Annotated in this window: 54 protein-coding genes and 1 pseudogene (1 of these 55 only partly in view); 27 read left to right on the forward strand and 28 right to left on the reverse strand. The window is 71.3% G+C overall.

The window, feature by feature from the left end; translation table 11 throughout:
• The first annotated feature begins 47 nt into the window (after nt 1–47).
• Complete coding sequence (locus tag ACZ39I_RS06665) at nt 48–1424, forward strand: glycoside hydrolase family 43 protein (RefSeq protein ID WP_467243373.1); 1377 nt, start codon at nt 48–50, stop codon at nt 1422–1424.
• Nucleotides 1425–1508: 84 nt separating this feature from the next.
• Entirely contained in the window at nt 1509–2003 is a 495-nt protein-coding gene (locus ACZ39I_RS06670; protein ID WP_352385078.1) for a lamin tail domain-containing protein, read from the forward strand.
• Here the strand turns inward: ACZ39I_RS06670 and ACZ39I_RS06675 are convergent.
• Together ACZ39I_RS06675 and ACZ39I_RS06680 are read right to left on the reverse strand one after the other, a co-directional pair.
• Nucleotides 1987–2997: a hypothetical protein gene (locus ACZ39I_RS06675; RefSeq protein WP_467243374.1), complete on the reverse strand. Its 1011-nt coding sequence runs from the start codon at nt 2995–2997 to the stop codon at nt 1987–1989. The genes ACZ39I_RS06670 and ACZ39I_RS06675 overlap by 17 nt on opposite strands.
• Nucleotides 2994–3374 (reverse strand): PadR family transcriptional regulator, encoded by a 381-nt coding sequence (locus tag ACZ39I_RS06680; RefSeq protein ID WP_393598902.1) that lies wholly within the window; start codon nt 3372–3374, stop codon nt 2994–2996. Before ACZ39I_RS06680 ends, ACZ39I_RS06675 begins: the two co-directional genes overlap by 4 nt.
• 352 nt (nt 3375–3726) lie before the next feature.
• On the opposite strand from ACZ39I_RS06680, the gene ACZ39I_RS06685 reads away from it, so the two are divergent.
• Nucleotides 3727–4833 carry a hypothetical protein gene (locus ACZ39I_RS06685; protein WP_467243375.1) on the forward strand — a complete coding sequence of 369 codons (1107 nt, stop codon included), beginning with the start codon at nt 3727–3729 and terminating at the stop codon, nt 4831–4833.
• Here the strand turns inward: ACZ39I_RS06685 and ACZ39I_RS06690 are convergent.
• Nucleotides 4826–5485: a maleylpyruvate isomerase N-terminal domain-containing protein gene (locus ACZ39I_RS06690; RefSeq protein WP_467243376.1), complete on the reverse strand. Its 660-nt coding sequence runs from the start codon at nt 5483–5485 to the stop codon at nt 4826–4828. The genes ACZ39I_RS06685 and ACZ39I_RS06690 overlap by 8 nt on opposite strands.
• Nucleotides 5486–5596: 111 nt before the next feature.
• Here ACZ39I_RS06690 and ACZ39I_RS06695 point away from each other — a divergent pair, with 111 nt between their 5' ends.
• From ACZ39I_RS06695 to ACZ39I_RS06705, 3 genes are read left to right on the forward strand one after another with little or no spacing between them, the layout of a single operon-like run.
• Nucleotides 5597–6133, forward strand: coding sequence for a (2Fe-2S)-binding protein (locus ACZ39I_RS06695; RefSeq protein WP_467243377.1), 537 nt, complete (start codon nt 5597–5599; stop codon nt 6131–6133).
• Complete coding sequence (locus tag ACZ39I_RS06700) at nt 6130–7122, forward strand: FAD binding domain-containing protein (protein ID WP_467243378.1); 993 nt, start codon at nt 6130–6132, stop codon at nt 7120–7122. Before ACZ39I_RS06695 ends, ACZ39I_RS06700 begins: the two co-directional genes overlap by 4 nt.
• A gap of 10 nt (nt 7123–7132) precedes the next feature.
• Nucleotides 7133–9250 carry a xanthine dehydrogenase family protein molybdopterin-binding subunit gene (locus ACZ39I_RS06705; RefSeq protein WP_467243379.1) on the forward strand — a complete coding sequence of 706 codons (2118 nt, stop codon included), beginning with the start codon at nt 7133–7135 and terminating at the stop codon, nt 9248–9250.
• A gap of 5 nt (nt 9251–9255) precedes the next feature.
• Here the strand turns inward: ACZ39I_RS06705 and ACZ39I_RS06710 are convergent, their stop codons facing one another.
• Nucleotides 9256–10284, reverse strand: a complete 1029-nt coding sequence (locus ACZ39I_RS06710; RefSeq protein WP_467243380.1) for a hypothetical protein — start codon at nt 10282–10284, stop codon at nt 9256–9258.
• Between the two features lie 211 nt (nt 10285–10495).
• Between ACZ39I_RS06710 and ACZ39I_RS06715 the strand changes: the two genes are divergently transcribed.
• From ACZ39I_RS06715 to tgmB, 3 genes are all read left to right on the forward strand, one after another.
• Entirely contained in the window at nt 10496–10813 is a 318-nt protein-coding gene (locus ACZ39I_RS06715) for a YkvA family protein (RefSeq protein WP_467243381.1), read from the forward strand.
• A 131-nt stretch (nt 10814–10944) separates the two neighbouring features.
• A complete protein-coding gene (gene tgmA, locus ACZ39I_RS06720) occupies nt 10945–11136 on the forward strand; it encodes a putative ATP-grasp-modified RiPP (RefSeq protein ID WP_352385061.1) in 192 nt (63 codons plus the stop codon).
• Nucleotides 11137–11152: 16 nt separating this feature from the next.
• Nucleotides 11153–12127, forward strand: a complete 975-nt coding sequence (tgmB, locus tag ACZ39I_RS06725; protein ID WP_467243382.1) for an ATP-grasp ribosomal peptide maturase — start codon at nt 11153–11155, stop codon at nt 12125–12127.
• A gap of 8 nt (nt 12128–12135) precedes the next feature.
• Here the strand turns inward: tgmB and ACZ39I_RS06730 are convergent, their stop codons facing one another.
• The gene (locus ACZ39I_RS06730) at nt 12136–12351 is read right to left on the reverse strand and encodes a hypothetical protein (protein WP_467243383.1); all 216 of its coding nucleotides are present in this window, start codon (nt 12349–12351) and stop codon (nt 12136–12138) included.
• A 117-nt stretch (nt 12352–12468) separates the two neighbouring features.
• A complete protein-coding gene (locus ACZ39I_RS06735) occupies nt 12469–12924 on the reverse strand; it encodes a hypothetical protein (protein ID WP_467243384.1) in 456 nt (151 codons plus the stop codon).
• Nucleotides 12925–13101: 177 nt separating this feature from the next.
• On the opposite strand from ACZ39I_RS06735, the gene ACZ39I_RS06740 reads away from it, so the two are divergent.
• The gene (locus tag ACZ39I_RS06740) at nt 13102–14076 is read left to right on the forward strand and encodes a GlxA family transcriptional regulator (RefSeq protein WP_467243385.1); all 975 of its coding nucleotides are present in this window, start codon (nt 13102–13104) and stop codon (nt 14074–14076) included.
• A gap of 24 nt (nt 14077–14100) precedes the next feature.
• Here the strand turns inward: ACZ39I_RS06740 and ACZ39I_RS06745 are convergent, their stop codons facing one another.
• Nucleotides 14101–14343 (reverse strand): DUF5133 domain-containing protein, encoded by a 243-nt coding sequence (locus ACZ39I_RS06745; RefSeq protein WP_352385051.1) that lies wholly within the window; start codon nt 14341–14343, stop codon nt 14101–14103.
• A 173-nt stretch (nt 14344–14516) separates the two neighbouring features.
• Here ACZ39I_RS06745 and ACZ39I_RS06750 point away from each other — a divergent pair, with 173 nt between their 5' ends.
• Nucleotides 14517–14864 carry a hypothetical protein gene (locus tag ACZ39I_RS06750; protein WP_467243386.1) on the forward strand — a complete coding sequence of 116 codons (348 nt, stop codon included), beginning with the start codon at nt 14517–14519 and terminating at the stop codon, nt 14862–14864.
• Between the two features lie 31 nt (nt 14865–14895).
• Here the strand turns inward: ACZ39I_RS06750 and ACZ39I_RS06755 are convergent.
• The 3 genes and pseudogenes from ACZ39I_RS06755 to ACZ39I_RS06765 form a co-directional block, all read right to left on the reverse strand.
• A pseudogene (locus ACZ39I_RS06755) lies at nt 14896–15347 on the reverse strand (ABC transporter transmembrane domain-containing protein); the annotation flags it as partial.
• A complete protein-coding gene (locus ACZ39I_RS06760; RefSeq protein ID WP_467243387.1) occupies nt 15343–15885 on the reverse strand; it encodes a hypothetical protein in 543 nt (180 codons plus the stop codon). The pseudogene ACZ39I_RS06755 and the gene ACZ39I_RS06760, both read right to left, overlap by 5 nt.
• A gap of 25 nt (nt 15886–15910) precedes the next feature.
• Nucleotides 15911–16462, reverse strand: coding sequence for an ATP-binding protein (locus tag ACZ39I_RS06765; protein WP_467243388.1), 552 nt, complete (start codon nt 16460–16462; stop codon nt 15911–15913).
• A gap of 217 nt (nt 16463–16679) precedes the next feature.
• Here ACZ39I_RS06765 and ACZ39I_RS06770 point away from each other — a divergent pair, with 217 nt between their 5' ends.
• Together ACZ39I_RS06770 and ACZ39I_RS06775 are read left to right on the forward strand one after the other, a co-directional pair.
• Complete coding sequence (locus tag ACZ39I_RS06770) at nt 16680–16901, forward strand: DUF397 domain-containing protein (protein ID WP_393598904.1); 222 nt, start codon at nt 16680–16682, stop codon at nt 16899–16901.
• A 132-nt stretch (nt 16902–17033) separates the two neighbouring features.
• A complete protein-coding gene (locus ACZ39I_RS06775) occupies nt 17034–17951 on the forward strand; it encodes a helix-turn-helix domain-containing protein (RefSeq protein ID WP_467243389.1) in 918 nt (305 codons plus the stop codon).
• A gap of 402 nt (nt 17952–18353) precedes the next feature.
• On the opposite strand, the gene ACZ39I_RS06780 is transcribed toward ACZ39I_RS06775, so the two are convergent.
• Together ACZ39I_RS06780 and ACZ39I_RS06785 are read right to left on the reverse strand one after the other, a co-directional pair.
• Nucleotides 18354–19172 (reverse strand): SAM-dependent methyltransferase, encoded by an 819-nt coding sequence (locus ACZ39I_RS06780; RefSeq protein WP_467243390.1) that lies wholly within the window; start codon nt 19170–19172, stop codon nt 18354–18356.
• Between the two features lie 102 nt (nt 19173–19274).
• Nucleotides 19275–20132 (reverse strand): aldo/keto reductase, encoded by an 858-nt coding sequence (locus ACZ39I_RS06785; RefSeq protein ID WP_467243391.1) that lies wholly within the window; start codon nt 20130–20132, stop codon nt 19275–19277.
• 257 nt (nt 20133–20389) lie between these two features.
• Between ACZ39I_RS06785 and ACZ39I_RS06790 the strand changes: the two genes are divergently transcribed.
• The gene (locus ACZ39I_RS06790) at nt 20390–21289 is read left to right on the forward strand and encodes a Gfo/Idh/MocA family protein (protein ID WP_467243392.1); all 900 of its coding nucleotides are present in this window, start codon (nt 20390–20392) and stop codon (nt 21287–21289) included.
• Nucleotides 21290–21470: 181 nt separating this feature from the next.
• Here the strand turns inward: ACZ39I_RS06790 and ACZ39I_RS06795 are convergent, their stop codons facing one another.
• A complete protein-coding gene (locus tag ACZ39I_RS06795) occupies nt 21471–22367 on the reverse strand; it encodes a GNAT family N-acetyltransferase (protein WP_467243393.1) in 897 nt (298 codons plus the stop codon).
• 332 nt (nt 22368–22699) lie between these two features.
• On the opposite strand from ACZ39I_RS06795, the gene ACZ39I_RS06800 reads away from it, so the two are divergent.
• Together ACZ39I_RS06800 and ACZ39I_RS06805 are read left to right on the forward strand one after the other, a co-directional pair.
• Complete coding sequence (locus ACZ39I_RS06800) at nt 22700–23890, forward strand: glycoside hydrolase family 64 protein (RefSeq protein ID WP_467243394.1); 1191 nt, start codon at nt 22700–22702, stop codon at nt 23888–23890.
• Nucleotides 23891–23946: 56 nt separating this feature from the next.
• A complete protein-coding gene (locus ACZ39I_RS06805; RefSeq protein ID WP_467244349.1) occupies nt 23947–25026 on the forward strand; it encodes a PP2C family protein-serine/threonine phosphatase in 1080 nt (359 codons plus the stop codon).
• Here the strand turns inward: ACZ39I_RS06805 and ACZ39I_RS06810 are convergent.
• Nucleotides 24983–27232: an MMPL family transporter gene (locus ACZ39I_RS06810; protein WP_467243395.1), complete on the reverse strand. Its 2250-nt coding sequence runs from the start codon at nt 27230–27232 to the stop codon at nt 24983–24985. The two genes, ACZ39I_RS06805 and ACZ39I_RS06810, sit on opposite strands and share 44 nt — an antisense overlap.
• Before the next feature lie 220 nt (nt 27233–27452).
• On the opposite strand from ACZ39I_RS06810, the gene ACZ39I_RS06815 reads away from it, so the two are divergent.
• Nucleotides 27453–27659: a hypothetical protein gene (locus ACZ39I_RS06815; RefSeq protein WP_352385026.1), complete on the forward strand. Its 207-nt coding sequence runs from the start codon at nt 27453–27455 to the stop codon at nt 27657–27659.
• A gap of 64 nt (nt 27660–27723) precedes the next feature.
• A complete protein-coding gene (gene sthA, locus ACZ39I_RS06820) occupies nt 27724–29127 on the forward strand; it encodes a Si-specific NAD(P)(+) transhydrogenase (RefSeq protein WP_467243396.1) in 1404 nt (467 codons plus the stop codon).
• Nucleotides 29128–29133: 6 nt separating this feature from the next.
• On the opposite strand, the gene ACZ39I_RS06825 is transcribed toward sthA, so the two are convergent.
• Nucleotides 29134–29616: a DUF5709 domain-containing protein gene (locus ACZ39I_RS06825; protein WP_467243397.1), complete on the reverse strand. Its 483-nt coding sequence runs from the start codon at nt 29614–29616 to the stop codon at nt 29134–29136.
• Between the two features lie 357 nt (nt 29617–29973).
• Here ACZ39I_RS06825 and ACZ39I_RS06830 point away from each other — a divergent pair, with 357 nt between their 5' ends.
• Both ACZ39I_RS06830 and ACZ39I_RS06835 read left to right on the forward strand, forming a co-directional pair.
• Nucleotides 29974–31446: an APC family permease gene (locus tag ACZ39I_RS06830; RefSeq protein WP_467243398.1), complete on the forward strand. Its 1473-nt coding sequence runs from the start codon at nt 29974–29976 to the stop codon at nt 31444–31446.
• An 11-nt stretch (nt 31447–31457) separates the two neighbouring features.
• Nucleotides 31458–32417 carry a hypothetical protein gene (locus ACZ39I_RS06835; protein WP_467243399.1) on the forward strand — a complete coding sequence of 320 codons (960 nt, stop codon included), beginning with the start codon at nt 31458–31460 and terminating at the stop codon, nt 32415–32417.
• Nucleotides 32418–32432: 15 nt separating this feature from the next.
• Here ACZ39I_RS06835 and ACZ39I_RS06840 read toward each other — a convergent pair whose 3' ends face one another.
• The 5 genes from ACZ39I_RS06840 to ACZ39I_RS06860 all read right to left on the reverse strand — a co-directional run bounded on the left by ACZ39I_RS06840 (nt 32433) and on the right by ACZ39I_RS06860 (nt 38238).
• Complete coding sequence (locus tag ACZ39I_RS06840; protein ID WP_467243400.1) at nt 32433–32882, reverse strand: HoxN/HupN/NixA family nickel/cobalt transporter; 450 nt, start codon at nt 32880–32882, stop codon at nt 32433–32435.
• A 188-nt stretch (nt 32883–33070) separates the two neighbouring features.
• On the reverse strand, nt 33071–34567 hold the full coding sequence (locus ACZ39I_RS06845; RefSeq protein WP_467243401.1) for a hypothetical protein: 1497 nt from the start codon (nt 34565–34567) through the stop codon (nt 33071–33073).
• 134 nt (nt 34568–34701) lie between these two features.
• Nucleotides 34702–37056, reverse strand: coding sequence for a glycoside hydrolase family 65 protein (locus ACZ39I_RS06850; RefSeq protein ID WP_467243402.1), 2355 nt, complete (start codon nt 37054–37056; stop codon nt 34702–34704).
• Entirely contained in the window at nt 37053–37790 is a 738-nt protein-coding gene (locus tag ACZ39I_RS06855) for a beta-phosphoglucomutase family hydrolase (RefSeq protein WP_467243403.1), read from the reverse strand. The genes ACZ39I_RS06850 and ACZ39I_RS06855 overlap by 4 nt, the downstream gene beginning before the upstream one ends.
• Nucleotides 37791–37833: 43 nt before the next feature.
• Nucleotides 37834–38238 (reverse strand): YybH family protein, encoded by a 405-nt coding sequence (locus tag ACZ39I_RS06860; RefSeq protein WP_352385009.1) that lies wholly within the window; start codon nt 38236–38238, stop codon nt 37834–37836.
• 77 nt (nt 38239–38315) lie between these two features.
• On the opposite strand from ACZ39I_RS06860, the gene ACZ39I_RS06865 reads away from it, so the two are divergent.
• Nucleotides 38316–38963, forward strand: coding sequence for a nucleoside/nucleotide kinase family protein (locus ACZ39I_RS06865; RefSeq protein ID WP_467243404.1), 648 nt, complete (start codon nt 38316–38318; stop codon nt 38961–38963).
• Between the two features lie 39 nt (nt 38964–39002).
• On the opposite strand, the gene ACZ39I_RS06870 is transcribed toward ACZ39I_RS06865, so the two are convergent.
• The 6 genes from ACZ39I_RS06870 to ACZ39I_RS06895 all read right to left on the reverse strand — a co-directional run bounded on the left by ACZ39I_RS06870 (nt 39003) and on the right by ACZ39I_RS06895 (nt 47238).
• Complete coding sequence (locus ACZ39I_RS06870; protein ID WP_467243405.1) at nt 39003–40838, reverse strand: hypothetical protein; 1836 nt, start codon at nt 40836–40838, stop codon at nt 39003–39005.
• 12 nt (nt 40839–40850) lie between these two features.
• Complete coding sequence (locus tag ACZ39I_RS06875) at nt 40851–42560, reverse strand: hypothetical protein (RefSeq protein ID WP_467243406.1); 1710 nt, start codon at nt 42558–42560, stop codon at nt 40851–40853.
• Between the two features lie 2 nt (nt 42561–42562).
• Complete coding sequence (locus tag ACZ39I_RS06880) at nt 42563–43465, reverse strand: carbohydrate ABC transporter permease (protein ID WP_467243407.1); 903 nt, start codon at nt 43463–43465, stop codon at nt 42563–42565.
• A complete protein-coding gene (locus ACZ39I_RS06885) occupies nt 43462–44382 on the reverse strand; it encodes a carbohydrate ABC transporter permease (protein ID WP_467243408.1) in 921 nt (306 codons plus the stop codon). The genes ACZ39I_RS06880 and ACZ39I_RS06885 overlap by 4 nt, the downstream gene beginning before the upstream one ends.
• 133 nt (nt 44383–44515) lie before the next feature.
• Entirely contained in the window at nt 44516–45838 is a 1323-nt protein-coding gene (locus ACZ39I_RS06890) for an extracellular solute-binding protein (protein WP_467243409.1), read from the reverse strand.
• A 278-nt stretch (nt 45839–46116) separates the two neighbouring features.
• Nucleotides 46117–47238, reverse strand: coding sequence for an ROK family protein (locus ACZ39I_RS06895; protein WP_467243410.1), 1122 nt, complete (start codon nt 47236–47238; stop codon nt 46117–46119).
• 308 nt (nt 47239–47546) lie between these two features.
• Here ACZ39I_RS06895 and ACZ39I_RS06900 point away from each other — a divergent pair, with 308 nt between their 5' ends.
• The 3 genes from ACZ39I_RS06900 (at nt 47547) to ACZ39I_RS06910 (ending at nt 52332) form a co-directional block, all read left to right on the forward strand.
• The gene (locus tag ACZ39I_RS06900; RefSeq protein WP_467243411.1) at nt 47547–48446 is read left to right on the forward strand and encodes an N-acetylglucosamine kinase; all 900 of its coding nucleotides are present in this window, start codon (nt 47547–47549) and stop codon (nt 48444–48446) included.
• A gap of 181 nt (nt 48447–48627) precedes the next feature.
• Complete coding sequence (locus ACZ39I_RS06905; RefSeq protein ID WP_467243412.1) at nt 48628–50559, forward strand: phosphatase PAP2 family protein; 1932 nt, start codon at nt 48628–48630, stop codon at nt 50557–50559.
• A gap of 93 nt (nt 50560–50652) precedes the next feature.
• Nucleotides 50653–52332, forward strand: a complete 1680-nt coding sequence (locus tag ACZ39I_RS06910) for a phospholipid carrier-dependent glycosyltransferase (protein WP_467244350.1) — start codon at nt 50653–50655, stop codon at nt 52330–52332.
• 29 nt (nt 52333–52361) lie between these two features.
• Here the strand turns inward: ACZ39I_RS06910 and ACZ39I_RS06915 are convergent, their stop codons facing one another.
• Both ACZ39I_RS06915 and ACZ39I_RS06920 read right to left on the reverse strand, forming a co-directional pair.
• Entirely contained in the window at nt 52362–52763 is a 402-nt protein-coding gene (locus tag ACZ39I_RS06915) for a DUF3662 domain-containing protein (protein WP_467243413.1), read from the reverse strand.
• A gap of 40 nt (nt 52764–52803) precedes the next feature.
• Nucleotides 52804–52968: a hypothetical protein gene (locus ACZ39I_RS06920; protein ID WP_467243414.1), complete on the reverse strand. Its 165-nt coding sequence runs from the start codon at nt 52966–52968 to the stop codon at nt 52804–52806.
• 169 nt (nt 52969–53137) lie between these two features.
• Between ACZ39I_RS06920 and ACZ39I_RS06925 the strand changes: the two genes are divergently transcribed.
• From ACZ39I_RS06925 to ACZ39I_RS06935, 3 genes are all read left to right on the forward strand, one after another.
• Complete coding sequence (locus ACZ39I_RS06925) at nt 53138–54061, forward strand: MurR/RpiR family transcriptional regulator (protein ID WP_467243415.1); 924 nt, start codon at nt 53138–53140, stop codon at nt 54059–54061.
• Nucleotides 54062–54415: 354 nt separating this feature from the next.
• Nucleotides 54416–54802 (forward strand): hypothetical protein, encoded by a 387-nt coding sequence (locus ACZ39I_RS06930; RefSeq protein ID WP_352384985.1) that lies wholly within the window; start codon nt 54416–54418, stop codon nt 54800–54802.
• A 50-nt stretch (nt 54803–54852) separates the two neighbouring features.
• A protein-coding gene (locus tag ACZ39I_RS06935; RefSeq protein WP_467243416.1) for an antibiotic biosynthesis monooxygenase crosses the window boundary here: on the forward strand, nt 54853–55396 show its 5' portion. The gene runs 23 nt beyond the window's last position; only the first 544 of its 567 coding nucleotides appear in the window; it begins with the start codon at nt 54853–54855; the stop codon falls past the right edge of the window.

Raw genomic sequence — 55396 nt, forward strand, 5'->3', positions numbered from 1 at the left:
AATACCGGTCACTTGAGGTGCCCCCGCACGCCTGCTTGGAGAACAAGATGAGCGCAAACCCCCACCTGTCCCGCCGCGGCCTCCTGGGCATGACGGCCGCCGTGCCGCTCGCCCTGACGCTCGGCGCGGGCACCGCGCAGGCCGCCGACTCGGCGTACGCGATGGTGTACTTCACCGAGTCGACCAACCTCGGCGACGGCACCGACTACGGGCTCCACCTGGCCGTCAGCCCCGACGGGCTCAACTGGACGCCGCTCAACCAGAACAACCCCCTGGTCACCCCCACCGCCGGCGCCCTGGGCCTGCGCGACCCGTTCCTCATGCGCAAGCAGGACGGCACCTTCGTCGTGCTCGCCACCGACCTCAAGGGCACCGACTGGAGCTACAACAGCCAGTACATCCACGTCTGGGACTCCGCCGACCTGCGCACCTTCACCGGCTACCGGCGCCTGAAGCTGCACGACATGACGACCCACAGCTGGGCGCCCGAGGCGTTCTGGGACGCGGGCCGGGGCCAGTACGCGGTGATCTACTCCGCGGTCAACTCCAGCGGCCACAACGTGATCATGGTCAACTACACCAGTGACTTCGTCACCGCCTCGGCCCCGCAGGTCTTCTTCGACCCCGGCTACGACGTCATCGACGGCGACATGGCCCTCGGGGTGAGCGGCTACAACTACCTCTTCTTCAAGAAGAACCAGACGCTGGTGAGCGCCCGATCCACCACCCTGAACCCGGGCAGCTTCACCGAGTACAGCGCGGGCGTGGCTCACGGCGGGACCGAAGCCCCCACCGTGGTCAAGTCCCTCACCTCCGGAAACTGGTGGCTGTGGGGAGACACCTACACCCCCAACGGCGTCTTCTACGCCTGGCAGTCAAGCAGCCCCGCCACCGGCACCTGGACCCCCCTGGACCAGAAGACCTACACCCAGCCGGTCAACTCCAAGCACTGCGGCATCGCAACGATCACCACGGCCGAGTACAACAACCTGCTCACCAAGTGGGGCGCACCGGCCTGGAACAGGCTCAAGTCCTATAACTTCCCGTCCCGTTACGTCCGCCACTCCGATTACACGGGCCGCATCGACGAGTACCCGATCGAGCCGTACAAGGACTCCCTGTGGACCCTCGTCCCGGGTCTCGCCGACAGTTCCGGCGTGTCCTTCCGGTCGGTCAACTACCCCGACCGCTACCTGCGGCACTACAACTACGCCCTCCGGCTCGACGTCAACGACGGCACGTCGACCTTCGCCGGTGACGCGACCTTCTATCGCACCGCGGGCCTCGCGGACGCGAGCTGGGCCTCCTTCCGCTCGTACAACAACCCGACCCGCTACATCCGCCACTCCAACTACGTCCTGCGTATCGACCCCATCTCCACCACCACCGAGAAGCAGGACGCCACATTCCGAGTAGGTTACTGATTCAACCGAAAAGCCCCCCTTGGCGCTCCGCGTTGTATACGCTCCAGGTCTTCTTCACGAGACCTTCACAGGGGGGCTTTTCCCATGCGCAGAGGACACATAGCCGTCGTCGCGGCCGCAGGTGCGCTGACCGTGCTGACCGCGGTCCCGGCCCACGCCGCCGAGTACTCGTCGGCGCTGAAGATCAAGGGCGTCCAGTACGACGCCCCGGGCCGGGACTCCAACAGCTGTGCCACCGGCAACACCGACGAGGAGTATCTGACGATCAAAAACTACTCGCGGACCGCGACGGTGAACCTCAAGGGGTACGTCGTCAGGGACTCCACCAGCACCAACAAGTTCACGTTCACGAAGAACCACACGCTCCAGCCCGGCGACTACGTGAAGCTGCGCGGCGGACACGGCACCGATTCCGACGGGAACAACGTCGTCTACCGCAACAACTGCAACTTCATCTGGAACAACGACAAGGACACGATCTACCTCTACAAGCCCTCGGGTGCGCACGCCGACACCCACGCGTACACCAAGAGGGCCGACGACCGGGACGGCAACGGGTACATCACGTACCACGGCTGACCAGGTCACGTCCGCTCAGGACGGCGAGCGCGGCGGTCAGGGCGATCAGGACCGCCGCCTGGGTCAGGACACCCACGCGCAGCGCTCCGGGCAGGACATCGAGCCACGGGTAGACCGCGGTGATCCGGACCGCCAGGAGGAGCAGCCCCAGTGCCGCGAGGGCGGCGGCCTCCTCGGCGGGGACGCGGCGCTCGCCCCGCACGCGGTACAGCAGCCGGGCGAGGGCCGTCACGAGGTAGCAGGTGACGAGCGCCCAGACGGTGTCGACCCCGCCGGGCAGCGCCACGACGGAGCCGCCCATCAGCACGCAGGAGGCGGCGAAGACCAGGCCGGGCGTACCCGCGGGCAGGGCCGCCACGGGCGCGTCGCGGTGGTGGGCAGCGCACAGCGCCAGCGCCGACGCCCAGGCCAGCACGGCGGCCGCGACGACGTAGGCGGAGTCCGACGGGGCGAAGCCACGGGCCCAGATGTCGACCAGGGGCCACAGCGTCGGCAGGGCCGCCACGAGCGCGGAGACCTGGGCGAGGCGGCGGTGGTCGCGCAGGAGGGCGACGTAGGCGACCGTCCACTGCAGCGGCAGGAACCACTGGGCGAGCGCGCCGGCGCCGGCGCCGGCCCATACTCCGTGGCCCGCAAGGCCGTCCGTGAACATGTCCCACTGGCTCCCGCCACGGGTCGACGCCCAGGTCACCCCCAGGACCCGGTCGGCCACGGCGGACGCCGCCTGGAGCAGGACGGCGAAGAGCGCGAAGAGGCGGACGGCCGAGCCGAGCACGGCGTAGCGGCGGGGCGCACCCCCCGCGCCGAGCCTGCTGCGCACGGCCAGGGCGACGATGCTCGCCACCTCCCCGAGGGTGGGCCGGCTCTGCTCCTGGGTCTCCTGGTCGACGTCCCAGAGGTAGGTCTCGACCATCTCCTCCTCCCGCTCGCGCCGGTAATAGGCGGGCAGCAGGCGCAGAACCGCGCGATAGCGGGCTTCGAGCAGCGTCGTCATGCCAGACCTCCGGCGAGTCCGGGCCCCGTGGCGGGCACGTCGGTGGTTCCAGGAGCACCTTGGGACGTACGGCGTCCCTCGGCGATCCTCTTCTTGGCGGCGCTCGCTCCGGCGGCCAGCCGCTCCGCCTCGGCGGCCAGGGCCGCGGTGCCCTCGTCGGTGAGGCGGTAGTAACGGCGGAGCCTGCCCGACTGCACCTCCTCGCGGTCCAGCACGATCAGTCCGTCGGCGGTGAGCCGGTCCAGTACGCCGTACAGGGTGCCGACGCGCATCTGCACGGCCCCCTCGGAGAGGTCCTCGACCTCGCGCAGGATGCCGTAGCCGTGCCGCGGCTGATCGGCGAGGGCGGTCAGGACGAAGAAGGCCGCCTGTGTCATGTTCCTCGGTGCCATGAACACGAATATATCGGCTGCCGATATATACAGCCAGCCGAATCACACGAGCGGGTGGAGACGACGAACAGGGCTCGCCCCAATGCGGATGGTGGGCGGGCCCTGTTCGAGAGGTCATTTTGGCGTGCCGGCCCACGAACCGGGCACGAGTGAACCGCGGTTGCTCTGTGCAAAGCGTGTGCGCCCCGTGTGCGCGGGGCAGTTCACGGGGAGCGTTCCGTACCGGCGGGCGCCGCACGCCGGGCGTGTCCGCCTGCCGGACCCCGCCTGGTCCGCAAGGGCCGGCGGCGACGATACTTGGCGCTGGCACGCACCACTCCTTCTCACAGATGGACCCATGTCAAGCACTCCCACGGCAGACCCCACGGCACCTTCCACCGTCTGGCTGGCCCACGGCCGCCATCTCGGATCCGATGCGGCCGACGTCCTGCGCCGAAACCTGGAGCGACTGAAGGAGAACGCGACCCTCGACGACTTCCAGGAGCCGTCCGAGACCGGGGACGCCCCGGAGCGGATCTTCGAGGCCCGCTGGCGGGTCCCCGACGAGGTGACCGTCCGGGCCCGCCTGTCGCTCGCTCCCGTGTCGAGCGGCGGACAGGAGTGGGTGCTGGCGGCCGAGGCCGAGCAGCCGTGGGACCTGCGATGGCCCTCGCCCGCGACCATGTTCTGGCCCGACGGCGAAGACGCCTTCTGGGACCGCGACGCGGCCACGGGGCTGCGCCTGAGGGACCTGAGCATGCTGCCCGAGGAGGACAAGGACGTACGGCGAGCGCTCCGGCAGGCCGTGCGCGGCAGCTGGGCGGTGCATGTCGTCGTCCACGAGGCCATGACCCCCGGCGCGAGCGGCCGCCGCCCGCTGGCGGACATGCTGCCGCCGAGCCTGCGCCACCGGGTGGTCGAGCACCGGGCGCAGCCGCACCAACTGCGGGTCCTGAACTGGGCGGTGAAGGAGTTCGGCGTGGAGGTGCCGCGCGGCGGTGCCGTGGTGCTGCCCGGGACGCCGGTGCCGCCCGGCTTCGACGGCCAGGACTTCTCCGTACGCAATGTGTTCCTCGACGGCTCGGAGCCCACCGAGCTGATCGCGACCGTGACGCGCTACGCCGCGATGCCCAAGCCCCTCCCGGAGGGCGCCGAGGCAGCCGTGACCGCGCTGCGGGAGCAGTGGCAGCTGCTGACGCTGGAGGAGGAACTCGCACGCGAACGGGCGCTCGTGGCGATGTACGCCGAGGCGCTGGAGGCCATGACGAAGTCCCGGGACCTGTACCGGGAGGCCGCCGAGCGGGCCAACGAGGCCCTGGCGATCTACCGCGAGAACGCCCCGGAGCCTCGGGCCGACCCGGAGGCCGCCTCGCCTTTGCAGCAGCTGTCCAAGACGTTCGGGCGCTGGAAGGGCACCCTGCGGCCGCCGGCCCGTGACGAGGACCCGGACCGGCAGATCAGCTGAAGAGCGGGAACCGGTCCGCGTCCGCGCCGAGGGCACGGCGTTCGGGTTCCGTGAGCGGTGTGCGTCCGGTGGCGGCGCGGGCGTAGTGCTCGTCGCTCCAGTCGAGCGGAAGGGGCCGCCCGAGGAGGCCGTCGAGGGTGGCACGCACCGCGGCCAGTCCGGCAGGTGCGGGGCCGGTCGCGTCCGGCAGGTCGATGACGAGGTCGAGGTGGTGGACGGTGGCCTCGACGACGAGGGTGAGCACGAGGTCCCCGGCCGTCAGCACATGGCCCTGGGTGGCGACCCGCAGATCCGGCCGGGCGTCGGCAGCGGCGTTCACGGTGGCCGCGGTGGTCTCCAGGTACAGGTCGCGCAGCTGGCGGAAGTCGGGGAACATGCTGGCGCTCACCCGCTCGAAGCGCCGCCCGTTCGCCGCGCCGACCGGGTCCGGCGCCCAGTCCCGCCAGTAGGTCACCGCGTCCCGGTCGGGCGGTCCGGCCGCGGGCGTGTGCAGGGCGACCAGGGCCCGCTGGGCGTCCCCGGCACAGTGGAAGACCAGGTCGCGCACCGCCCAGCCCGCGCAGCCGGTGGGCCGCCAGGACTCCTCGTCGTCGAGCGGTCGTACGACGGCCGCGAAGGCCTCGTAGGCGGCGCGCAGCATGTCGGTGTCCATGACGCCAGCCTAGGCGGGGCCCTTTGGCGGGGTGACGGGAGGTGTCGAAGGGCCCGCTGTGGATACGCGAGGGGGACAGCCCCTCGGTCCGTCCGGAAGGTCACCGTCATCATGAGCGGCGAGAACAACGACAGTGCCACCTGCTCGGAGACGAAGCTCACGGTCAACGGCACACCCCACACCCTCCTCGTCGACCACCGGCGGGTCCTGCTCGACGTCCTGCGCGAGGACCTGGACCTGTGGGGCGCCAGGAAGGGCTGCGACCACGGTCAGTGCGGCGCCTGCACGGTCCTGGTGGACGGGCGCCGGGTCAACAGCTGTCTGCTGCTCGCGGTCGCCCTGGACGGCAGCGAGGTCCGCACCGTCGAGGGCCTCGGCGACGGGGAGGAACTGCATCCCCTGCAACAGGCCTTCCTGGACCGCGACGCCTTCCAGTGCGGCTACTGCACCCCGGGCCAGCTCTGCTCGGCGCTCGGCATGCTCGACGAGGCCGCGGCGGGCCACCCCTCGCACGTCACCGGCGACGCGCCCGCCGGCCGTCCCGCACCGCTGGACCGGGACGAGATCCGCGAGCGGCTCAGCGGCAACCTGTGCCGCTGCGGCGCCTATCCCCGCATCGTCGACGCGGTCGAGGACGTGATCCGGTGAAGACCTTCGACTACGTACGGGCCTCCAGCCCCGAAGAGGCGGCCGAGCTCTTCGCCGCCCGACCCGGCGCCCGCTACCTCGGCGGCGGCACCAACCTGGTCGACCTGATGAAGCTCGGCGTCGAACAGCCGGCAGTGCTCGTCGACGTCAGCCGGCTGCCCCTGGACGAGGTCCAGGAGCTCCCGGACGGCTCGCTGCGCGTCGGCGCCACGGTCCGCAACAGCGACCTGGCGGCCCATCCGGCCGTCCGCGACCGCTACCCGGCCCTCTCCCAGGCCCTGCTCGCGGGCGCCTCCGGGCAACTGCGCAACGCGGCCACCACGGGCGGCAACCTGCTCCAGCGCACCCGCTGCCCCTACTTCCAGGACCTCTCCAAACCCTGCAACAAGCGGACGCCGGGCAGCGGTTGCGGCGCACGCGAGGGCGTGCACCGGGACCACGCGGTGCTCGGGCACTCCCCGCACTGCATCGCCACGCACCCCTCGGACATGGCCGTCGCGCTCGCCGCGCTGGACGCCCGCGTGGAGCTGTACGGCACCGAGGGCGCCCGGAGCGTGCCCGTGGCCGACTTCCACCGGCTGCCGGGGGAACATCCCGAGCGGGACACCGAGATCCTCCCCGGCGAACTCATCACCGGAGTGCTGCTGCCCGCGGCCCCGGCCGGACTGCCGTCCGCCTATCGCAAGGCCAGGGACCGGGCGTCGTACGCCTTCGCCCTCGCCTCGGTGGCCGCCGTGGTGCGGGTGACGGACGGGGTGGTCGACCATGCCGGGATCGCCTTCGGCGCGCTGGCGCACCGGCCCTGGCGGGCCCGGCGGGCGGAGCAGGCGCTGCTGGGTGCCGCGCCCACGGCGGCCGCGCTCGAGCACGCCGTCGACCTGGAGCTCTCCGCCGCCGAGCCGCTGCGGGACAACGGCTACAAGGTGCCCCTGGCGCGCTCGCTCGCCCTGGACGTCCTGACCCGCCTCACCGCGACCGCCAGGATCTGAGGAGGACGCAATGGACGCCCCTGCGCAAGCCGCCGCCACCGCCCTTGGTGCCCCCGTCGAGCGCCGCGAGGGCCGGGAGAAGGTCACCGGCACCGCCCGCTACGCCGCCGAACAGCCCGCTCCCGGCCGCGCGCACGCCTGGCCCGTGCCCGCGTCGATCGCCCGGGGCCGGGTCACCGGCATCGACACCGCGGCCGCTCTGGACGTGCCCGGGGTCTTGACGGTGCTCACCCCCGAGAACGCGCCGAAACTGTCCGAGCCGGAGGACCCCACGCTCGCCGTCCTGCGCGACTCCCGTGTCCCGCACCGGGGTTGGTTCGTCGCCCTGGTGGTGGGCGAGACCCTGGAGGCCGCCCGCGCCGGTGCCGCCGCCGTCCGCGTCGACTACGCCGTGGAGGACCACGACGTCACCCTGACCACCACGCATCCCGACGCGTACGCCCCCGAGGAGGCCAACGGCGGATACCCGGGAACTCGTGAACACGGCGACCCCGAGGGCGCGTTCGCGTCCGCCCAGGTCCGGATCGACGCCGACTACCGGGTGCCCCCGCTGCACAACCACCCGATGGAACCGCACGCGACGACAGCCGAGTGGCACGACGGCCGGCTCACGGTGCACACCTCCACACAGGGCTCCACGGCCGTACGCGCCGTCCTGGCCCAGCTGTTCGGCCTCCCGGAGGACCAGGTCACCGTTCTCGCCGAGCACGTGGGCGGCGGTTTCGGCTCCAAGGGCACGCCCCGTCCGGACGTGGTGCTCGCCGCGATGGCGGCCCGGCACACCGGACGGCCCGTCACCCTGGCGCTCCCCCGCCGTTTTCTGCCCTCCGTCGTCGGTCACCGCGCCCCGACCCTGCACCGGCTGCGCCTCGGGGCCCACCTCGACGGACGGCTCACCTCCCTGATCCACGAGGTCACCACCCACACCTCGCGCGTCAAGGAGTTCGTGGAGCAGGCCGCGGTGCCCGCACGCGTGATGTACGCCGCCCCCGACTCTTGTACGGCGCACCGCGTGGCGCCGCTCGACGTGCCCACCCCGTCCTGGATGCGGGCCCCCGGCGAGGCTCCGGGCATGTACGCCCTGGAGTCCGCCATGGACGAGCTGGCCACGGAACTCGGCATGGACCCGGTGGAGTTGAGGATCGTCAACGAGCCGGGCACCGAGCCCGACAGCGGCAAGCCCTTCAGCAGCAGGCACCTGGTCGAGTGTCTGCGCGAGGGCGCCCGGCGCTTTCGCTGGGCCGAACGCGACCCGCATCCGCGCACCCGCGCCGAGGGACCGCTGCTGGTGGGATCCGGGGTGGCGGCCGCCGTCTATCCCGTCATGGCGCAGCCGTCCACGGCAGCGGCGCGGGCGCTGCCCGACGGGACCTTCCTCGTCCGTATCAACGCCACCGACATCGGCACCGGCGCCCGGACCGTGCTCGCGCAGATCGCCGCGGACGCGCTCGCCGTGCCCGTCGCCCGCGTGCGGACCGAGGTGGGCAGCAGCGAACTGCCCGCAGCGTCACTGGCCGGCGGCTCGTCGGGCACCGCGTCCTGGGGCTGGGCGGTGCACGAGGCGTGCGCCCGGCTCGCGGAGCGCCTGGCCGAAGGGCCGCTGCCCGCAGAGGGCATCGAGGTCCGGGCCGACACGGCCGGCCGGGCCGACGCCGACAGCCCCTTCGCCCGGCACGCCTTCGGCGCCCACTTCGCCGAGGTCACCGTCGACACGGTCACCGGCGAGACCCGGGTGCGCCGACTGCTCGGGGTGTATGCCGCCGGGCACATCCTGAACGCCCGTACCGCGCGCTCCCAGTTCGTCGGCGGCATGACCATGGGACTCGGCATGGCCCTGACCGAGGGCAGCACGATGGACGCCGCGTTCGGCGACTTCACCGAGTCGGATCTGGCCGCGTACCACGTGCCCACGCACTCCGACGTGCCCGACATCGAGGCGCACTGGATCGACGAGGACGACAGCCGCCTCAACCCCATGGGCAGCAAGGGCATCGGCGAGATCGGCATCGTGGGGACGGCCGCCGCGATCGGCAACGCCGTCTTCCACGCCACCGGCGTACGCCTGCGCGAGCTGCCCCTGACACCGGACCGCGTGCTGAGCGGCCTGCGGGCGAGGAGCAGCTCCTAGCGGCTTCAGGGACGCTGGGCGGACAGCGGAGCGTCGGCCGTCTCGCGGAGCGCCTCCACGATCCGCCGCTCCGTCGGGCCGCTCCTCGCAGGTGCCGGGGACGCGAGGTGGACCACCAGAGCGGTCAGCGCGGCCAGCGACGCGCACGCGGCCGCCGTTCCCGCGAGCCAGGCCGGCGCGAGCGGAAGTTCCACGGCTCGGGCAAGCCCGGCCGAGCGGAACCGTCCGTCGAGCAGCTGGCCCGCGGCGATCCCGGCCGGCACGACGACCGCGAGGGCCAGCACCGCGAGGACGGGCCGGAGCATCAGCAGGGCGAGCAGGACGCACAGGGCCGACACCCCGAGTGCGAACCCGTACACCTGCGGCGACGCCCCGTCCGGGTGCGCCGGGAAGCACAGGACACCGCAGACCAGCAGTGCCAGGGCGGCGACCCTGGCCGGCCAGACCGATGTCCTTCGGGTCGGCACCGACGCGGGCGGATGCGGTGGCGGGGCCGGGAAGGCGCCCGGCCCCGGCACCTCCGGTTCGGGCCGCCACTCCTCGCCGTACGGGTCGTGCGCCTCGTACGACGGCTGCGGGGAGGGCTCCGTCGCCAATCGCCCGATGAGTTCGACGAGTTCCTCGACGGGCCGGCCGGTCGCCGCCGCACGCACCGCCTCCTGCCCGCAGTGCGGCTGGAGTTCGGACCGGTTCAGCAGGGCCACCAGACGGGTCACGTCCTCGACGGGACGGGACTCGGCGGCGGCCCGGATCGCCTCGTCGGCGCTGTCCGCGTCCCGTGGCGGCCGGGTCAGCAGGGCGACCAGCCGGGTGACGTCCTCCACGGACCGGTCCACGCCGACGGTACGCAGGGCCGCGACGGTGGCCTGCGCGTACTGGGGCGACTGTTCCATCAGGGTGATGAGGTGGACGACGTCCTCCAGAGGACGGTCGGCCACGGCGGCACGCACCAGGTCGCCGACGGGATCGCCGTACGACCGGTCCATCGGTATGCCGGGTTCGTTCGGGTGAGCTGCTGTCGGGCCGGTGGTCATGCTCTGCTCCAGACAAAGAGTGCGGTCGCTCCTACGCGCCCCCGGCGTGCGACCGCGACATTGAGATGACCCATTCGTAAGCGGGTACCCGGCGGCGTGCCACTCGGATGAGCCACGGGTGTGAGAGGGCCCTCGGTGAGCCATAGGGGGACCGGATACGGGAATCCGTCAGACAGCGGGCCGTTCGGCGCCCGGAGGAGGAGGTCGGCCCGTGGATTCGACCACAGCACTGATCGTCGTCGTCGCGGTGCTCGCGGCGCTGGCGCTCGCGGTGGCCGTGGGGCTGCTGGTGCGGCTCGTGAGGACCCGTCGCGGTCTGCGGCGGGCGGGACTTCCCACCGGGCCCCGCTGGGTCTTCTGGGGCGCCCTGTTGTACTTCGTGCTGCCCACCGATCTGGTGCCGGACCCGGTGTACCTCGACGACATCGGTGTCCTGCTGCTCGCCCTGCGCACGCTGCGCGGTTCCGCCACCGACCGGGCGGCTCTGCGGCTCGACGGGCGGGAGCGGGAGACGTCCCGCCGACCGTGATTACGCAGTGTAAGGAAACCAATCACTCGTTCGATTCGTATAAGTCTCTGGAAGCCGAAGGAAGTCGGCTGACCTGACGGCGTCGTGGGGAGAGGCCGTCGGTGAGAGGCAGTACCGGCGAGGGAGAGACGATGCAACCGTTCGCGCTCAACTACGCACGTCCGGCAGCGACGTTGGAGGCGACCACTCCGTACGTCTACGACTCCGGGCTGCAGTTGAACGTGCTCAGGGACGGCCGGGTCGCGGCCCGCGACCACGCGCTGATGAGGGAACTGGGGACCACCACGAGCACGGCGGGCTCCAAGACTCACTTCGACGACTGAACACGGCCCGCGTCCGATGACCGTGTTGATTCTTACCTGCGAAGAGGACGTGACGGCCGACATGGTCGTCGTGCACCTCAACGCCACGGGGGTACCGGTGGTCCGGCTCGACCCTGCCGACCTGACCGACGGTGTCGCACTGTCCGGGGAGTACGTCCACGGCAGCTTCCGCGGCCACCTGTCGGTCGGCGGCCGCCTGGTGGGCATCTCCGGGCTGCGCTCGATCTGGGTCCGCCGTCCAGGCACCCCCGCGGCGCGGGCGGCCGCGCCCTCCGACTGGCTGACCGAGGAGTCCGCCCAGGCGCTGTACGGCATGCTCCGGGGCAGCGAGGCCCGCTGGATGAACCACCCGGACGCGGCCCGCCGGGCCCGACACAAGCCCTGGCAGCTGCGGCTCGCCCAGCGCTGCGGGCTGCCCGTCCCGGCCACGATCGTGACGACGTTCCCGCAGGCCGCCCGCGAGTTCGCCGAGCGCTATCCCGATCTGGTGGTCAAGCCGGTCTCCGGCGCGCACCCGCAGGATCCGCCGCGGGCGGTGCCGACCAGCCGGGTCGCACCCGACGCCGACTTCGCGGCCGTCGCATACGGCCCGACCCTGCTGCAGCGGCGGGTGGCCAAACGGGCCGACATCCGCCTGACCGTCGTGGGCGAGACGATGCTGGCCGCCCGGAAGGTCACCGGGGCGGACGACGAGGTGGATGTCCGTTTCGCCCCGTCCACGTCCTCCTGGCAGCCCACGGAAGTCCCGCCGCGCGTGGCCGGGGCCGTCCGGGACTATCTCCGGGCGGCCGAACTCGCCTACGGGGCCTTCGATTTCGCCGAGGACGGGGACGGAACCTGGTGGTTCCTGGAGTGCAACCAGTCCGGGCAGTTCGGCTTCATCGAGGTGGAGACGGGCCAGCCGATCGCACGCGGCATCGCCGAGTGGCTGGCCCGGCCCGGTCCGGACCCGCGCTCCCGCGCCAACGGCGCGAACTCCGCGGTGTCCTGAGCCCGGGTTCAGTAGGGCCGCGGGGCGGCGGGCGGCAGGGCCGGCACCCATCCCTGACCGGGCGAGGCCGGGCGGTCGGGGACGGGTGGAGACATGAAGGACTGCAGCGGCCGCATGACGTACTCCAGTTCCCTGCGTACGCGCTCGGCCTCCCTGCGGGTCAGAGCGGGGACGTCGCCGCGCTCGGCGACGAGTCGGTCGTAGATGGGGGAATCCTGGAACACCCGTCAACGCGCCTTTCGTTTTCGCGGGCCCACGCGCGTGGGCACGACTGCCGAGTCTAGGCGCCCGAACACACCGACGTACGAATTCCGGTGTCGGGCTTGACGGCCCACGGGCGGTCATGCGCCGGTGGTGGACCCCGGGCGCACGATCATCAGGACGGTCACGGTCGCCCACAGAAGGTTGAAGATGCCCGTGAACACGGCCAGTTGGACGGTGGCGCTGCGTTCGACGCCGCCCTGTCCGGTCAGCTCCTCGAGCAGTTCGCCCTGCCGGGGCAGGACGAAGGCGGCGAGGACCCCGGCGGCCGCGGCCGTCAGAGTCATGGACGTGGTCAGCCACACGTCGCCCAGCACGCCCATCGCGGCTCCGGTGGCGATACCGAGGACGGGGACCGCGACGCCGATGCCCGCGTAGACCCGGCAGATGCGGTGCAGCAGCCGTACCGTGCCGACGCCGGCCTCTTCCGCGTGGGCCCGGCGGACCGCGGGCGGGAACATGCTGGCCGCCACGGTCACCGGCCCCACGGCGACGATGGCGACGAGGACGTGCAGGGCCAGCAGGAACTTGGTCATGGGATGGCGTGTCCTTCTCCGGTGCGGTCGGTGCCCGCCCACCCTAGGAACCCACCGGATGATCACATAGGGGCTGAAACGACAGCTTCCAACGGATTCCCGCCAACGCGCCCGACAAGCACTTCTGCCTGCACCCGTGGTCGTGACGGTGGCGGGAACCCGCCTATCGTGGCCGTCATGCACTCCGTGGCGATCCTGGTTCTCGACGATGTGGTGCCCTTCGACATGGCGGCACCCATGCAGGTGTTCGACTGGACGCGGTTGCCCGACGGCCGTCCCGCCTACCGGGTCCGGCTGTGCGCCGAGTCACCGGAGGTCCGCGCGGACGGCGGTTTCACCCTGCGGGTCGAACACGGACTGGAAGCCCTCGCCGAGGCGGACACGATCATCGTGCCGGGCTGCTCCCCCACCGCCGCACCGCCCTCACCGCGGGTCCTTTCGGCGCTGCGGGAGGCCGCGGCCGCCGGCACCCGGATCGCGTCCGTGTGTGTCGGCGCGTTCGTGCTGGCGGAGGCCGGACTCCTCGACGGGCTGCGCGCCACCACGCACTGGGTGGCCGCGGACGACCTGGCACGCCGCTTCCCCGCCGTCGAGGTCCGGCCGGACGTGCTGTACGTCGACAACGGTCAGCTCCTGACCTCCGCGGGTGCGGCCGCGGCCCTCGACATGTGTCTGCACATGATCCGCCGGGACCTCGGCTCGGCGGTCGCCGCGCACGCCGCCCGGATGTCGGTGATGCCGCTCGAACGGGAGGGCGGCCAGGCCCAGTTCATCGTGTACGACCATCCGCCCGTGCCCCGGGGTTCGACGCTGGAGCCGCTGCTGGAGTGGATCGAGGACAACCTGGCCCACGAGATCACCCTCGGGGCGATGGCGGCCCGTTCGGGAATGAGCGAGCGCACCTTCAGCCGCCGTTTCCGTGAGCAGACGGGCAGCACCCCTCTGCAGTGGCTGCTGCGGGCCCGGGTGCGGCGCGCCCAGTACCTGCTGGAGAACACCGGCCACCCGGTCGAACGGATCGCGCGGCAGGCGGGGTTCGGCTCCCCCACGGCGTTCCGGGAACGCTTCCGCCGGGTCGTCGGCACCACCCCGCAGGCGTACCGCGCGGCCTTCCACGCGAAGGACGCCGTCCCGGCGGCGGCTCGCCTCTGACCGCCCGCCGGGCCCGGCGTGGTCTCATCCCGCCAGCGGCAGGCTGCCTTCACCTTCCGGGTCCGCGCACCCTGCGGCCGGCAGCAGCGCATCCGCCCTGGCGACCGCTTCCCGCACGTCGGTGGTGCCCATCATCACGCACAGGGTGTAACTGACGTCCGCCAGCTCACGAACCGTCGCCGGAGTCTCCCTCTCCGCCTGAGCGATCCTCAGTGACGCATAGCGGGTCAGCAGGGTTCTGACGGTCTTCGGGTCCGGTACGAGCACGAAGCGCCCCTCTCTCGAATTTTTCGCTGCGTATGCCCCCTCCGCGCCGGCCCAATCCCGTCCGCCGCTCCCCGGCATGCGATTGGCGCAATACCGTGCGGGCGGACCCGCTTCCCGAAGGGCCGCAAACCGTTGAACAAGGGGCATCCCTCGCACATGAACGGTATACGCCCATGAACCGCTCCGCAGGTCTCCTCAGCGCCCTCTATCTCGCGACGAGCACCGGACTCGCCTGGACCGCGTTTCTCACGCTGCGCCAGGGCCCGCCGTGGGCCGCGTGTCTGTTCGCCGCCGCGAGCCTGGTCCCGGTCATCGCGGTCGTGCGCGAGAGCGTGCTCCAGGACCAGCGACACACTCTGGCCGAAATGCACGCAAGGGTTGACGGGCCCGGTGCGGGAGCCGCCGACGACATCGTCCGTGCCGAACTCGACACCGCGTGCTGTGAACGCTGGTGGACGAGCTGCGGCACCGACCACGACTCGACGTGCCCACGCCGCGTGCCGCGAAGCAGCGTGGCCTGAGGTCCGGCGCGCCTCAGGCGACCTGTGCGGTGAGGACCAGCACGCCGACCACGTTGAGCACGACCCAGGCCAGTGAGCCGAAGCGACCGTTGACGAGGACGAGGCGCATCCCGGAGGTCAACAGGCGGCTGAGGGTGCCGTCGATGCGGCGCAGCGCCTTGCCCTCCAGGCCATGGGCCCGGGTGACCGGGATGAGGCGGGCCATCGCGGTGCCCCGGGACGAGAGGGTCTCCACCTCGTGCCGGAAGTGCTCATTGTGGGTGCGCAGCCGGGCCTTGAGACGGCCCCGGACGAGAGCCGCGGCGGGAGGACGACGAGGAAGACGGGCACGAACTCCGGTGTCCGTACGGCGATGATGACCAGTCCGCCGATCAGCACCGTGGTGGCACCGAGGCCGGTCTCCGCGGTCTGCTGCACCATCTGCTCGACCGTCTCGACGTCCCGCACGACCTTGACCTGGAGCACACCGGCGCCACTCCTACTCGTCCAGGGTGCGGGCGAGTTCCGTGGTGGCGTGGGCGATCTCGCTGTCGTCGTCGGCCATCAGCCGCTCGATGACGCCGCTCTTGGCGCGGACGGCCTGGCGGGCCCGGCGCTCCCACACCACGGGGTTCTCCCGGTGGTTGAGCAGCTTGGGATAGACGGCCGCCGTGCTCTCCCACTGGCGGGCGCCGGCGATGCTCCTGAGCAGCTGGATGATCTCCGCCCGGCAGGTCACCTGGGGCAGCTGGGCCAGCTCCCAGAGGAAGGGGACGGTGGCGGCGGTGGCCTGCTCCACGACGAAGCCGTACTGACAGATGCGCCTGCGCAGGTCGCCGAGTGCGGTGCCGGCGGTCTCGGGGTCCCCCCAGGCCACGCTGTTGAGGAGCAGGGGGATGGCCGCGGCGCAGCCGGTGGAGTCCTGGATCTCGCCCCAGGGCACCCGGCTCAGCGCCGCGAGGGGCGTGGTCCGCGCCACCCCGGTCGTGGGCACGGGGCAGCTGGTGCGCTCGTTGCTCGGTTGGTCCGGAGCGGTGCGCATGGCGTGAAACCTTTCCGCGGTCATGTCAGGGAGGAGGGGTGGTCGACAGCTTGGCCCAGACGGTCTTTCCGGCGGGGGGCCGTGAGGTCCAGCCCCACTCCTGAGCCAGGGTGTCGACGATGTACAGGCCCCGGCCGTGCTCCCGCAGGGCGGTGGCGTCGTCGGGCGTGTACGCGGGCGGCTCGTCACCGGGGTCGGAGACGGTCACCAGTAGATGGGCGGGATCGAAGGACAGCCCCAGCCACACCTCGGGGACACCGTCCGCCGCGGGCCTGAGGACCGCGTGGGCCACGGCGTTGGCCGCGAGTTCGGTGATCACGAGGGTGGCGTCGTCGCTGCGGTGGTCCAGGGACCAGCCGCCCAGCGTCTCGCGGGTGAAGGCCCGGGCCCGGGCGAACCCCTCCGCACTGCACCGGACGAGCAGCGCGGCGGAGACGAAGGGGCCGAGCACCGGTGGCCGCCGCTGCGGGTGGGTGGGGCCGGGACGCCCCGAGGTCGCACCGGCCGGGCCGGCATCACCCACCTCCGGCACAGCCTGGCTCGGCGGCCGGAGCACGTGATTCGCAGGTGACGACACGGCATCTCCTTGATGCGACGTCAAGACGGGGCGCAACCGCGGGGGTTGACGCCGCAGCTATTATCCACGCTGAAGGCGTCCGCGTGCAATTGCACGAGAAATTGCGCGAAGATTGGGTGGGGCCACGAGGGTTGCGGTTGCGCGCCCCTGTCCCGCCCCGCACGGCCGGGCACGGCGCCCGGCACAGATCGTGAACAGCAAGGAGACTGCAGTGCCAGTGCAGAACGGAGTGCGGGCGAGTTCGCTCGACGCCCGCTGGGTCAAGAGCCGTCACAGCAACGCCGAGGGCAACTGCGTCGAAGTGGCCTCACTGGTCGACGGCGGCGTCGCGCTGCGCAACTCCCGTGATCCCGACGGCCCCGCGCTGGTCTACACACCGGCCGAGGTCGCGGCGTTCCTCGCCGGCGCGAAGGACGGGGAGTTCGACCACCTCCTGTGAGGTGCCGGAGCCCCCAGGGGCGACGGCGGCCCGAACTCCCGGGCCGCCACCGGCATCTACGGAATGGTGCGCTGCGCCCACGCTGCGTGCGATAGTGTGAGTCGTCTCTATGCCGGTTTACTGGGAGTCAGGATGTCTGCCGCGTCCCACCGCATCTCCCGCCTGGAACCGTATCTGGACCGGACCGAGCCGGCTCCCACGCTGCTGAAGATGCTGGTCGGCGTGCAGTTGGCGGGTTTCCGCGAGGATGCCGGGCTCGCTCAGGACCAGGCGGCGCGGGCCCTCGGGTTCAGTCCCGCCAAGCTGTCCCGTATCGAGTCGGGCAAGGGCCGTAGGCCCCCGTCGGAGAGCGACGTCCGCGCCCTGCTCGAGCTGTACGGCACCGGGGACCACGAGTCCTCGGTGCTCCTCAAGCTGCTCCAGCGCGCCGGTGACCCGGGCTGGTGGCAGCGGTACGACAAGCGGCTGATGCCCGAGTGGTTCGACCGGCTGGTCGGGCTCCAGGAAGCCGCCGCGGCCATCCGTACCTTCGAGATCCAGTACGTTCCCGGCCTGCTGCAGACCCCGGACTACACCCGTGCGGTGGTGGAGCGCGGTCTGCCCGCCGCTGCGTCGAACGAGGTGGCACGCCGCGTCGAACTGCGTATGCGGCGCGCTCAGTTGCTGCTGCGCGAGGACGCCCCGCAGTTGTGGGCGGTGATCGACGAGTCGGTGCTGCTGCGGGTACTGGGCAGCCGGGAGATCATGCGGGAACAGCTGACCCACCTCATCGCGATGGCCCAGCGCCCCAATGTGACGGTGCAGGTCATTCCCCTGGACGTGACGAACGCCTCCGCTCCCGCCATCCCGATCACCTATCTGCGCTTCGGCGGGTTCGATCTGCCGGACGTCGTCTACCTGGAGCACATCAAGAGCGCCAACTTCCTGGAGGACCGGGACGAGACGGAGGAGTACCGGCTCGCCCTGGACCGGCTGGCGGACGACGCGCTCGAACCCCGGGACTCGCTGGCGATGTTGACCAAGACGAGGGACGAGCGCTACGGCGCCTGAGTTGACCTAGGCCGGGGGCTCGGGCGGCTCTTCGCGCCTGCGACGCTTCTCGAACGGCACTTGGCGGAGTCGTAGGTCAGGTCGTAGATGCCGCGGAGTTCGGCGCCCGACAGCGTGAAGGCGTCACCGCGCAGGAAGCGCCCGTCGGCTGCCGCCGTGCGTACGCTCCTCGGCCAAGGCGACGGGGACGGTAGGGATCGAGGGCGCGACCGACGGCGACCAGGCCACGGTCGAGGTACGACAACAAGTTCTCGCCCGCTTCGCCACGAAGAACGGACCGGCTTGGCGCGGTCCGCGTAGAAGCCGTCCCACCAGCGACCAGCGTCCGGAGTCCAGAGGGCGGCTCGGGGACGCCCCCGGCGTGGGACCCTCGCGGTCGTGCCAGGGGCGTTCGTGGCCGGGTCAGCTCAGTCGGCCCACGCCTCCGAACTCGATCCACTCGTGGGTGAGCTGGCGGGGGGCCACGTCGGTGTCGGGGCGCCAGGTGGAGACCTCCACGAGACCCGGTTCGAGGATCTCCAGGCCCTCGAACCACTCGGCGACGTCCTTCTCCTGGCGGACCCGGCCCCAATGGCCCTGGGTCGCCTTGTCCATGAAGTCGGTGACGAAGTCGCGGACCTCGGGGTCCTCGCTGACGAGCTGGCACATCACCATGAAGCTGCCGGGCGCGAGCCGCTCGCTCACCCGTCGGGCCACGGCGGCCGGCCCGTCCGTCTCGCTGTCCGGGATGCAGTGCATGACCGAGTTGAACAGCACGGCCACCGGCTGCGAGAAGTCGATCAGCCGCTGGGTGTCCTCGTGGGCGAAGATCGCGTCGGTCTCCCGCATGTCGGCGTGGATGACGGTGGTCCGATCGTCCTGCTGCAGCAGCGCCCGGCCGTGGACGAGGACCATCGGGTCGTTGTCGACGTAGACCACGTGTGTGGTGGGGTCGATGCGCTGGGCGACCTGATGGACGTTGTCCTGGGTGGGCAGGCCGGAGCCGTGGTCCAGGTACTGGCGGATGCCGTACTCGGCCGAGAGGGTGCGCACCACCCGCTGGAGGAAGCGCCGGTTGTTCACCGCGAGCCTGCGGGTGCTCGGGACGACCTTGTCGAGCTCCTCGCAGGCGGCCCGGTCGGCCGCGTAGTTGTCCTTGCCGCCGAGGTAGTGGTCGTACATACGCGCGGCCGTGGGTACCGAGGCGTCGATCGATGTGGACAGGTTCTTACCGGTGCTCATGATTCCCCCAGCTTGTGCCGCCAACTGGCCCGGCAGGACAGGGAGTCCATCCTAGGGACACCGCGATCGCCGGTGCCAGTCCACAGGGGGGTGAACGAGGGGTCAGGCGGCGTCCAGCTCCGTGAGTTCGTCCGCGTCGAGCACGAGACCGGCCGCGGCGAAGGAGTCGCGGATCGTCTCGGGGCGGCTCGCGCCCGGGATCGGCACGACCACCGGCGACTTGGCGAGCATCCAGGCCAGGCAGACCTGCTGCGGGCTCACGCCGTACTTCTCTGCGATCCGCGCGAACGGGGCGTGCGCCGAGCCCAGTCCACCGGCACGGGAGATGCCGCCCAGGGGGCTCCAGGGCAGGAAGGCGATGCCGAGCTCGTCGCACAGACGCAGTTCCGGTTCGCTGGAGCGGAAGGCCGGGGAGAACTGGTTCTGCACCGAGACCAGTCGGCCGCCGAGGATCTCGTTGGCCAGCCGGATCTGGTCGGGGTTCGCGTTGGAGATGCCCGCCCGGAGGATCTTGCCCTCGTCGAGGAGGTCGCGCACCGCGCCGGCGGACTCCTCGTAGGGGACGCGGGGGTCGGGGCGGTGGAACTGGTACAGCCCGATCGCCTCCACACCGAGCCGGCTCAGCGAGGCCTCGCAGGCCTCCTTGAGGTGCCGGGGGCTGCCGTCGAGCGTCCAACTGCCGTCCCCGGGACGCAGATGCCCGCCCTTCGTGGCCACGAGGACGTCACCGCCCCGGTCGTGGGAGGCGAGGGCCTTGGCGATCAGGGTCTCGTTGTGACCGACCTCGTCGGCGTCCCGGTGGTAGGCGTCGGCGGTGTCGATCAGGGTCACGCCCGCGTCGAGTGCGGCGTGGATGGTGGCGATGGAGCGTGCCTCGTCCGGCCGTCCCTCGATGGACATGGGCATGGCGCCGAGTCCGATCGAGCTCACTTCGACATCACCGATGCGGCGGGTGTGCATGGCCTTGGACCTCTTTCGCCTGTCACGCGGAACTAAGCCCTCACCAGCCTGGTCGCGCACACGCCGTAGGTCCAATAGAAGAATGAGAACGCATCCAGCGACGGCAGTACTGAATCCCGAACCTGCCGCTTCCGGTCGCCCGGGGGGCGAGACGGGGTTGCGTGTCCGCGGTGTCCGTGTGAAACCCTCGCCTGGACCGGCAGCTGGTCCAGTCCGGTCGTCGTGAGGTTCGGCAGTACGGCGAGAAAGGCGGCGGTATGCGCATCGGACTGCTCGGTACCGGTCCCTGGGCCAGGATGGCTCACGCTCCCGCGCTGAGCGCGCATCCGGAGCTGGACTTCGCCGGGGTGTGGGGCCGTCGCACGGAGGCCGCCAAGGAACTGGCCGACGAGCACGGCACGCGCGCCTACGACGATGTCGACGCGCTGCTCGCCGACGTGGACGCCGTCGCCGTCGCCCTGCCGCCGGCCGTGCAGGCATCCCTCGCGGCGCGGGCCGCGCGGGCGGGGCGCCATCTGCTGCTGGACAAGCCCCTCGCGACGACGGTCGAGCAGGGGCGGGAGGTGGTCGACGCCGTCCGGGAGTCCCAGGTCGCCTCGGTGGTGTTCTTCACCTCGCGTTTCCTCGCCGAGACCGAGGCGTGGATCGGTGAACAGGCGGGCGTGGAGGGCTGGTTCACGGCGCGCGCGGAATGGCTGGGGTCGGTGTTCACGGACGACAGCCCCTTCGCCGACTCACCGTGGCGGCAGGAGAAGGGCGCCCTGTGGGACGTGGGTCCGCACGCTCTGTCGGTGCTGCTGCCGGTGCTGGGCGAGGTGCGTGAGGTGGCGGCGGCCGCGCACGGTCCCGGCGACACCGTCCATCTGGTCCTCCGGCACACCAGCGGCGCGTCGAGCACCCTGACGCTGAGTCTCACGGCTCCGTCGGCGGCCGCGGGAGCCGGCGTCGAACTGCGGGGCGCGGGCGGAGTCGTCCAGCTCCCGGAGTCGTCCGAGGGTGTGGTGCCCGCCGTGGTCCGGGCCGCCGACGGACTGCTCGCCGCCGCCCGCACCGGCCGGCCCCACCCGTGCGACGCCGCGTTCGGTCTGCGGGTCACCGAGATCCTCGTCGAGGCGGAGACCCTGCTGGACGGCGGAACGGGCGTGCCGGCTGAGTAGGCCGGCAGCTCAGTCTCCGGTACCAGGCCCGGTCGCCCTCGATGTGCGGGGGGGGGACTCAAGCACGGGACCGATCGGCCCGACAGCCACGGGAAGTCGGCTCCGTAGATCAGGGTGTCCCCGACCGGTTCGTCGCCGCCGGCATCGACAGCCGGGCCGGCTGTCGATGCCGGACGAGCGCTCAGGCGGTCTGCGTGGGCCGGTAGTTGAGGCGTTCCCGTACGACGGGATAGCCCGCCTTGGCGAAGTTCGCGGCCATGGGGAAGTTCCCCCGGTCCGTCGCGCCGGAGACGAACTCGGCGCCGCGCTCGACGAGATAGTGGGTGCACTCGGCGAGCAGGTCGTAGGCGTAGCCGTGTCCGCGGTGTTCCGGCACCACGCCGATGAACGCGACGCAGGGTCCCGACGGGTTGTGGGCCGGAATGTGGATTCCGGCGACGTCTCCCTGCGGGGTGTGGGCGATCTGCCACCACTCGCGGGGCGAGGGACACCAGTGGAAGAAGTCGAGTTCCTCCTGGGCGGCCCGGTCGAGTCCGTCCTCCTCGATGGCGGTGAGGGCGTGCGCATCGAGGGTGGCGGAGTGGATGCGGCGCAGCAGGTCGAAGAAGACCGCGTCGTCCGGTTCTGGCCGGAACTCCAGGCGTCCGGGACGCTCGGGCAGAGCGTGCTCCGGTGTCCACCGGTACAGGAACCGCTCGACCAGAAGCTCGTACCCGGCCTTGTGCGCGGCGGTGAAGCGAGTCTCGGCGGCGGCCCGCAGCCCGGGGTCCTCGCGCCACCCCGCGGGCATATTCAACTCGAGCTCCACCTGCCAGGGGGCGGTGCGCAGGAGTTCGGCGCCGGCCTCCTCCTCCCCTTCGGCCACGTCGAACCAGTTGACATTGACGGGGACGGTGTCGTCGGGGCCGCCCCACCAGGCGCCGCGTGCCACGACCTTGCCGTCGCGCAGGGCGACGCGCTTCCAGTCGGGGCGGTGCCGGGTGACGCGGTGGGACTCGCCGGCGCCGAGAGGGTCGGGAAGGGTGTCGAAGACAGGGGCTGTGCGCTCGTCGAGCGCGCGGATGACCAGCTCGGTCATGGGTGGATTCCTCCGGGAGATGTGCTGCGGGGAGCGCTCCCGGTCAGGCGAGGCACGCCGGGGCGACGGAGAGGGAGCGCTGAGGGGTGGGGAACTGCACGGCACTCGCCTCCTTCCGCTGGTTCGGGGCGTGGCCGCTCACGCTACGGGATCTTCGTGAACGGCGTCCATCGTTTTTCGCGGCGCGCGTCCGGTCCCGGGCCGCCGCTTAAACGGTCCTTAAGGCCGGGTTAAACGCCGTCCGCCCTGTATACCGCCGAGCCCTTGGTTCGTACCATCGACACTCGTCCACATCGTGAGAGCGCTCTCAATTCTCCGAGGAGACCCCCCACATGACACCTCGTCACCAGCGCCACCTCGGGCGCCGCAAGGTCCTCTTCGCCCTCGGCGGGGCGATGGCCGCCGCGCCCGCCCTCGCCGCACTGGCCCCCCACGCCCTCGCCGACAGCAACGGCACCTCGTTGGCCGGAGCCCTGCCGCTGACCGTCGTCAACGACACCGGCGCCTTCGACAACGCGAACGTCCACGTCTACATCGTGGGCAACCAGGACGGCAGGCAGGTCCGTGTCACCCCGGACGGCACGCTCGCTCCGGTCGCCCTCTCCGACAACGGCGCCGACGGTTACACCGACTACGCGATAACCCTGGCCGGCAGTGGCGAGACCAGGCTGTCGCTCCCCTACCTGTCCGGCCGGATCTACGTGTCCCTGGGCGCGAAGCTGAAGTTCAAGGTCGTCACCGACGGCAACGGCAACCCCGCCCTCCAGTACCCGGCCGGCTGGGTGACCTCGGACCCCAACTACCGGGTCCTGCACGACTGTGCCGAATTCACGTACAACTCGGCCGGCATGTTCTGCAACACCACCATGGTGGACATGTTCAGCGTGCCGCTGAGCATCCGGCTGACCGGGGCACGGGACCAGACGACGGGCACCCTGCGCGCCTCCGGGCGGGCCGGTGCCTTCGCCGCCGTGCGCCAGGTCCAGGAGTTCGCGCCGCTCGTCGTGGACGACACGCGGATCATCGCGCCCGGTCACGGTCTGGACGCCGGCCTGTTCCCAGCGGGCTACCTCGCGCCGTACATCGACGAGGTGTGGAGCACCTACACCGGCAGGGACCTGGCCGTCACCACGAACGCGGGCACCTTCACCGGGCGGGTGCGCGGCGACCGGCTCGTGTTCACCGGGCCCGCGCAGGTCTCCTTCGCCCGGCCCTCGACACGGGACGTGCTCTTCTGCGACGGCGCGCTCGCCGCTCCCAATGACGGCACAACCGGGCCGGTGGCGGCGGTGCTCGGTGCCGGGTTCAACCGGTCGACGCTGGTGAGTTCCGCCGCGCAGCCGACCACCGACCCCACCAGTTTCTACAGGACCGCGCTCACCAACCACTACGCCAAGGCCGTGCACGCGGCCACAGCGGACGGCAAGGCGTACGGCTTCGCCTTCGACGACGTGGCCGACTTCGCCTCCTACGTCCAGGACACGGCGCCGACCGGGATCCGGCTGACACTCACCCCGTTCTAGAGACGGTTCGGGGTGCGGGGACCGGCGGGTCGTAGCAGCGTGGTGGTGTGAGCGGACTGCGCGACCGGGACCGGCGGAGCTGGCTGCGGGGCGCGCCGCCGCCGGGCTGGGTGCGGGCACTGCCCGCCGCGCTGCTGGCGGGGGTGTGCGTGGCGACCCTCGTGAGCCCCCACCCGCTCGACATCGGGTTCCTGCTGGGCGCCATCCCTCCGATGGCCGTGCTGTCCTACCCGCCGCTGGCCACCGCGCTGCTCGGGGCGCTGGTCCTGGTCGTGCTGAACGTGCCGGCGTTCCAGCTCAACGATCCGGGCAGCACGGATGTGCTGACCGTGGGCTTCGTCGCGGCGCTCAGTGTGGTCGTGTCGTACGTCCGCAGCCGGCGTGACGCCCAGCTGGTGACCGAGCGCGCGGTCGCGGAGGCAGCGCAGCGGGCCGTCGTGCCGCCGCTGCCCGAGCGGGTAGGAGGCGTGCGGTGTGCGGGGCTGTACCGGGCCGCGCAGCGCGGGACGCTGGTCGGGGGTGACTTCTTCGACGTACGGGAAGGGCCCTGCGGGGTGCGGGTGGTCATGGGCGATGTGCAGGGGCACGGGCTGTCCGCCGTCTCGACCGTCGCCTCGCTGCTGGGGGCCTTCCGGGAGGCGGTGCTGGACCGGCCTGATCCCGAGTCGGTTGCCGCGCGGCTGGACCGCAGGCTGGTGGTGGACTCCGCGGCCGTACGGCACTCGGAGCTGTTCGCGACGGCCGTGGTGCTGGAGTTCGGCGCCGGCGCGACGACCGTACGGATCGTGGCGTGCGGGCAGCCCGGCCCGGTCCTGCTGCGCGACGGGCGGGCCGTGGAACTGGATGTGCCGGTGGGCACCCCGCTCGGTCTGGGCGTGTCCGAGGCCTCGCCGCCGACCGGGGTCACGGTCCCGCTGCACCCCGGCGACCGGCTCTTCCTGGCCTCGGACGGGGTGTGGGAGGCACGGAACGCCGCCGGGGTGTTCTACCCGCTGCTCGACCGGATCACCGGGTTCACGGACGAGCCCCAGGATCTCGTCGAGCGGGTCTGGGCCGACCTCGTCCGCTACGCCCCGGCACTCCAGGACGACGTCACGATGCTCGTTCTGGCGCCCGTCGCCCCGGAGGCCCGCTGACCGCCCCGTCCGCCTCCTGCTCCCCCTCGGCGTCGATGTGCGGGAGCATCCGGTCGAGCCAGTGAGGTGCCCACCAGGCGTGGCGGCCCAGCAGGGTCATGACGGCCGGGACCATGAGCAGCCGTACGACGGTCGCGTCGATCAGCACGCTCACCGCGAGGCCCAGTCCGAGCATCTTGACGACGATGTTGTCGCTGATGATGAAGGCCGCGAAGACGCTCACCATGATCAGGGCCGCGCAGGTGATGACCCGGGCGGTGATCTCCAGGGCGTGGGCCACGGAGGCCTTGGCGTCCCCGGTGCGCAGCCAGGCCTCGTGCACCCGGGAGAGCAGGAAGATCTCGTAGTCCATGCTCAGCCCGAAGATGATCGCGAACATCATCATCGGCACATAGCTCTCGATGGGCACCTTGCCGGAGACGCCGAGCGCGGGGCCGCCCCAGCCCCACTGGAAGACGGCGACGACGACGCCGTAGGAGGCGGCGATCGACAGGACGTTGAGGACGGCGGCCTTCAGGGCGACGAGCAGCCCGCGGAAGACCGCGAGGATGATGAGGAAGGCGAGGGCGACGACCACGCCGATGATCAGCGGCAGCCGACTGGAGACGATGTCGCGGAAGTCGACCTGGGCGGCGGTCGTGCCGGTGACGTACCCCTTGGCGTCGGTGCCGGAGACCGCGGCGGGCAGAGTGGTGTCGACCAGGCGGTTGGTGAGGTCGGTGGTGGAGGCGCTCTGCGGGGACTGCTTGGAGTAGACGGTGGCGAGCAGGACGTCCCCGTCCTTGGTGGGGGTCAGCTGGGTGACCGTGGCCGCGCCGGACACGCCGCCGAGCGTCTTCTGCGCCTGGGAGGAGAGGGACGAGCGCTGGGACGACGGTACGGAGGTCTGGTCGATGACGACGGTGAGGGGGCCGTTGGAGCCGGGGCCGAAGGCGTCGGTCATCCGGTCGTAGGCGCGCCGGTCGGTGAAGGAGGTGGGGTCGGCGCCGTCACCGATGTGGCCCAGCTGGAGGGAGAAGACGGGGATGGCGAGGACGACGACCGCAGTCACGCCTGCGGCCAGGTATCGCCATGGCCGCCGCTCGACCCGCTGGGCGTAGCGGTGCCACGTCCCCTGTGCCGTCTCGCCCTCGGCGGCGTTCGTCTCGGCGACCGGACGGCGCACCCGGTAGCGGTCGATCCGGGTGCCGATCAGTCCCAGCAGGGCCGGGACCAGGGTCAGGGCGCCCAGGACGGCGGAGACGACCGTGACGGCGGCGGCGAGCCCGAGTTTCGCGATGAACGAGACGCCGGACACGGACAGCCCCGCCAGGGCGATGATCACCGTGCAGCCGGAGACCAGGACGGCCCGTCCGCTGGTGGCGGTGGCCCCACCGGCCGCGTGCACCGGATCCTTCCCGTCCATCAGGCTCTGCCGGTGTCGGGTGAGCTGGAAGAGCGCGTAGTCGATACCGACGCCCAGACCGATCATCGTGGCCAGGGTGGGCGAAACGGTCGCGAAGGTGAACGCCGCGGCCAGCAGGCCGAGACAGGCGAGTCCCCCGATCACACTGATCAAGGCGGTCACCAGGGGGATTCCGGCGGCGATCACACTGCCGAAGCCGACGAGCAGGACGACGATCGCAACGGCGAATCCGATCAGCTCGCTCACCCGGTCGTCCGCGTCGGGGCGCGCGAGTTCGCCGAGCTGGCCGCCGTACTCGACGTCGACGCCGGCCGCCCTCAGAGGCTGTACGGCGTTGTCGACACCGTGGAGGTAGCCGTCGTCCAGGGTCGAGGGCTGCACGTCGAAGCGGACGGTGATGTAGGCCGTCTTCGCGTCCGACGACAGCGGTCCGACCTTCGAGGCGGGCACGGACAGCGGGTTCTGCACCGACAGGACGTGCGGCAGCTTCTGGAGATCGGTGACGGTCGTGGAGACCTGCGAGCCGAGCGAGGTGAGCGCCTTGTCACCGTCGTGGAGAACGATCTGACTGCCGTACCCCCCGGCCGCCGGGTCGTGCTTCTTCAGGACGTCCTGGCCCTCCTGGGACTGGACGCCGGGCAGGGAGAAGTTGTCGGAGTAGTCCCCGCCGAAGGACCGGTTCAGTGTCTGCAGGGCGACCAGGGCCACGAGCCAGGCCACCAGGACGATCACGAAGTGCCGGGCGCACCACTCGCCCAGTCTGCGCAGGGCGCCCTTGGGGCTGTTTCGCGTACGGGACATGGCATCGTCTTCCCTGCCGAACCCGGGGGAGCAATACTCCCATTACACGCCTTTCCGATCATCCGGGCATCCCGGGCGCACCCGGCGCCGAGGCCACCGGACCGGGGTCCGCTCCGGGCGCTTCGGGATGCAGGGTCGGCCCGGGCGTTGAATGGTGATACCGGACCCGTTGCACAGCACCGGGACCGCACAGCGACTCCGGATCCGAGGAGCACAGATCATGCCGACGTCACAGCCCGACGTATCCGGGCCGTCCGAGGACCGCACCACCCCGGACGACCTGCTCCACGCCCGTACCGGCACCGAAGTCTCGCCGGAGGACCTCATCCTTGCCTCGGGCAAGGACATCACCCCGCACAGCCTCGAGTGGGCCCGGCGCAAGCTGGAGGCGGAGGGCCCGGCGGCGCTCGACAAACTGCTGCCCTGATCGAGGACTTACCCGTCGTCCTCGCCCTATCGAAACAGGCCCCGCGGCTGTCAGACTCCCGAGGGTGCCCGACTTCGACATGCTTGTCATCGGATCCGGTCCGGGTGGCCAGAAGGCCGCCATCGCCGCGGCCAAGCTGGGCCGCCGGGTCGCCGTCGTCGACCGCCCCGACATGGTCGGCGGGGTCTCCATCCACACCGGCACCATCCCGTCCAAAACCTTGCGCGAGGCGGTGCTGTACCTGACCGGCCTCACCCAACGCGACCTCTACGGCCAGAGCTACCGGCTCAAGGAGGACATCACCGTCTCCGACCTGACCGCGCGCACCCAGCATGTGGTGGGCCGCGAGGTCGACGTGATCCGCAGTCAGCTCTCCCGCAACCACATCGCCCTCCACGCCGGCGCCGGCCGTTTCGTGGACCCGCACACCATCGCCCTGCGCGAGGTCACCGGTCACGAACGGCTGCTCAGCGCGGAGCACATCGTCATCGCCACCGGCACCCGCCCGGCGCGGCCGGACAGTGTCGAGTTCGACGGCCGCACGATCATGGACTCCGACAACGTCCTCGCCCTCGAACGCGTCCCGCGCTCCATGGTCATCGTCGGCGCCGGGGTCATCGGCATGGAGTACGCCTCCATGTTCGCCGCGCTCGGCAGCAAGGTGACGGTCGTCGAGAAGCGGCCCGGGATGCTCGACATCTGCGACGTCGAGGTCATCGAGGCGCTGAAGTACCACCTGCGCGACCTCGCCGTGACGTTCCGGTTCGGGGAGACCGTCGCCGCGGTCGAACGCCACCCGCGCGGCACGCTGACCATCTTGGAGAGCGGTAAAAAGATCCCGGCCGACGCCGTGATGTACTCGGCCGGCCGACAGGGCCTGACCGATGAACTCGACCTGGACAAGGCCGGGTTGAGTGCCGACCGGCGCGGCCGGATCACGGTCGACGAGCACTACCGCACCGAGGTGGCGCACATCTACGCCGTCGGAGACGTGATCGGCTTCCCGGCGCTGGCGGCGACCGCCATGGAACAGGGCAGGGCGGCCGCCTACCACGCCTTCGGCGAGCCGGTCGGGCAGATGCACCGTCTCCAGCCCATCGGCATCTACACCATCCCGGAGATCAGCTTCGTCGGGCGTACCGAGGACCAACTCACCGAGGACAGCGTGCCCTTCGAGGTCGGCATCTCCCGTTACCGCGAGCTCGCCCGCGGCCAGATCATCGGGGACTCCCACGGCATGCTGAAGTTGCTGGTGTCCCCGGAGGACCGCACCCTGCTGGGCGTGCACTGCTTCGGCACCGGGGCCACCGAACTGATCCACATCGGGCAGACCGTGATGGGCTGCGGCGGCACGGTCGACTACCTGGTCGACGCGGTGTTCAACTACCCGACCCTCGCCGAGTCCTACAAGGTCGCGGCCCTGGACGCCACGAACAAGCTCCGTCAGATCGACCGGATCGGGGACTGACCCGCCTCAGAGTCGGTCGGGGTCCTCGACCACGTGCACCGCGGCCTCCTCCGCGCCGGCCGCGCCCGCGTCGATGCCCACGTCGGTGGCGACCTCGTCCTTCGTGGTGGTGGGGTGGGCGCCCTCGTCGGGGGCGACGAGGCGTCCGGCGCGGTCGGTGCCGGCCTGCGGGTCGACCGGTTCGCCCTCGCCGCCGGGCAGGTCGCCGATCTCGTCACCGAGGGGCTCGGTACCCTCGGGAACCTCCTGGGCGAGGCGATCGTCGAGGGTCTCGCCCTCGTGCTGTTCGGCCGCGGTGGTGCCGTAGCGGGTGACGCCGAGGGGCTTCTCCGGCGGTGAGTAACCCTCGTCGAGGACGTCGTCGTAGGTCCGTTCGTCGACGGCGTCCTGGAGGTCGAGCGGGGACGCGTCCTCCTGCTCCTCGTTGGTTCCGGTGGGCTGGTAGGCGTCGTCGGCCATCGACTCGGCAGGTGTCGGTTCGGTGCCCATGGGCTGCCTCCCTCGCGCGTCGCGTGCGGTTCCGTGTGTGTCCTGATCCGCGTTTCCCCGTATGCGCTCCCCAACCTCAAAAGACTGCCGGAGTAAGGCGTTCCACAGCCGGAAGGTTACCCCCCAGTTAATCTTGAAGGGTCAAGGAATAGGGCTATCATCACTCGCACACACGGAGTGACCGGTCGTCCACGCAGCGACCGTACGGTCCCCCACGCACCCCCTTGGTACCTCTCTTCACCGACCCCTGCCCGAGGCCATCCCTCTCGCGGTCCGGGGCGGAGCCACCCCCCACCCCCTTCTGCGCCGTGCGGTCCCCTCCCCCGTGCGTCGTGCCCTACGGAAAGCAGCGCAACCATGAGCATCAGCAGGGGCAGAGGGCTGCAGGCCAATGCCCTCGGTACCTTCGACACCGTGGTGATGGCCGTCGCGGGCAGCGCGCCGGCGTACTCGATCGCCGCGACCACCGCGGTACTGGTCGGCTCGGTGGGCCTGGCCAGTCCGGCGGCGCTGCTGTACTGCGCGATACCGATGCTGGGCATCGCGCTCGCGTTCAGCTATCTCAGCCGGATCGACGTGAACGCGGGGGCCAGTTACTCCTGGGTGGGCCGTACGCTCCATCCCTTTCTGGGGTTCGTCTCCGGCTGGGCGCTGGTGATCTCGGCGACCATCTTCATGGTGGCCGGCTCGCTGCCCGCCGGTTCCATGACGCTGGCCCTGTTCGACCAGGACCTCGCCGACAACACCGCGCTGTCGACGATCGTGGGAGCGGCCTGGTTCGTGCTGATGCTGCTCGTGGTGCTCGGCGGTGCCCGGCTCACCGTGCGCGCCCAGCTCGTGATGTCCGGTGTGGAACTCGCGATACTGGCCCTGTTCGCGGTGCTCGCCCTCTTCCACACGGGCAACGCGCGCACCTTCGAGTGGTCCTGGTTGGGCTTCGGCCACTTCGACGGCATGTCCGGCTTCGCGTCGGGCGCACTGATCGCCGCGTTCTACTACTGGGGCTGGGACGTCACCAGCAACCTGAGCGAGGAGACCCGCAACAGCCGCCGTACGACGGGACTCGCGGGCCTCATCGGCGTCGGCATCGTCTTCCTCCTCTTCGAGGTGTTCACCATCGCGGTGAACGTCATCCTCACCTCGCAGCAGATCGAGGACAACAACGCCAACGTCCTTGCGGTGCTGGGCGAGGAGATCTGGCCGGGCTGGGGCGGCAAGCTGCTGATCGTCGCGGTGATGCTGTCGACCATCGCCACCCTGGAGACCACGCTGATCCAGGTCACGCGCTCGTTGTTCGCGATGGGCCGGGACCGTACGATGCCGTCCGCGCTGGGCCGGGTGCACCGCCGCTGGAACACCCCGTGGGTGGCGATCGTGGTGGTCGGCGGCGTGGCGCTGCTGATGTTCATCGCCTCCAACGCGCTGGGCTCGGTGGGCGACATCCTCCTGGACGCGATCTCGGCGATCGGTCTGCAGATCGCCGTCTACTACGGCCTCAGCGGCCTCGCGGTCGTCGTCGCGTACCGCAAGATGCTGCTGAAGTCCCCGACCGACTTCCTGCTCGGCGGGCTGTGGCCGCTGCTGGGCGCCCTGTTCATGTTCTGGATCTTCGTCGAGTCGCTGAGCGAGCTGAACACCGCCGCGATCACGATCGGCGTCGGCGGGCTGGCCGTGGGGCTGGTCCCGATGCTCTGGTACTGGCGACGGGGCAGCGACTACTACCGGCCCGCGCGGCTTGACGCGAGCCGTACTGTCGAGGCGGACTACGTGCCCGACGGCGGAGAGTCCGGGCCCTCACTCGTCCACGAGGGTCTCCCCACCGACTTCTGAGGGGTTGTGCGATGGCGAGAGACCGTTTCGCCCCCGAGTTCGATCCCGACTGCGGTGACCTCCCGCTCACCAGCGCCCGTCAGGACATCGTCATCGGCCGCTGGCAGGGCCTTCGTGAACTGCTCGGTGCCACCGGGCCGGACTGGCTCTCGCGGGGCCACCGGGTGCGGATGCTCGCCCAGGCCTGCGCGGGCAGTTCGACGGTGGAGTCGTGGCTCGCGGCGGAGCCGTACAGCGGGGACGCGCTGGTGCTGCGGGCGGCCACCGAGACGGCCAGGGCGTTCAACCTGGCCATCGCCGCGGGCCGGGGCGTGCCGATCGACCAGCGACGCGTGGACGCCACGGTGATGGCCTGTCTCCAGGCGGCGGAGGCGTTCGTGGACGACCCGACGCCGTGGATCTCCCTGATCTCGGTGGCCAGGCTGTACCCGGCCGGGGTGCGGCGCCAGGAACTGGGGCGCTGGTGGGACGAGTTGCACGGGCGCGACCCGTACAGCGTCGAGGGCCACCTCCAGGTGCTGCACTACTACTCGGCCCGCTGGCACGGGTCGAACGGCCTGATGTACGACTTCGCCCGCGACGCGGCCGGCGTGGCGCCGCCGGGTTCCGCGCTGCCGGTGCTGGTGCAGTACGCGCGGGTCGAGGAGTACCGGACCGCGACGGACGCCGCCGAGGACAGGCGCACGTCCGTCGGCCTGGGGCAGCACTGGAAGAACGACGGGGCCATCAGTGACGTACGGCGCACCTTCCAGCGCTGGATCGTGGGCCGCGCCGACAGCACGGTGGCGCCCGGCGAGCTGCGCGACCTCAACTACCTGGCCCACGCGGCCTGCCACGCGGGCCTCCCGGAGGTCGCCGTCCCGCTCCTGCGCATGCTGGACCGCCGGGGCACCCGCGCTCCGTGGTCGTACACCGGCGATCCGGAACAGCAGTTCACCAAGTGGCGCAAGGAGTTCAAGGTGCGGGCCTGAGCATGGCCGGCAGGGTCAGCGGCCGGCCCGCTCCCCCGCCGGTCCCGCCGTCCACTTCTCCTCTGTCCGGCCGACCTTCCAGGGGCCGTGCAGGTCGAGTCCGTCGGCCGGCAGGCCCAGCAGTGAAGGAGCCGTCGATCGTGTCCAGGAGGGACATGCCCGTGTCGAAGCCGAGGCCGAAGAGCAGGCCGAGGGGGTACATCTGCCGCGGCCCGAGCGCATCCGCCGGAACACCTTCCAGATGCCCGCCAGGACGACCAGGTTGACCGCGGCGATGAGATAGAGGAACGCGCCCGAGACGGTCGGAGCGAGAGCAGCAGCGCCAGGACGAAGACGACGCTGGTGGCCGAGCGAGAACCAGAAGCCCACCGACAGGGGCCGCTGCCCCTGACCCATCAGCTTGCGGGTGGTGTTGTCGATCGCCTTCTCGCCGATGACGTGCAGCGCCACCACCACCGCGGCCATGCCGCCCGCCCTGACCCACTCCTGGGGAGGAGGGGCGGAGCGGAGTCAGGGGCGGCCGTCATCGGGCGGAGGATCCTCTTCGGTGGGCACGGTCGCGCTCAGCAGCCTTGTGCCATCCTCCGATACCTGCAAGTCGTGTGCAGTAAAGCCCGTGGCAGGTCTTTTCCACGACTGGGGAAAGTCCCCTGTCAGGGCGTCGCGCCCGGCCCGTGCGCACTCACGCTCGGCGCCACGTGGATGTCCATCCCGGCGGCGGGCAGGGTGCGCCAGTCGCGGGCGAAGGCGGGCGGCGCGCCACCGTGCCGGGTGAGGACGGCGACGGGCATACGGCGGGACGCCCCGACGATCCGGGCCTCGGTGCTGTTGGTGTTGGGGCCGAGCGCCGCCGCCGAGGTGCACCCGGCGTAGAACGCGACGGGGACCGACAGGTGCCCGGTGAGCAGACAGGGCGGGCGCACCCCGAGGCGGTTCAGCTCTGCCGCGGTGTCGGCCCAGTCGCGGTGGTGGCCCGTGGTGCGGTCCACCGTGCGCTCCAACACGACGTACTGCACCGCCAGGTGGCCCGCGAGACCGATCGCGAGGAGGACCGCCGCCACCGGACGCCACCGGCCGGCCGGAGTGGTCGCGAGGTGGAACAGCGCGTCGGCGACCGGGATCGCCACCAGGGCGTAGGCGGGCAGCAGGAAGCGCGGGGCCGCGTACCCGATCAGGAAGAGGTAGGGCACGGCGGCCGTCGTGGCGCAGGCCAGCGTGACGAGGGTGACGCGCGTGCGCCGGGCCCGGACCGCGACCACCAGTCCGAGGACGGCCAGCAGCGGCAGGACGGCCCACCAGGCCATGACGGCGGGGTCGGGCAGCGGCCCGGTGCAGGGGCGGCACAGCGCCCGGCCGCCCAGGCTGCGCAGTTGGTCGTCGACGGCGAACTGCGGGCCGAGCCCGCCCTGGATACGGGAGCCCTCGTGCAGGCGCTCGGCCAGACCGCCGTAGCTGACGTACGCCTCGATCACCCACTGCGCACCGCCCGCCACAAGTCCGGCCACGAGGGCGAGGGCGGCCCGCGGGCGGCGGCCGACGGCGGCGGTGACGAGCAGCGGGAGGGTGACCCACACCGCGTCGGTGGGCCGCATCCACGCCATGAGACAGGCACCCGCCGCGACTCCCCACAGGGCCCTCGGGTGCTCGCGGGCCCGCAGGAAGCAGCCGACCGCGCCCAGTCCGCCGACGGCGACCCAGTAGTTGGGCATGGCCTGGGGGCCGTAGAACAGGGTGATCCACAGGGAGGCGAACAGGGCGCCGCCGACCGCGAGGACGCGGGCCGGGAAGAGGCCGCGCCAGGCGCGCAGGGCCAGGTAGAGACCGAGGCCGGACAGGACGGCGAGATAGACGCGCAGGAGTTCCGTCGAGGTCGACCAGCTCGCGATCGGCGCCACCAGGAGGGAGACGCCGCGGGCGCGCGGGGCGCTGAAGAAGGCGGCCGGGGCCTGTGCGCCGACCTGGCTGACGTACACGGTCTCGTCCCAGCCGAGGCCCATCCCGGGCCGCACCAGGGCGAGTTGGGCCAGGGTGAAGGCGGCGGCCACCGCCGCGATCAGCCGGTTGCCGCGCGCCCGCAGGGACACCTCGGAGGCGACCGGCGGTGTGCGCCGGTCGCCTCCGACGAGCAGGGCGCTTTCACCGTGGGCCATCGTCCTCGTCCACCCCTCACCCCGTATGCCGCGGGGACTTGGTCCAATCCACAAAGGCAGGGACAACCTAACCCGGGGCACAGGGGGGTGCAGGACGGGGTTCGGCCAAGCGGTGCCCGCCCGGTCCGTCCGGGTCAGCGGGCGTGCGGGGCGCGGTGCGGGGGCTGGTTCGGGGCCGGTCGGTCCTGCGGTTCCGGGATGGGACGGACGACCGGACCGTCGCCGTTCAGGGTGAGCGGGGTGCCGTGGTGACGGATCGTCAGGGGAGCTCCCGACAGCAGGGTGTACGTCGCCTTGTCCGGGCCGATCTCCACCCGCAGGCAGCGGCCGAGGAGCTGGAGGTTGAAGGCGAGGCGGCTGAGCCGCTCCGGCAGCCGGGGTGCGAAGCGGAGGGAAGAGCCGTCGCGGCGCAGACCGCCGAACCCTGCGACCAGAGCCGTCCAGGTGCCGGCGAGGGAGGCGATGTGGAGTCCGTCGCGGGTGTTGTTCTCCAGGTCGGCGAGGTCCATCAGCGCCGCCTCGCCCGTGTAGGCGTAGGCGAGCGACAGGTGTCCGGCGCGGGCGGCGACGACCGCCTGGACGCAGGCCGACAGGGAGGAGTCCCGTACGGTCAGGGGTTCGTAGTAGGCGAAGTTGCGGGCGATCTGCTCCTCGTCGTGGAACTCCTCGAACCAGCCGCTGCACAGGTACATCGCCAGCACCAGGTCGGCCTGTTTGACGACTTGTTTGCGGTAGATGTCGAAGTAGGGGAAGTGCAGCATCAGCGGGTACTGGTCGGCGCGGGTGCTGCCGAAGTCCCAGCGCTGGTGGCGGGTGAAGCCCGCGTCCTGTTCGTGCACGCCGAGTTCGTGGTTGTAGGGGATGTGCACGGCCTCGGCGGCGTCCCGCCAGGCGGCGCTCTCCTCCTCGTCGACGCCGAGCGCGGCGGCCTGCTGCGGGTGCCGGCCGCAGGCTTCGGCGGCCGCGAGGAGGTTCGTGCGGGCCATGAGGTTGGTGTACGTGTTGTCGTCGACGACCGCGCTGTACTCGTCGGGCCCGGTGACACCGTCGATGTGGAAGACGCCGTGGTGGTCGTGGTGGCCCAGCGAGCGCCACAACCGGGCCGTCTCCACGAGGAGTTCGAGGCCGGTATCGCGTTCGAACTCGCTGTCCCCGGTGGCCTCGGTGTAGCGCACGACGGCGTCCGCGACGGCGGCGTTGACATGGAAGGCGGCGGTGCCCGCGGGCCAGTACGCCGACCCTTCCGAGCCGTCGATGGTCCGCCACGGGAAGGCGGCGCCCTTCAGGCCGAGTTGCACGGCGCGCTCGCGGGCGGCGGGCAGCGTCTTCTGCCGCCAGCGCAGCGCCTCGGACACGGCACGCGGCTCGGTGTAAGTCAGCAGGGGCAGGACGAAGGTCTCGGTGTCCCAGAAGGCGTGTCCGTCGTAGCCGGAACCGGTCAGTCCCTTGGCGGGAATGGCCCGTTCCTCCGAGCGGGCGCCTGCCTGGAGCACATGGAAGAGGGCGAAGCGGACCGCCTGCTGGATCTCCTCGTCGCCGCCGACCTCGACATCGGCACGGGCCCAGAAGTCGTCGAGATAGGACCGCTGTTCGTCCAGGAGTCCGTCCCAGCCGCTGTGGGCCGCGGCCGCCAGTGCCGCGTCGACCTGGTCGCTCATCGCGGGCCGGGAGCGGGCCCCGGACCAGCCGTGGGCGACCATCTTCCGCACCCGCAGCCGCTGTCCGGGCTCCAGGACGGAGGTGACGGTCAGCCGCGCCAGGTCGATCGTCTCCTCGCTGCTCGTGGTGGTGCGCTCGGGTCCTTCGATCACGTGGTCGGCGGCCACCGCGACCCTCAGTTTGCTCTGCCGGGTGCGGTGCACGAGCCGCAACCGGGTGCCCTCGGCGTAGCCCTCCTCGTGCTCCAGCGGCGACTTCAGGGCCTTGGAGGCGCGCGGGTCGCCGTTGGGTCCGGGCAGGCTCTCGTTGGTGACCAGCTCGGACTGGATCACCACCCGGGTGCGGCTGTCGACGGGCTCCACCTCGTAGGACACGGCGGCGACCGCCCGCTGGGTGAGCGAGACGAGCCGGGTCGAGCGCACCCGGATCCGCGATCCCGCCGGCGAGATCCACTCGCAGGACCGCTCGAGGACGCCCCGGCGCAGGTCGAGGGTGCGTTCGTGGGCCACCAGACGGCCGTAGCGCAGGTCGAAGGGCTCGTCGTCGACGAGGAGCCGCACGATCTTGCCGTTGGTGACGTCGATGACGCTCTGGCCGGACTCCGGATAGCCGTAGCCGGCCTCGGCGTACGGCAGCGGGTGCAGTTCGTGGACGCCGTTGAGGTAGGAGCCGGGCAGGCCGTGCGGTTCGCCCTCGTCGAGGTTGCCGCGCCAGCCGACATGGCCGTTGGACAGGGCGAACACGGACTCGCTCTGCGCCAGGACGTCGAGGTTCAGGTCGGTCTCGCGGACGGCCCAGGGCTCGACGGTGTAGGAACGCTGGGTGATCACGCGTGTCCTCCCAGCTCGGCGAGGCCCTTCACGACGATGTCCGCGCCGTGCTCGTACAGGGCGTCGGCCTGTCCGACGCGGTCGAGGCCGACGACGTATCCGAAGCCTCCGGCGCGGCCCGCGTCCATGCCGGCGAGGGCGTCCTCGAAGACGGCGGAGCGGGGTGCGTCCAGGCCCAGGTCGCGGGCGGCGGCGAGGAAGGTGTCGGGGCGCGGCTTGCCGGGCAGGCTCCGCTCGGCCGCGACCACGCCGTCGATGCGTACGTCGAAGAGGTCCTCGGCGTCGATGGCGCGCAGCACGTCACGGCAGTTCGCGCTGGAGGAGACGATCGCGGTGCGCAGACCCTGGGCACGGGCCGCCCGGATGTAGGTCAGGGTGTCGTCGTAGGCCTCGACGCCGTCCGTGCGGATCTTCTCCAGGACGAGGGCGTTCTTGCGGTTGCCGAGGCCGTCGACGGTCTCCGCGCCCGGTGGATCGTCCGGATCGCCGTCCGGCAGTTCGATGTCGCGGGAGGCGAGGAAGGTGCGAACACCGTCGGCCCGCGGCAGACCGTCGACGTACTTGTCGTAGTCGTGGTCGTCGAAGGGCCGGAAGTGTTCGCCCTCCCGTTCACGCAGGAACGCGTCGAACATCTCCTTCCACGCGGCCGCGTGCACGACGGCTGTCCTGGTGACGACCCCGTCGAGGTCGAACAGGCAGGCCTTGATCTCTTCTGGCAGACCGAGCTCCTTCATACAGAACCCGGTTCCCTGCCAGACGCCCGGTCAACAGGTGGATTCACTCGTGCGGGAAGGAATGGTGCTCGTGGGCCACCAGCCAGCGGCCGCGCTCCTTGCGCAGACCGAAGGTGAGCCTGAGCCGGAAGCCGGGGTGGGCGGCGAGTTCCTCCGGGGTGGCGCAGCGCACCAGGGCGTGGGCATAGGCGATGTCCGTGCCCGCGGTGATGTGCAGGGACTCGATGTCGAAGCAGGCGCCCTGGGCCTGCCACGCGAAGACGGGCGGCCAGGCCGCCCGGTAGGCGGCGAGGCCCCGGATGCCGTGGTGGAGCGGCGCCACGTCGAACATCACGATGTCCTGGGCATGGCCGGCGATCACCCCCGCGAGGTCGCCGCGGTGGACGGCCGCGGCCCACCCGGTGATGAGGGCGCGGATCTGCGCCTCGTCGTCGAAGTCATGGGGCACTGGCTGTCCTCCTCTCTCCCTCTTCCGCATCCAGGGTGCCTGGCCGGTCCGGCTTCGCCGAATGACAGACTCGGGGTGTGCCGCTGACCTTCGACGACCTTGTGACCCGCGCCCGCTCCCTCACCGAGCACGGAGGACGGGCCGTCCTCGGCATCTCCGGCTCCCCCGGTGCGGGCAAGACGACCCTCGCCGAGCACCTGGTGCGGGCGCTCAACGGCTCCGGAGAGCCCTGGGTGGCGCACGTGCCCATGGACGGCTTCCACCTCGCCGACGTGGAGCTGGACCGGCTCGGCCTGCGCGACCGCAAGGGTGCGCCCGAGACCTTCGACGCCGCCGGGTACGCGGCGCTGCTGCGGCGGCTGCGCGAGGAGAGCGACGGGGACATCGTGTACGCGCCGGGCTTCGAGCGGAGGCTGGAGCAGCCGATCGCCGGGGCGATCCCGGTGCCGCCGACGGCCCGTCTGGTGGTGACCGAGGGCAACTACCTGCTGCTGGACACCGGCGCCTGGACGCGGGTCGGGCCCGCCCTGGACGAGGTGTGGTTCTGCGAACTGGACGAGGACGAGCGGGTGCGCCGGCTGGTCGCCCGGCACGAGGAGTTCGGCAAGAGCCACGAGGAGGCGGTGGCCTGGGTGGAGCGCTCGGACCAGCGCAACGCGCAGCTGGTGGCGGGCACCCGAGAGCGGGCCGACCTGGTGGTGCCGTGCCTGGATGTGGGCGTGTGAGGGAAGAAGGGCTCCGGCCCCTCTCCCCTCCCCTCACCCTCAGCAGGCCGACAGTGTCAGTTCCGGCTCTCCGTGGGCGTCGCCCGCCGGGTCGCCGATCCTTGCCGTGAAGGCCTCGGTGCGTACCGTCAGTCCGGCGCCGTCCCGGGCGAAGGCCGCCGTGAGAGGGGCGGTCCGGGGGCCGTAGCGCACGGCGAAGGCGTGCAGGTCCTCCGGCGCGTCCGGGGCGGGGTCCGCCTCCAGGGCCGTGGAGCTGACCAGGTGGCTCCAGCCCTCGTCGGGGTTGCCGTAGCCACGGGGGTCGGCTGCCAGGGCGAAGGCCGCCTGCTCCTGGGTGATCTGCGAGCGGGCGTCGAAGTGGTCGATGCCCTCCGTCCCGGGGTGCGTCAGCCGCAGGGCGCCCACGGCGGTCACCCGGCCCTCGGACGTCCGGCGCACCTGGTCGCCGTCGTCCTCGGCGTACGGCAGCCCGGCCAGGAGGTAGGGCGTGCCGGGGAGGCGTTCGACGGTGACCGTGGTCCACAGGCTGGTGCCGTCGGTGACGTACAGGGACTGGAGGTGGCGCAGGACGTGGTCGCGGCCGACGACCGGCTTGGTGACCAGCTTGGCCGCGAGGCCGTCGGTGCGCACGTCGCGCACCCGGACCTCGCCCATGGGACGGCAGAACAGGAAGCCGTCGACGACCGGGCCGAAGCCGTGGTGGCGGTTGACGGCCGCGGGCAGGTAATAGGTGCCCGCCGCCTCCACGACCGCCGGTGTCATCCGGGAGTCGAAGGCCACCGAGACGCCGCCGGCCCGCAGTTGGTGTCGGGCGGTCGCCGTGGACGGCTTCCGGTGCCAGCGGGTGGTGTCCTGGATCTGCCAGACCAGCATCCAGGCGAAGTGACCGTCCACACCCCCGTCCGCCTTGACCGCGTGCCGGGACCAACGGCTGTCGCCCCGGTAGCGGCCGAGGTCGGCGCCGATGCGGGCACCGAAGTAGCGCAGGCCGAGGACCGACTCGAACGCGGAGTGCTGCTCGCTGTAGCGCGGGCCGCCGTTGTCGTAGCCGCCGCCCGTCAGGCGGGCGTCGATGTAGCGGGCCAGGGTGTCGCCGTCCTCGGCGAAGATGTCCTCGCCGCTGATCCGGTGGGCCTGGGCGAGGAAGGACAGGGAGATCGGGCCGTAGTTGTTGTCGTAGGCGCCGCCGTGCTCGGGGGGCAGGGCCGCGCCGCGGTCCTCGACCCGGTGCGCGCGGATCTCGTCCCGGTACAGCCGAAGGGCGCGCGCACGGACCGACTCGGCCTCCGGGCCCGGCAGATGGGCCGCCAGCATCAGGCCGCCGACCACACAGCCGATCGCCTGGTTGCCGGCTTCCTGCGGGTTGAAGAAGGTCGCCTCGGTCAGCCAGCGCCAGTATCCGCGGGCCACGTCGAGGAGTTCGGCGCGCTGTTCGTCGTCGACGAGTCCCTCGGCCGCGTCCAGGACGTTGACCGCCTGGAGCAGCGCCCACACCGTGCTCGGCCAGTCACCGATGGGGTGGGCGCCCGCCGCCAGGGTGTAACGGGCGTACGGCAGACGGGAGTTGCGCCGCTTCAGGTTCGGGTAGCCCGGGTTGTCGTCGGTGTACACCCGCTCGCGCAGATGGAAGGCGAGGCTGCGGCCGACCGCCTCCGGCAGCCTCGGGTCCTTGCTGCGCTGCCAGGCGAACGCCAGCAGGGAGGTGATGCCGAGCGAGGTGTCGCCGATGTCGTCCACGCACTCGGGGTGTTCGAGGTTGCCCTCGGGCGTCAGCCGGGCGAGGGCCTGCTCGACGACGTCGGCGAGGACGGTGTCGTACGCCTCCGGGGTGTCCGGGAGGTCGTGCAGGGGGCCGCGCTGGTGCGTGAGGTGCACGGGATCAGTCCTTCATGCCTGAGAGGTGGCGCGCAGTGCGAGGGTCAGTGTCTGCGGTCCGTGCCCGCCGAGGTAGACCCGGTTTCCGGTCGTCGCGTCGGTGCCGCCGACCACGGTGTAGTCCTGCCCGGGGTCGTAGCGCAGGACGTCGCTCCGGTCCGGTCCGGCGAGCGGTTCGCCCGACTCGACGGCGGCCTCGACGCGGATCTCGTCGTCTCCGACGCGGTAGGTCAACGGCTCGGTCGTCAAGCACCAGCTTCCGTCGCCGAGCGGTACGGCACCCTGTGGCTCGCCGCCCGGCCTGAAGGTCAGTTCGAGGGCCCAGGGCACCGATGGGCCGCTGATGTCGATCCGCAGGTCGGCCCCGTCCTCCCGTAGGTCGACCTCGACCCGGGTCGTGTGGGAGACCTCGTCCTGAGGGCGGTCGGGGAAGGCCATCGCCGCGGAGAAGCGGCCCTCGTCCACCAGGCGGTAGGCGCCGTCGTCGCGCCTCAGGTCCTTCGGGAGCGGCTGGTAGTAGGCGGTTGTGAGGGTTTGGGTGAGCCGGTACCGGTTGTCGGCGAGCTGTTCCACGTCGTCGGCGCGGAACGGGCCCAGGTCGAAGAACGCCCGCGAGAGGCGGACCGCGTCGAGGACGGCGGCACCGGCGAACATGCGCAGGAAGGTGGGGTTGCAGGCGAGGCCCGAGCGGATGCGCCGGTGCTCGGGCACGTCGGAGCCGCCGTACACCACGGTGTGCGCGGTGGCCGAGGCGTGTGCGGCGAGGCGGGCGGTGGTGAGGTACCTGGCGCGGGGCAGCGTCTCCGGGGCCGGTGCGGGCAGCGGGCGGCACAGGTCCGGGGTGAGGAGGGTCTCGGCGAGCAGGTCGGGGTCGTCGATGCCACCGGCGGCCGCCAGATGCGCGGCCCGGCTGAAGTCGCCCCGGCCGGTGCGGATCGCGAGCAGCCGGTAGTGCGGCAGGTAGGGCCACAGCGCGAACGACAGCTTCTGGTCCTGGCGGCGCGAGTGGACGGTCTCCACTGTGCCGTCCGGCCTGATCAGGTCCAGGGTCGCGGCGAGGTTGCGTTCGACGGCGTCCAGCAGGTCGGTACGCCCGAGCACCTCGGCCAGCAACAGCAGCGCCGGGTTGGTCACGATGGACGCGTAGACGGCGCTGCGTTCCGAGTACAGGCCCTCCGCGTCGATGTCGACGCCCTCTGAGAGCCACTCCTCGACGCGGTCGAGGAGCCGGTCGTCCGGGAAGGACCGGTGCAGCCGGGCCAGCGCCGCGCTCAGCTCCCAGCGGTGGTTCGGGGTGTGCACGCCACCGGTCAGGAGACTGCCGGAGGCGGCGCCGGCGATCTCGGCGAGACCGGCCGCGACCTCGCTCAGTTCCGGCCCCGCGCCGGCGGCGAGGACGTGCGCGTCGCACACATCGTTGACGGTGAAGGCGGAGTCCGGCGGCGACTGCACGTTGTCGCCGCCGGCGAAGAGACCGGTGGGGGTCTGGGCGGCCCGCAGGGCGCGCAGGTGGGTCGTCGCGGCGGCGACGGCCTGGCCACTGCCGTGCAGGGCCGAGTCCGGGGAACGGTATGCCGCGACCAGGGTCTTCACCCGGCGCGCCAGACCACGGTGCGGCACACCGGCGGGTTCCTCGTCGGGGCGGGCCGCCAGCGGGGCGGCCGACCGGTCGGCGGCGCGGGCCACCGCCCGGACGAACTCGTGGTCGAGCGGGCTGGGCACGGTCAGTCCTTCAGGCCGGCGTTGATGTCGGCGCTCATGACGTAGCGCTGGAAGACCAGGAAGATGGCGATCAACGGGATCATGGAGATGACCGAGGCGCCGAGCAGTACCGACCAGTTGATGTTCTGGGCGCCGACGATGCTCTGGATGCCGATCTGCACGGTGAACTTGTTGGGGTCGTTGAGCATCAGGAGCGGCCAGATGTAGTCGTTCCAGCGCCACTGGAAGGACAGGATGGCGAGGGTCAGCATGATGGGCCGGGCGAGCGGCACCATGATCCGCAGGAAGATCGACAGTTCGCGGGCGCCGTCGATGCGTGCGGCTTCGACCAGCTCGTCGGGAACCGTCAGGAAGAACTGGCGGAACATGAAGCATCCGGTCGCCGTGAGCACGGCCGGGAGGATGATGCCGGCGAACGAGTTGTAGAGGCCGAGGTTGCGGACCACCAGGAACTCCGGGGCGAGCATGACCTCGCCCGGCAGCATAGTGGTGGCCAGGATGCACAGGAAGAACGCCTTGAGCCATCTGTTGTCGTACTTGGCCAGCGCATACCCCGTGCAGCAGCTGACACCCACCGTGAGGATCGTCGTGATCACGCACACGATGGCCGTGTTGATGAAGTACTGGGAGAAGTTGGCGCTGTCCCACGCCGCTCGGAATCCCGACAGGGTGGGGTTGTGCGGGACCAGCGTCAGGGGATAGGAGAACAGGTCGCTGGCCGGCTTGAGGGAGCTGAGGACGAACCACAGCACCGGAAACCCGTACAGGCACGCCATGATCCACAGCAGTGTCGTCGCGGACACCGCCTGCCGGAGCCCACCGGTGGCCGTCTTGCGGGACCGCTTCTTGGAGACTCGCCGCCTGGAGTCGACGTCGGCCGAGCGCGGGATGTCTGTGGTTGTCATCGGTTCTCCACCCGCCGGTTGACGATCAGCTGGATGATCGCGACGGCCATCAGGATGAGCATGAGCACGAATGACGCGGCGCTCGCGTAGCCGATCTGGCCCCGTTTGAAGCCGGTCTCGTAGATGTACTGGACGAGCAGGTTGTTCGACGAGCCGGGTCCGCCGTTGTTGAGGGCGACGAACACCGGGTACTCCTTCATCGCGTTGATCGTGTTGAGCAGGATGACGATGAACGAGGTGGGCGCGATGCTCGGCAGGGTGATGCTGATGAACTGGCGCCAGGGGCCCGCGCCGTCGAGCGAGGCAGCCTCGTAGTACGAGGTGGGTACGTTCTTGATCGCCGCGATGAACAGCAGCATCGTGAAACCCGTCCAGGCCCAGGCCGCCGCCATCACCACCACGAGCAACGAGAGGTCCGCGTTCGACTGCCACGGAACGGCGTCTCCGCCGAACTTCTCGATGATGTAGTTGACCAGTCCGAAGTTCTCGCCGAACATCCACCGCCACAGGACACCCACGACGATGGGCGACAGCAGCCACGGGATGAAGAAGAGGACGCGGGCGACCGACCCGCCCTTGGCGTGCTTGCTCACCACCAGGTTGGCGGCGAGCAGCGAGACCACGAAGTTCAGCGGGACGAAGAGGACGGTGTACAGCAGCGTCCGGGACAGCGCGTCGTAGAACGTGGAGTCCCCGAACAGGTTGTGGTAGTTGTCCAGCCCGACCCACTGGAACACCCCCACGCCCGTGTAGTTCGTGAACGAGTAGACGAGCCCGATCACCGCCGGCCAGACGAAGAACAGCGAGAAGAGCACGACATTGGCCGCGATGAGCACGAGCGGCGCAAGGGTGTACTTGCTGCGTCTCCTGGGCGGGCTCGCGGACACGGCGGACACGTCCGAGGCGCGTTTTGTCATCTTCCTGACTCCGTGCTGGTGGAATGGATTGCGAGGGGCTCAGGCAAGAAGAGGCCCTGAGCCCGGCACCACTGGGCGCCCGGGGCCGGGCGGCGGGGTCGAGACGCCACCGCCCGGGCCTGCCGGCCTACGCTCAGCCGCCGACCTGCTGGTTGTAGCCGTCCACGATGTTCTGCAGGGCCTTGTCGGCCGACTGCTGGCCGTTGATCGCCTTGCCGAGCTCCGTCTTGGTCGGGTCCTCGGTGAGGGTCTTGCCCTTCAGCACCCAGTTCGTCTGCGCGCCGTTGAAGTAGCCCGAGATCGGGGCGTAGAGCGGGATCTCCTCGTTGTAGAGCTTGAACGCCGCCTGCGCCGCCTCGGACTTGAAGGGGTACTTCGGGGTCAGGCCGCTCTCGACCGGCAGGAACCCGGACGCCTCGCACAGCGCCTGGTAGTGGGCCGGCTCGTACAGCCAGGACAGGAACTTCGTCGCGGCCTTGGAAGCGTCGCCGTTGTTGTTGAAGCCCACCGTCATGCCGCCGCTGTTGACGTCACTGGCCTGCACCGGCTCGGCGGGGGTCGGGACGCTCGCCCACTCGAACTTCTTGATGCTGTCCGCGAAGGCGGGCACCTGCCACACGCCGGACCAGTAGGCGACCACGTCACCGCTCTGGAACATGGCCGACGGGTCGGCACCGCTGGTCCACACCGACTTGGGCATGACCTTGTCGTCGTTCCATCCGACGAAGGTGTTCACGGCCTTCTTGGTCGCCGCGTCCACCGAGAACTTGCCGGAGGAGTCCGCGTGGACGTACTTGCCGCCCAACTCGTACACCATGGCGCGCAGCCGGGACGGCGACTGGTCGAAGGTCAGGGAGTACTTGGCGCCGGTCTTCTCGCGGACCTTGTTCGCCGCCGCGATGAAGTCGGTCCAGGTCCAGGTCTTCGACGGCGAGGCCGGGAAGGAGACGCCCGCCTTCTCGAACAGCGACTTGTTGATGAACAGACCGGAGGCGGTCACGTCCGAGGGAATGGACAGCACCTTCCCGGACGAGTCCTTCGCCAGGAAGTTGGCGTTGATGTTGTTGCTCTTCTTGTTGGCGATGGAGCTGAGGTCGATCAGCTTGCTCGACCAGATCGGGTCCAGCGCCGGCACGGCCGCCACGTCGGGCAGGGAGTTCGCCTGCGCGGCGTTGTGCAGCTTCGTCGTGTAGCCGTCGTAGGGAATGTTGACGAGCTTGACGGCGACGCCGGTTTCCTTCTTGTACTGCGCCACCATCTTCTTCCAGCCCGCGTCCTGCCCCGGAACCGTGGAGATCCAGAACGTCAGGGACTTGGAGGTTCCGCCCGAGTCGCCCCCCGACCCGCAGGCGGTGAGGAGCAGGGCACCCGCCGAGGCGGCCGCAGCGAGGGAAACCAGGCGGCGCGTGCCGCCGCGGCCGAAACGGCTGGAGCGCCGCACACCCACAGTGGTCATCTTCGATCCCTTTTTTTCGTCGTAGGGGACGGAGCACGGCGCCGACGGAAGCGGCACGGGTGCATTTTGCAGGAAACGTCTGCTTTCCGAGGGCGCGGCCTCGCCCGGCCGCGTCATCCTGACGGGCGAGGGTCCCCGGCCGCTGGGGCCGTCACCGCACGGGCACGCCCTCGTGCGGTTGCCGTACGTCGAGTACGGGCGGGACGCTCGCCCAAGCCGGCGTCCCGGCCGACTTAGAAAGCGCTTGTCCGGACATTGGCAGACCGAGTCCGAAACCGTCAATCCTTCGTCCGCGCGGCCTGGGTCACGGTTTGGACTCCTCGGGCGACCGCGAGCCGAGCGGCGCCCACGACGGTGCCGAGATCACCGACCTGGCTGCTGACCACCTCGGTAGGCCAGCTCAGGCGCTCCAGCTCGGCCCGCACACCGGGCAGGAGCTGCGGATACGCGCCGGTGCTGCCGCCGAGCACGAGCAGTCCGGGGTCGAGCACGGCGGTCACGGCGGCCGCCAGCCGGCCCACGTCCACGGCATGTCGGGCGACGACCGCGCGGGCCGTGGCGCTGCCCTGTCCGGCCAGGGCGAAGAGCCGCTCGGCCGTGCGGGGGCACGCGCCGTCGGATGCGGGCCAGGCCTCGGCGGCCCGGCGCAGCAGGGAGCGGGACCCGATGTACTCCTCCAGGGCCTCGTGGCGGGGCTCCAGGTCGTCGTCCCAGGGGTAGGGCAGCCGGGCGAGCTCTCCGGCGGCGCCGTTGGCCCCGGCCAGCACGTGTCCCCCTACGACGATGCCGAGACCGATACCGACGCCGATCCGCAGATAGCCGAAGGTGTGCCGGCCCCGGGCCGCGCCCTCGTGGAGTTCGGCGAGGGCGGCGCAGTTGACGTTGTTCTCCAGGTGGACGGGGACTCCGGGCGGCAGTGCGACGGTCACGGCGTCGAAGAGGGGCCCGGCCTTGGCCGTGGCGGGGCGCATCTTCTGCGGCGCGGTGACGTCACCGACGGCCACGACGATGGTGCGCAGCGGGGCGTCGGGGGGCAGCGCGGACAGGGCGTCGCGGACCACGTCGGCGGCCTCCTCGCGGGGTCCGGTGGCCTCGGCGAGCAGGGTGCCGTCCAGGGCGCAGCCGCGGACCCGGGTGAGGGCGGGCCCGAGGTCGACGGCGAGCACGGCGCCCGCGGCCGGGCCGAGCCGGTAGACGGCGGCGCTGCGGCCCGTGCCGCCGGAGGAGGTGCCGGAGTGGGCGGCGAGATGGACGCCCTCCAGCTCGGCCACGGCGGAGGAGACCGTCGGCTTGGACAGCCGCGCGAGACTCGCCAACTGCGGTCGCGTCGCCGTACCCGCTTGCGCGAGCACGGCGAATACCGCGCCGGCGCTTTCGGTCAGACGGGGGGCTCCAGCCACGTCGTGTTCCACACTTCCCCCAGGTCACAGGCCGCTCTCCCGGGCCGAGCGGCTCGGCGGGAGGCGGCGATGGGTTGCTCCGGCGTCTTGCGCCCCGCCCGGGTCGGGGGGCCCGGGAAGTCGAGTGCGCGACGCCTATTGACACGCACTGTACTTCGTTAGTTAACTTCCTAACGAACGTCACGGTACTCGCCTGCCGTGGTCCGTCAGAGGCCCGTCCCGGGGCTTCCCTAGTTCTTCAACTGCCTTGCCCCACGACACGGTTCGCCCACCGTCGCAGCACACAGCGCAACGACGAAAGAGGTTCCGTGCAGGACACCGCACCCCTGGTTGTCGGCATCGACGTGGGCGGCACCAAGACACACTTCCGCGCCTTCGCGGGCGATGCTCCTGTCGCCGATCACGTCCGGTCCAGCATCGGCTGGCGGCCCCACGACCCGGTGGCCGCCGCCGGATGGCTGGCCGCACTGGCCGCCGACGCGCTTCCCGCGGGCGCCCGCCCGTCCGCCCTCGCCGTCGGCGGGCACGCCTGCGAGACCCCGCGCCAGTGCGCGCAGATCCGCACCGCTCTCCAACTCCACTTCGACGCGCCCGCGCTGGTCGTGGGCGATGCCGAACTGCTCGTTCCCGCGGCGGGACTGGACAAGGGGGTCGGCCTGGTCGCCGGCACCGGCTCGGTCGCCGTGGGCCGGTTCGCCGACGGCACACCGGTCCAGGTCGGCGGCTGGGGCGCGCTCCTCGGCGACGAGGGCGGCGCCGCCGGTCTGGTCCGCGAGGCCGTACGTGCCGTATGGGCGGCGCACGACCGCGGCGAGGAGCCCGACGCCCTGGCGCTCGGCCTGCTGGCCGGCTTCGACGTTCCCGAGGTGCCCGCGCTCGGCGCCGCGCTGGAGCACGCCACGGCGGCCTCCGCCGACTGGGGCCGGCAGGCCCCGGCCGTCTTCGCCGCCGCCGAGGCCGGGTCCGCGCTCGCCCGCACCGTCATCGCCGAGGCGGGCCGCGCCCTGGCCGCACTCGTGGAGGGGCTCGCCGCCCGCGGGCTGGTGGTCGACGACGTCGTGGTCGCGGGCACTACCGTCCTCGCCCAGCCGTCGCTGTATGACGCGTTCGCGTCGGCGCTGGCCGACACGGTGCCGACGGCTCGGCCGCGTCCCCTGCGGGCGCCCCCTGTGGACGGCGCGGTGGCGTTGGCCCGTTCACTTCTGTGACATCCGCCGGACGCCGCGTCTCCGCCGGTCCGACATGACTCGCCCGTAGATCTTCGCTCGTACGCAGCTCGTAGGACTTCAGAAAGCGCATTCGACGCACCCGTCGACTGCCGCATCATGAGTCGCATCCGCACCACCTCCCCGGCCGCACGGCCGCAGAACTTCAAAGAGAGGCAGACCCATGCCGTCATCCGCCGGGCAGCACTCCCCCGCGCCGCTCACCGCACGCGCCATGAAGCGAAGGGGATTCCTCAAGTCCTCCCTGGGGGTCTCGGCCGGTGTCCTGGCCGCGCCCACCTTCGCCTCCTGGCTGGGCGCCGCGGACGCCAAGGCCGCCACCGCCGCGCTCGCCTTCGTGGACGACTACAAGTCCAACGTCATGGCGAACCTGACGCCCGAGACCAACGCGGTGGTGCGGATCCTCGGCGGCTTCGCCCAGGTCTGGAAGACCGGCGGCACCTGGAACACCGGCACCCCGCTCAGGCCCGAGATACTGCGCGCCAACATGCGCTACTGCGCCCGCCTCACCAAGGCGCGCACCGAGGTCCAGGCCAAGGATGCCTTCCTCTACGACCGCCAGCACCAGAGCTACGCCATGATCGGCGGCCTCGGCCCGCTCGCCGGCCTCTACCGCTCCGGCGCCAAGGCGGTCACCTCGATCACCAGCGCGCCCGACACCACCCCGCCGACCACGATCAGCGACGCCGTCCCGGCCGACGCCCCCGCGGGCTCGGCGCTCGGCGCGGGCTCCTACGACTCCTCGCTCGGCCAGGTGGCCAAGCTGGTGGACACCGTGCGCGGCCCGTACGCCTCCGGAAACCCCGGCAAGTACGCCTTCCAGTACCCCCGCCCGTGGCGCATGAACGAGGACAGCGAGGTCGTCGACACCGGTGCGAAGGACGCGCTCGGCTACCCGGTCTACGACTCCGAGGTGGTCGTCGCCCCCCAGCTGCTGCGCCAGCGCAGCACCTCCCCGGTGGACGACGGCGGCTTCCCCAGCGGTCACACCAACGCCTTCCACCTGGCGGGTCTGGCGTTCGCGTACGCCGTCCCCGAGCGCTTCCAGGAGCTGGTCACCCGCGCCTTCGAGCTGAGCCACACCCGGATCATGTCCGGCATGCACTCGACGGTCGACGTCATGGGCGGCCGCATCATGGCCACCGCGCTGGCCGCCGCCACGCTGGCCGACTCCGCGAACGCCGACCTCAAGGCCGCGGCCCGGGCGCAGGCGCTGAAGTACTTCACCGAGCAGACCGGCACCACGGCCGACACCCTGTTCTCCTACGCCCACTCGGACGCCGCCGACGCGTACGCGGACCGGGACGCCAACGCCCGGTCGGTCAAGCCCCGGCTGACCTATGTGCTGCACCGGGACGGCGGCAACCAGCCGTTCACCGTGCCCAAGGGCGCGGAGGTGCTGCTGGAGACGCGGCTGCCGTATCTGGACGCGGCCCAGCGCCGTGAGGTGCTGCGGACCACCGGGCTGCCCTCGGGCTATGTCCTGCTGGACGGCTTCGAGCAGTGGGGCCGGCTCAACCTGTTCGCCGCGGCGGACGGTTACGGCTCCTTCGACTCCGACGTCACCGTCACGCTCGACGCGGCCTCGGGCGGTTTCCACGCGGCCGACGCCTGGCGCAACGACATCGACGGCTGTGGCTCTCTGACCAAGCGGGGCAGCGGCACGCTCACCCTGACGGGGCACAACCGGTACACCGGCGGGACCGTCCTGAAGGAGGGCGCGCTGGTCGCCGGTTCGGCCCACGCGCTCGGCCACGGCGACGTACGGGTGCAGGGCGGAAAGCTGACGCTGGCCGGCACGTCGCTCCAGGTCCACGGCACGTACAGCCAGGAGGGCGGCGCACTGGAGCTGACCCTGCGCTCGGGCCAGGAGCCGGTCCTTGAGGTGACGCGGCGCGCGGTGCTCGGCGCGGGCAGTGTGCTCTCGCTGGAGCTGGACGCGAAGAACCCTCCGAAGGCGGGGCGCACGGTCCGGGTCCTCGGCAGCCACAGCCTGCGCGGCCAGTTCGACCGCGTCGAACTGAACTCCGACACCCTGCGGGCCGTACCCGTCTACACGACGGAAGGTCTGTCGGTACGACTCCTGAAGCGGTGAGGCCCGCGGGGCGGGAGCTGATGCGAGAGTGGCCCTCATGAGGTGCCCGCGGATCGCTCCCGCCACCGCCCGGCCGGTCCCACCGCGGGGCGGATGATGGCGAGCGAGCAGCAGACGGTCCTGGACCCGGTTTCCGGCTCCGGGTCCCGCGACGACGAGGTACGGCAGCCGCGACCGGCCCGGCGGTGGCTGGTGCCGCTCCTGGTCGTCGTGCTGCTCGCGCAGATGGCGGCCGTCATGGTGACGACCGCCGTGCAGCAGACCCCCACGATCGACGAACCGGTCTACGTGGCCACGGCCGCCGAGTACCTGCACGGTCTGGGCATCCGCCACAACCCCGAGCACCCGCCGCTCGGCAAGCTGGTCATCGCCGCCGGGGTGGCGATCGCCGACCCGCACGTGGACACGGCGTTCCACGGGCCCCAGATCGACCTGGGCCCCCATCTGCTGTACGAGTCGGGCAACGACCCCTGGCAGCTGATGTTCTGGGCCCGGCTCCCGGTGATCGTGCTGACGCTGCTGTTCGGGCTGGTCGTGTTCGCCTTCGCCCGGGAACTCGCCGGAACGGCGGCGGGCCTCGCGGCACTCGCCCTGTACGCCTTCTCCCCCGACGTCGTCGCCCACGGTTCGCTGGCCACGCTCGACGTGCCGATGGCCGGGTTCCTGCTCACCTCGGTGTGGCTGCTGTGGCGGGCCCGCGCACGGCCACGGCGGTACGTGCCGCTCGCAGGTCTGGCGCTCGGGGCGGCCCTGGCGACGAAGATGAGCGCGCTGCCGGCCGTGCCGGTCCTGCTGGGGCTGGCCGCCCTCTCGGTGTGGACCGCGTGTCGCGGTGACGAGAGGCGCCGGCGGCTGCTCCATGTGCTCGCCGCGGCCGCGGTCCTGACCCTGGCCGCCGTCGCCGTCGTATGGGCGTCGTACCTCGTCGTCGATCCGCGGCTGCGGTGGACGTCCCAGGACCAGGTGCCGGTGGTGCGCGGACTGCGGGGGACCCTCGTCGATCTGCTGCCGTTCCCGCAGGCGTACGCGGACGGGATGCGGATCCAGTTCCACTTCGAGAACTATCCGTGGGAGGGCTTCCTGTTCGGGCGGCTCTACACCGGACACCTCTGGTACTACCTGCCCGCGGCGCTCCTGGTGAAGACCCCGCTGGCCCTGCTCGGCCTGTGGGCCGCAGGGGCCGTCGTGCTCCTGGCGATACGGCGGCTGCGGCCCGCCGCGCCGTATCTGCTCGTGCCCGCCGGGGTGCTGCTGGCCTCCGCCATGACGGGGTCACGCGACTTCGGCACCCGGTACGCGCTCTTCCTGCCCATGTTCCTGACCGTGGCCGCCGGATGCGTCCTGGCGGTCCGCCGACGCTGGGCGACGATCGCGACGGGGGCGCTCGTGCTGTTCGTCGCGGTCAGCTCGTTGCGGACGTTTCCCTACTATCTGCCGTACTCCAACGAGGCGTTCGGCGGACCGGCCCGGACCCATCTGCGGCTGCACGACTCCAACGTCGACTGGGGCCAGGACCTGGGCCGGCTCGCCGACCGGCTGCGCGAGCGCTACCCGGACGAGCGGGTCTGGCTCGTCTACAAGGGCAGCGGGCTGCCGTCCGCCTACGGCATCGAGGCATCCGATCCGCGCGAGGTGCCGGCGGACGACGTGCGCGGGCTGCTGGTCGTGTCGGACTCCTCGGTCGCCAAGGCGAAGGGTCGGCTGGCCGAGTTGATCGACAGCAGCCGTCCGGTCGACGAGGTCGGTCACTCGATCACGATCTATCGCCGATGACCACCGCGGCGAGCGTGCCCCGCGTCCGCTCAGCGGACCGCTTGCTGGAATGCCTCGGCGCTCACGTGCGGCATCGCCCCGCTCGTCACGCGGTAGCGGCCGTTGGGCACCCGGTCGGACCTGGAGATGTGCACGGTGAGCGGGCCCGCCCATTCGTAGCCCTGCTGCTCGCCGTGCCGGGCCAGGCTGTCCGTGAGCTCCTGGCCCACATCGCTGCCCCGGCGCACCAGTTCGTCGTAGGCGAAGTCCGCGAGCTCGACGTCGTACGCGTTCGGGACCACCACCCTGCTCTCACTGCACACGACCACCTTGCTGTCGCACTCACGCCGCAGCGCGTCGAGGAGTTCGACGGGCTCCCTGCCGACGACCCGCGCCCACAGCGACTCCCACCCGTGCTCCATTGCCCGTTCCAGCGCGCTCAGCGCACTCATGCCCTCTTCACCTGCCGACCTTCTGGTTTCGCGTGCGGTGTCATTCCTGGGCGAAGTCGCCGGGTTCCACCCGCGCTTCCTCGAACGCCTCGCGCAGGGTGCGGCCGCTGCCGCCGGGGGCGGGGGCCCCGCCCTCCTCGTGCCGGTGCTGCAGAAGCTCGTCGGTGGCCTCGGTCTTGCGCCGGTTCTCCTCGGGGACCGTCATACGGGGCTGCTCCTCAGGTGTCGTCGAACGTCTTGCCCAGCGGCGGGTTCCCTCTCGGGCGCGGCGTACCCATCCCGATCGGCGCTCGCCGGATGCTTCCGCACAAGCGCTGGTCACCGGGGGGTGTGAGCTATGTTGACTCCCCGTGGCAGACAAAGGAGGCGCCTCGGTGTCATCGCCGCAGCAGGCACGCGCTCAGGCATCCGCGATCACCTCGGGCAAGACCGCACTGGAGACGGAGGCGGCCCCGGCCTCCCAGCTCAGGACGCTCTTCGACCGGCCCCGGCTCTCCCCCGGACAGCGGCGCATCGCGCAGTACCTGATCGAGCACATCACCGAGGCGGCGTTCCTCTCCATCACCGATCTCGCGGAGCGCGTGGGAGTCAGCCAGCCCTCGGTGACGCGGTTCGCCGCGGCCGTGGGCTTCAGCGGCTACCCCGCCCTGCGGGAGAAGCTCCAGTCCATCGCCCTCGGCACGCTCGCCGGCGGACCGGTCGCCGACGACGAGTCACGCGGCAACGAACTCCAGGCGGCGGTCGACGCGGAGATCGAGAACCTGGAGAACCTGCGCCGCGATTTCGCCGACCCCGACCAGGTGATCGAACTGGGCCGCAAGCTGTCCGAGTCGACCCCGCTGACCGTTCTGGGCCTGCGCATCTCGGCGTCCCTGGCCGAGTACTTCGCCTACGCGGCCCGCCGTATCCACCCCGACGTACGACCGGTCACCCGCGGCGGCAGCGTCGCCTACGACGCTCTGCTGCAGTCCCGTGAGGCGGGCGGCACCTGGGTGCTCGCGTTCTCGATGCCGCGGCACGCCCAGGAGACCCTCACCGCGCTACGGGTCGCCCGCAGCGCCGGACTGAAGGTCGCCCTCGTCACGGACCTGGTGCTCGGACACGTGGCCGACGAGGCCGACGTCCTCTTCTCCACCGGCACCGGCTCACGACTGGTCTTCGACTCCTACGCCGCGCCCGGCGTGATCGCCGCCGCCCTGCTCCAGGCCATGACCGACGCCGATCCCGAGCGCACCCAGGCCCGGCTGGAGGAGTACGAGCAGATCTCCGACCAGCACCAGTTCTTCCTCAGGGACTGACCCCGCCCACCCCCGGTCATACGCCTGCAGACCGGGATCAGCCGCAATAAATCGAGCATGAATGTTTTCATACGCCTTGCCAAGCGGACGGCATATATAAATACTGCTCACGGATCACACCGGGATCACTCCCGGACCGTCCGCACCCCTGTCCCCGTCCCCACCCCCACACCGCCCGAAAGGGCTCCTTCGCGGACATCCCGAGCCGTCGTCACCTACCCGCGCCGACGCCAGGGATGTTCGGTAGGGCCTCGCCTGCACGCGAGCCCATGGCGGCCCCGGTCATCCCCTAGACCGGGGCCGCCCAATCCGTCGGAACACCCGCACGACGCCGCACACCCGGAAGCGATCACCATGCCCCTGACAACCACGCGGACCATCACCCGTCCCGGCCCGGACTGGCCCTGCCAGGTCAAGACGCCCGGCAGCTACGACTGGGAGCGCTCCGCGGCCAAGTGGCTGCGCGAGCTGGTGCCGACGCGGTACGCGAGCTATCCGGCCCTGATGCGGCACACCGTGCTCCTCGCCCGGCACGCACAGATCCAGGTCCAGCACGAGATCCGGGTGGCGCGCACCGCGCTGCAGACCGCCCGGGCGGACCTGCCGGCGCTCGGGCTGCCGGAGTCGGTCATCGAGCACACCATCAAGCTGTACGCGGCCGAGGTGCTCCAGCTGCAGCACATCGCCCGCAGCATCCGCGCGGTCACCCAGGCCCTGGTCGACCACCACCACGGGCGCTGACCTCTCGCGCAGGGCATGACCCGTGCCGTGCGGGGGAATCCGTGGAGACCATGAGCACCACCGACGTACGGCACGGCGACCCGGTCACCACGGTTCTCACCTGGGAGGTGCGCCCCGGCCGGGAGCGGGAGTTCGAGCGCTGGACGCGTGGGATCACCCGCTGCGCCAGACGGTTCCCGGGCAACGAGGGCGTCTCCTGGCTGCGTCCCGAGGACGGTCACCGCTTCCACGCGGTGCTGCGCTGGTCCGACGCGCACCGGCTCACCGCCTGGCTGGAGTCGGACGAGCGGGCGGCCTGGCACACGCGGATCGACGACATCGCCACGGAGCTCGGCAGCGAACGGCAGTCGACGACCGGGATGGAGACCTGGTTCAGTCTGCCCGGCACCACCGTGCGGCCCCCGGTCCGCTGGAAGATGGTGTTGACGACGTTCCTCGGTGCCTTCCCCTGCACCCTGCTGATCCAGTGGCTGGTGGCGCCCCGCACCGCCGCCTGGCCCCTGCCGCTGCGAGCCGCGGTGTTCCCGGTGGTCCTGCTGCCGCTGCTCACCTATCTGGTCATGCCCCTGCTGAGCCGGGTCCTGCGACGGTGGC

The sequence above is a fragment of the Streptomyces sp. NPDC024687 genome (genome assembly GCF_055559055.1).

Bases quoted from the DNA above. Each gene is read 5' to 3' on its own strand.
- ACZ39I_RS06665 (WP_467243373.1), top strand. From the start codon at position 48: ATGAGCGCAAACCCCCACCTGTCCCGCCGCGGCCTCCTGGGCATGACG.
- ACZ39I_RS06670 (WP_352385078.1), top strand. From the start codon at position 1,509: ATGCGCAGAGGACACATAGCCGTCGTCGCGGCCGCAGGTGCGCTGACC.
- ACZ39I_RS06675 (WP_467243374.1), bottom strand. From the start codon at position 2,997: ATGACGACGCTGCTCGAAGCCCGCTATCGCGCGGTTCTGCGCCTGCTG.
- ACZ39I_RS06680 (WP_393598902.1), bottom strand. From the start codon at position 3,374: ATGACACAGGCGGCCTTCTTCGTCCTGACCGCCCTCGCCGATCAGCCG.
- ACZ39I_RS06685 (WP_467243375.1), top strand. From the start codon at position 3,727: ATGTCAAGCACTCCCACGGCAGACCCCACGGCACCTTCCACCGTCTGG.
- ACZ39I_RS06690 (WP_467243376.1), bottom strand. From the start codon at position 5,485: ATGGACACCGACATGCTGCGCGCCGCCTACGAGGCCTTCGCGGCCGTC.
- ACZ39I_RS06695 (WP_467243377.1), top strand. From the start codon at position 5,597: ATGAGCGGCGAGAACAACGACAGTGCCACCTGCTCGGAGACGAAGCTC.
- ACZ39I_RS06705 (WP_467243379.1), top strand. From the start codon at position 7,133: ATGGACGCCCCTGCGCAAGCCGCCGCCACCGCCCTTGGTGCCCCCGTC.
- ACZ39I_RS06710 (WP_467243380.1), bottom strand. From the start codon at position 10,284: ATGACCACCGGCCCGACAGCAGCTCACCCGAACGAACCCGGCATACCG.
- tgmA (WP_352385061.1), top strand. From the start codon at position 10,945: ATGCAACCGTTCGCGCTCAACTACGCACGTCCGGCAGCGACGTTGGAG.
- tgmB (WP_467243382.1), top strand. From the start codon at position 11,153: ATGACCGTGTTGATTCTTACCTGCGAAGAGGACGTGACGGCCGACATG.
- ACZ39I_RS06735 (WP_467243384.1), bottom strand. From the start codon at position 12,924: ATGACCAAGTTCCTGCTGGCCCTGCACGTCCTCGTCGCCATCGTCGCC.
- ACZ39I_RS06740 (WP_467243385.1), top strand. From the start codon at position 13,102: ATGCACTCCGTGGCGATCCTGGTTCTCGACGATGTGGTGCCCTTCGAC.
- ACZ39I_RS06750 (WP_467243386.1), top strand. From the start codon at position 14,517: ATGAACCGCTCCGCAGGTCTCCTCAGCGCCCTCTATCTCGCGACGAGC.
- ACZ39I_RS06760 (WP_467243387.1), bottom strand. From the start codon at position 15,885: ATGCGCACCGCTCCGGACCAACCGAGCAACGAGCGCACCAGCTGCCCC.
- ACZ39I_RS06775 (WP_467243389.1), top strand. From the start codon at position 17,034: ATGTCTGCCGCGTCCCACCGCATCTCCCGCCTGGAACCGTATCTGGAC.
- ACZ39I_RS06780 (WP_467243390.1), bottom strand. From the start codon at position 19,172: ATGAGCACCGGTAAGAACCTGTCCACATCGATCGACGCCTCGGTACCC.
- ACZ39I_RS06785 (WP_467243391.1), bottom strand. From the start codon at position 20,132: ATGCACACCCGCCGCATCGGTGATGTCGAAGTGAGCTCGATCGGACTC.
- ACZ39I_RS06790 (WP_467243392.1), top strand. From the start codon at position 20,390: ATGCGCATCGGACTGCTCGGTACCGGTCCCTGGGCCAGGATGGCTCAC.
- ACZ39I_RS06795 (WP_467243393.1), bottom strand. From the start codon at position 22,367: ATGACCGAGCTGGTCATCCGCGCGCTCGACGAGCGCACAGCCCCTGTC.
- ACZ39I_RS06800 (WP_467243394.1), top strand. From the start codon at position 22,700: ATGACACCTCGTCACCAGCGCCACCTCGGGCGCCGCAAGGTCCTCTTC.
- ACZ39I_RS06810 (WP_467243395.1), bottom strand. From the start codon at position 27,232: ATGTCCCGTACGCGAAACAGCCCCAAGGGCGCCCTGCGCAGACTGGGC.
- ACZ39I_RS06815 (WP_352385026.1), top strand. From the start codon at position 27,453: ATGCCGACGTCACAGCCCGACGTATCCGGGCCGTCCGAGGACCGCACC.
- ACZ39I_RS06825 (WP_467243397.1), bottom strand. From the start codon at position 29,616: ATGGGCACCGAACCGACACCTGCCGAGTCGATGGCCGACGACGCCTAC.
- ACZ39I_RS06830 (WP_467243398.1), top strand. From the start codon at position 29,974: ATGAGCATCAGCAGGGGCAGAGGGCTGCAGGCCAATGCCCTCGGTACC.
- ACZ39I_RS06835 (WP_467243399.1), top strand. From the start codon at position 31,458: ATGGCGAGAGACCGTTTCGCCCCCGAGTTCGATCCCGACTGCGGTGAC.
- ACZ39I_RS06840 (WP_467243400.1), bottom strand. From the start codon at position 32,882: ATGGCCGCGGTGGTGGTGGCGCTGCACGTCATCGGCGAGAAGGCGATC.
- ACZ39I_RS06845 (WP_467243401.1), bottom strand. From the start codon at position 34,567: ATGGCCCACGGTGAAAGCGCCCTGCTCGTCGGAGGCGACCGGCGCACA.
- ACZ39I_RS06855 (WP_467243403.1), bottom strand. From the start codon at position 37,790: ATGAAGGAGCTCGGTCTGCCAGAAGAGATCAAGGCCTGCCTGTTCGAC.
- ACZ39I_RS06880 (WP_467243407.1), bottom strand. From the start codon at position 43,465: ATGACAACCACAGACATCCCGCGCTCGGCCGACGTCGACTCCAGGCGG.
- ACZ39I_RS06885 (WP_467243408.1), bottom strand. From the start codon at position 44,382: ATGACAAAACGCGCCTCGGACGTGTCCGCCGTGTCCGCGAGCCCGCCC.
- ACZ39I_RS06890 (WP_467243409.1), bottom strand. From the start codon at position 45,838: ATGACCACTGTGGGTGTGCGGCGCTCCAGCCGTTTCGGCCGCGGCGGC.
- ACZ39I_RS06905 (WP_467243412.1), top strand. From the start codon at position 48,628: ATGCCGTCATCCGCCGGGCAGCACTCCCCCGCGCCGCTCACCGCACGC.
- ACZ39I_RS06910 (WP_467244350.1), top strand. From the start codon at position 50,653: ATGATGGCGAGCGAGCAGCAGACGGTCCTGGACCCGGTTTCCGGCTCC.
- ACZ39I_RS06915 (WP_467243413.1), bottom strand. From the start codon at position 52,763: ATGAGTGCGCTGAGCGCGCTGGAACGGGCAATGGAGCACGGGTGGGAG.
- ACZ39I_RS06920 (WP_467243414.1), bottom strand. From the start codon at position 52,968: ATGACGGTCCCCGAGGAGAACCGGCGCAAGACCGAGGCCACCGACGAG.
- ACZ39I_RS06930 (WP_352384985.1), top strand. From the start codon at position 54,416: ATGCCCCTGACAACCACGCGGACCATCACCCGTCCCGGCCCGGACTGG.